The sequence below is a fragment of the Clostridioides sp. ZZV14-6153 genome, assembly GCF_020657855.1.
Lineage (GTDB): Bacteria > Bacillota > Clostridia > Peptostreptococcales > Peptostreptococcaceae > Clostridioides.
This window is the reverse complement of the sequence record NZ_JAGWCZ010000010.1, coordinates 1-57,671: the sequence shown is the minus strand read 5'-3', so window position 1 is coordinate 57,671 and position 57,671 is coordinate 1. Positions and strand designations below refer to the sequence as shown.

Annotated in this window: 60 protein-coding genes and 1 other annotated feature (1 of these 61 running past the window's edge); of the genes, 47 read left to right on the top strand and 13 right to left on the bottom strand. The window is 29.0% G+C overall.

Annotated elements, in window-relative coordinates; genetic code table 11:
- Positions 1–24, top strand: partial view of a hypothetical protein gene (locus KGF46_RS12885; protein ID WP_227862020.1) — the 3' end only. The gene continues 678 nt to the left of window position 1, outside the view; the window shows 24 of its 702 coding nt (coding positions 679–702); its start codon lies beyond the left edge, outside the window; the stop codon is at positions 22–24.
- A 525-nt stretch (positions 25–549) separates the two neighbouring features.
- On the opposite strand, the gene KGF46_RS12880 is transcribed toward KGF46_RS12885, so the two are convergent.
- Positions 550–1,920, bottom strand: coding sequence for an MATE family efflux transporter (locus KGF46_RS12880; protein ID WP_227862019.1), 1,371 nt, complete (start codon positions 1,918–1,920; stop codon positions 550–552).
- A gap of 124 nt (positions 1,921–2,044) precedes the next feature.
- On the opposite strand from KGF46_RS12880, the gene KGF46_RS12875 reads away from it, so the two are divergent.
- From KGF46_RS12875 to KGF46_RS12840, 8 genes are all read left to right on the top strand, one after another.
- Positions 2,045–2,581 carry a PadR family transcriptional regulator gene (locus KGF46_RS12875; RefSeq protein WP_227828744.1) on the top strand — a complete coding sequence of 179 codons (537 nt, stop codon included), beginning with the start codon at positions 2,045–2,047 and terminating at the stop codon, positions 2,579–2,581.
- Between the two features lie 2 nt (positions 2,582–2,583).
- Positions 2,584–3,474, top strand: a complete 891-nt coding sequence (locus tag KGF46_RS12870; protein ID WP_227828743.1) for an SPL family radical SAM protein — start codon at positions 2,584–2,586, stop codon at positions 3,472–3,474.
- 202 nt (positions 3,475–3,676) lie between these two features.
- On the top strand, positions 3,677–4,132 hold the full coding sequence (locus tag KGF46_RS12865; RefSeq protein ID WP_227839190.1) for a GNAT family N-acetyltransferase: 456 nt from the start codon (positions 3,677–3,679) through the stop codon (positions 4,130–4,132).
- A gap of 247 nt (positions 4,133–4,379) precedes the next feature.
- Complete coding sequence (locus KGF46_RS12860) at positions 4,380–5,162, top strand: helix-turn-helix domain-containing protein (protein WP_227862018.1); 783 nt, start codon at positions 4,380–4,382, stop codon at positions 5,160–5,162.
- A gap of 449 nt (positions 5,163–5,611) precedes the next feature.
- Positions 5,612–6,220: a class I SAM-dependent methyltransferase gene (locus KGF46_RS12855; protein ID WP_227862017.1), complete on the top strand. Its 609-nt coding sequence runs from the start codon at positions 5,612–5,614 to the stop codon at positions 6,218–6,220.
- A 488-nt stretch (positions 6,221–6,708) separates the two neighbouring features.
- On the top strand, positions 6,709–7,314 hold the full coding sequence (locus KGF46_RS12850; protein WP_227828739.1) for a hypothetical protein: 606 nt from the start codon (positions 6,709–6,711) through the stop codon (positions 7,312–7,314).
- 352 nt (positions 7,315–7,666) lie between these two features.
- Positions 7,667–8,749, top strand: coding sequence for an Rpn family recombination-promoting nuclease/putative transposase (locus KGF46_RS12845; RefSeq protein WP_227862016.1), 1,083 nt, complete (start codon positions 7,667–7,669; stop codon positions 8,747–8,749).
- Positions 8,750–9,059: 310 nt separating this feature from the next.
- Positions 9,060–9,365 (top strand): hypothetical protein, encoded by a 306-nt coding sequence (locus KGF46_RS12840; RefSeq protein ID WP_227828737.1) that lies wholly within the window; start codon positions 9,060–9,062, stop codon positions 9,363–9,365.
- 109 nt (positions 9,366–9,474) lie between these two features.
- On the opposite strand, the gene KGF46_RS12835 is transcribed toward KGF46_RS12840, so the two are convergent.
- Entirely contained in the window at positions 9,475–9,798 is a 324-nt protein-coding gene (locus KGF46_RS12835; RefSeq protein ID WP_227828736.1) for a hypothetical protein, read from the bottom strand.
- Positions 9,799–10,230: 432 nt separating this feature from the next.
- Here KGF46_RS12835 and KGF46_RS12830 point away from each other — a divergent pair, with 432 nt between their 5' ends.
- The 18 genes from KGF46_RS12830 to KGF46_RS12745 all read left to right on the top strand — a co-directional run bounded on the left by KGF46_RS12830 (position 10,231) and on the right by KGF46_RS12745 (position 25,694).
- Complete coding sequence (locus tag KGF46_RS12830) at positions 10,231–11,241, top strand: choline/ethanolamine kinase family protein (RefSeq protein ID WP_227828735.1); 1,011 nt, start codon at positions 10,231–10,233, stop codon at positions 11,239–11,241.
- Between the two features lie 85 nt (positions 11,242–11,326).
- Positions 11,327–12,535, top strand: coding sequence for an ethanolamine utilization protein EutH (locus KGF46_RS12825; protein ID WP_227839197.1), 1,209 nt, complete (start codon positions 11,327–11,329; stop codon positions 12,533–12,535).
- 52 nt (positions 12,536–12,587) lie between these two features.
- Positions 12,588–13,547 carry an agmatinase gene (gene speB, locus KGF46_RS12820; RefSeq protein WP_227828733.1) on the top strand — a complete coding sequence of 320 codons (960 nt, stop codon included), beginning with the start codon at positions 12,588–12,590 and terminating at the stop codon, positions 13,545–13,547.
- Positions 13,548–13,705: 158 nt separating this feature from the next.
- Positions 13,706–14,836, top strand: coding sequence for a 1-propanol dehydrogenase PduQ (locus KGF46_RS12815; protein WP_227828732.1), 1,131 nt, complete (start codon positions 13,706–13,708; stop codon positions 14,834–14,836).
- A 27-nt stretch (positions 14,837–14,863) separates the two neighbouring features.
- Positions 14,864–15,214 carry an ethanolamine utilization microcompartment protein EutS gene (eutS, locus tag KGF46_RS12810; protein WP_227828731.1) on the top strand — a complete coding sequence of 117 codons (351 nt, stop codon included), beginning with the start codon at positions 14,864–14,866 and terminating at the stop codon, positions 15,212–15,214.
- 1 nt (position 15,215) lies between these two features.
- The gene (locus tag KGF46_RS12805) at positions 15,216–15,668 is read left to right on the top strand and encodes a EutP/PduV family microcompartment system protein (RefSeq protein WP_227828730.1); all 453 of its coding nucleotides are present in this window, start codon (positions 15,216–15,218) and stop codon (positions 15,666–15,668) included.
- Between the two features lie 62 nt (positions 15,669–15,730).
- Positions 15,731–17,164 (top strand): ethanolamine ammonia-lyase reactivating factor EutA, encoded by a 1,434-nt coding sequence (gene eutA / locus KGF46_RS12800; protein ID WP_227839199.1) that lies wholly within the window; start codon positions 15,731–15,733, stop codon positions 17,162–17,164.
- 16 nt (positions 17,165–17,180) lie between these two features.
- Positions 17,181–18,545: an ethanolamine ammonia-lyase subunit EutB gene (locus KGF46_RS12795; RefSeq protein WP_227828728.1), complete on the top strand. Its 1,365-nt coding sequence runs from the start codon at positions 17,181–17,183 to the stop codon at positions 18,543–18,545.
- A gap of 12 nt (positions 18,546–18,557) precedes the next feature.
- Positions 18,558–19,451, top strand: a complete 894-nt coding sequence (eutC, locus tag KGF46_RS12790; RefSeq protein ID WP_227828727.1) for an ethanolamine ammonia-lyase subunit EutC — start codon at positions 18,558–18,560, stop codon at positions 19,449–19,451.
- Between the two features lie 21 nt (positions 19,452–19,472).
- Positions 19,473–20,126: an ethanolamine utilization microcompartment protein EutL gene (gene eutL, locus KGF46_RS12785; protein WP_227828726.1), complete on the top strand. Its 654-nt coding sequence runs from the start codon at positions 19,473–19,475 to the stop codon at positions 20,124–20,126.
- 6 nt (positions 20,127–20,132) lie between these two features.
- Entirely contained in the window at positions 20,133–20,828 is a 696-nt protein-coding gene (locus tag KGF46_RS20230; RefSeq protein ID WP_285892266.1) for a BMC domain-containing protein, read from the top strand.
- Positions 20,829–20,830: 2 nt separating this feature from the next.
- A complete protein-coding gene (locus KGF46_RS12775) occupies positions 20,831–22,300 on the top strand; it encodes an acetaldehyde dehydrogenase (acetylating) (RefSeq protein WP_227828725.1) in 1,470 nt (489 codons plus the stop codon).
- Positions 22,301–22,360: 60 nt separating this feature from the next.
- On the top strand, positions 22,361–22,648 hold the full coding sequence (locus KGF46_RS12770) for a BMC domain-containing protein (RefSeq protein ID WP_227828724.1): 288 nt from the start codon (positions 22,361–22,363) through the stop codon (positions 22,646–22,648).
- A 98-nt stretch (positions 22,649–22,746) separates the two neighbouring features.
- Positions 22,747–23,508, top strand: coding sequence for a cobalamin adenosyltransferase (locus tag KGF46_RS12765; protein WP_227862015.1), 762 nt, complete (start codon positions 22,747–22,749; stop codon positions 23,506–23,508).
- 13 nt (positions 23,509–23,521) lie between these two features.
- Positions 23,522–24,148 carry an ethanolamine utilization phosphate acetyltransferase EutD gene (gene eutD, locus KGF46_RS12760; protein ID WP_227828722.1) on the top strand — a complete coding sequence of 209 codons (627 nt, stop codon included), beginning with the start codon at positions 23,522–23,524 and terminating at the stop codon, positions 24,146–24,148.
- A 24-nt stretch (positions 24,149–24,172) separates the two neighbouring features.
- Positions 24,173–24,874 carry a TIGR02536 family ethanolamine utilization protein gene (locus KGF46_RS12755; RefSeq protein ID WP_227828721.1) on the top strand — a complete coding sequence of 234 codons (702 nt, stop codon included), beginning with the start codon at positions 24,173–24,175 and terminating at the stop codon, positions 24,872–24,874.
- Between the two features lie 12 nt (positions 24,875–24,886).
- Positions 24,887–25,159 (top strand): EutN/CcmL family microcompartment protein, encoded by a 273-nt coding sequence (locus KGF46_RS12750; protein WP_227824686.1) that lies wholly within the window; start codon positions 24,887–24,889, stop codon positions 25,157–25,159.
- 61 nt (positions 25,160–25,220) lie between these two features.
- Complete coding sequence (locus KGF46_RS12745) at positions 25,221–25,694, top strand: cupin domain-containing protein (RefSeq protein WP_227828720.1); 474 nt, start codon at positions 25,221–25,223, stop codon at positions 25,692–25,694.
- A 72-nt stretch (positions 25,695–25,766) separates the two neighbouring features.
- On the opposite strand, the gene KGF46_RS12740 is transcribed toward KGF46_RS12745, so the two are convergent.
- Complete coding sequence (locus tag KGF46_RS12740; protein ID WP_227828719.1) at positions 25,767–26,597, bottom strand: MerR family transcriptional regulator; 831 nt, start codon at positions 26,595–26,597, stop codon at positions 25,767–25,769.
- A gap of 303 nt (positions 26,598–26,900) precedes the next feature.
- Here KGF46_RS12740 and KGF46_RS20090 point away from each other — a divergent pair, with 303 nt between their 5' ends.
- The gene (locus KGF46_RS20090) at positions 26,901–27,032 is read left to right on the top strand and encodes a hypothetical protein (RefSeq protein WP_255287817.1); all 132 of its coding nucleotides are present in this window, start codon (positions 26,901–26,903) and stop codon (positions 27,030–27,032) included.
- A gap of 114 nt (positions 27,033–27,146) precedes the next feature.
- Here the strand turns inward: KGF46_RS20090 and KGF46_RS12735 are convergent, their stop codons facing one another.
- From KGF46_RS12735 to KGF46_RS12710, 6 genes are all read right to left on the bottom strand, one after another.
- Complete coding sequence (locus KGF46_RS12735) at positions 27,147–27,431, bottom strand: DUF3795 domain-containing protein (protein ID WP_227828718.1); 285 nt, start codon at positions 27,429–27,431, stop codon at positions 27,147–27,149.
- Between the two features lie 15 nt (positions 27,432–27,446).
- Complete coding sequence (locus KGF46_RS12730; RefSeq protein WP_227862014.1) at positions 27,447–27,704, bottom strand: TfoX/Sxy family protein; 258 nt, start codon at positions 27,702–27,704, stop codon at positions 27,447–27,449.
- A 55-nt stretch (positions 27,705–27,759) separates the two neighbouring features.
- Complete coding sequence (locus KGF46_RS12725) at positions 27,760–28,275, bottom strand: GNAT family N-acetyltransferase (RefSeq protein ID WP_255640457.1); 516 nt, start codon at positions 28,273–28,275, stop codon at positions 27,760–27,762.
- A gap of 432 nt (positions 28,276–28,707) precedes the next feature.
- Positions 28,708–29,445 (bottom strand): ABC transporter permease, encoded by a 738-nt coding sequence (locus KGF46_RS12720; RefSeq protein ID WP_227828716.1) that lies wholly within the window; start codon positions 29,443–29,445, stop codon positions 28,708–28,710.
- Positions 29,446–29,456: 11 nt separating this feature from the next.
- Positions 29,457–30,218, bottom strand: coding sequence for an ABC transporter permease (locus KGF46_RS12715; protein ID WP_227828715.1), 762 nt, complete (start codon positions 30,216–30,218; stop codon positions 29,457–29,459).
- Positions 30,218–31,132 (bottom strand): ABC transporter ATP-binding protein, encoded by a 915-nt coding sequence (locus KGF46_RS12710; RefSeq protein WP_227828714.1) that lies wholly within the window; start codon positions 31,130–31,132, stop codon positions 30,218–30,220. The genes KGF46_RS12715 and KGF46_RS12710 overlap by 1 nt, the downstream gene beginning before the upstream one ends.
- A 193-nt stretch (positions 31,133–31,325) precedes the next feature.
- Here KGF46_RS12710 and KGF46_RS12705 point away from each other — a divergent pair, with 193 nt between their 5' ends.
- The 9 genes from KGF46_RS12705 to KGF46_RS20390 all read left to right on the top strand — a co-directional run bounded on the left by KGF46_RS12705 (position 31,326) and on the right by KGF46_RS20390 (position 39,620).
- A complete protein-coding gene (locus tag KGF46_RS12705; protein WP_227828713.1) occupies positions 31,326–32,033 on the top strand; it encodes a response regulator transcription factor in 708 nt (235 codons plus the stop codon).
- Positions 32,034–32,072: 39 nt separating this feature from the next.
- Positions 32,073–33,479 carry a sensor histidine kinase gene (locus KGF46_RS12700; protein WP_227842712.1) on the top strand — a complete coding sequence of 469 codons (1,407 nt, stop codon included), beginning with the start codon at positions 32,073–32,075 and terminating at the stop codon, positions 33,477–33,479.
- A gap of 1,073 nt (positions 33,480–34,552) precedes the next feature.
- Positions 34,553–34,930: a BlaI/MecI/CopY family transcriptional regulator gene (locus tag KGF46_RS12695; RefSeq protein WP_227842710.1), complete on the top strand. Its 378-nt coding sequence runs from the start codon at positions 34,553–34,555 to the stop codon at positions 34,928–34,930.
- A 416-nt stretch (positions 34,931–35,346) separates the two neighbouring features.
- Entirely contained in the window at positions 35,347–35,814 is a 468-nt protein-coding gene (locus KGF46_RS12690; protein WP_227828710.1) for a VOC family protein, read from the top strand.
- Positions 35,815–35,866: 52 nt separating this feature from the next.
- On the top strand, positions 35,867–36,301 hold the full coding sequence (locus KGF46_RS12685; RefSeq protein WP_227862013.1) for a DUF3788 family protein: 435 nt from the start codon (positions 35,867–35,869) through the stop codon (positions 36,299–36,301).
- Positions 36,302–36,658: 357 nt separating this feature from the next.
- Positions 36,659–36,805: a hypothetical protein gene (locus KGF46_RS12680; RefSeq protein WP_227854787.1), complete on the top strand. Its 147-nt coding sequence runs from the start codon at positions 36,659–36,661 to the stop codon at positions 36,803–36,805.
- A gap of 499 nt (positions 36,806–37,304) precedes the next feature.
- Complete coding sequence (locus KGF46_RS12675; protein WP_227828707.1) at positions 37,305–37,970, top strand: methyltransferase domain-containing protein; 666 nt, start codon at positions 37,305–37,307, stop codon at positions 37,968–37,970.
- Positions 37,971–38,358: 388 nt separating this feature from the next.
- Positions 38,359–39,156 carry a MarR family transcriptional regulator gene (locus KGF46_RS12670; protein ID WP_227842709.1) on the top strand — a complete coding sequence of 266 codons (798 nt, stop codon included), beginning with the start codon at positions 38,359–38,361 and terminating at the stop codon, positions 39,154–39,156.
- A gap of 269 nt (positions 39,157–39,425) precedes the next feature.
- Positions 39,426–39,620 (top strand): ATP-binding domain-containing protein, encoded by a 195-nt coding sequence (locus tag KGF46_RS20390; RefSeq protein WP_413840943.1) that lies wholly within the window; start codon positions 39,426–39,428, stop codon positions 39,618–39,620.
- A 380-nt stretch (positions 39,621–40,000) separates the two neighbouring features.
- Here KGF46_RS20390 and KGF46_RS12660 read toward each other — a convergent pair whose 3' ends face one another.
- Together KGF46_RS12660 and KGF46_RS12655 are read right to left on the bottom strand one after the other, a co-directional pair.
- A complete protein-coding gene (locus tag KGF46_RS12660; RefSeq protein ID WP_227828705.1) occupies positions 40,001–40,780 on the bottom strand; it encodes a hypothetical protein in 780 nt (259 codons plus the stop codon).
- Positions 40,758–41,255 (bottom strand): RNA polymerase sigma factor, encoded by a 498-nt coding sequence (locus KGF46_RS12655; protein WP_227828704.1) that lies wholly within the window; start codon positions 41,253–41,255, stop codon positions 40,758–40,760. The genes KGF46_RS12660 and KGF46_RS12655 overlap by 23 nt, the downstream gene beginning before the upstream one ends.
- Before the next feature lie 628 nt (positions 41,256–41,883).
- Between KGF46_RS12655 and KGF46_RS12650 the strand changes: the two genes are divergently transcribed.
- The 6 genes from KGF46_RS12650 (at position 41,884) to KGF46_RS12625 (ending at position 49,535) form a co-directional block, all read left to right on the top strand.
- Positions 41,884–42,591: a hypothetical protein gene (locus KGF46_RS12650; RefSeq protein ID WP_227862012.1), complete on the top strand. Its 708-nt coding sequence runs from the start codon at positions 41,884–41,886 to the stop codon at positions 42,589–42,591.
- 412 nt (positions 42,592–43,003) lie between these two features.
- A complete protein-coding gene (locus KGF46_RS12645; protein ID WP_227854790.1) occupies positions 43,004–44,011 on the top strand; it encodes a nuclear transport factor 2 family protein in 1,008 nt (335 codons plus the stop codon).
- A gap of 39 nt (positions 44,012–44,050) precedes the next feature.
- Positions 44,051–45,337: an ester cyclase gene (locus KGF46_RS12640; RefSeq protein ID WP_227862011.1), complete on the top strand. Its 1,287-nt coding sequence runs from the start codon at positions 44,051–44,053 to the stop codon at positions 45,335–45,337.
- 186 nt (positions 45,338–45,523) lie between these two features.
- The gene (locus KGF46_RS12635) at positions 45,524–46,798 is read left to right on the top strand and encodes an MFS transporter (RefSeq protein ID WP_227862010.1); all 1,275 of its coding nucleotides are present in this window, start codon (positions 45,524–45,526) and stop codon (positions 46,796–46,798) included.
- Positions 46,799–46,838: 40 nt separating this feature from the next.
- Positions 46,839–48,437: a sodium:solute symporter gene (locus tag KGF46_RS12630; protein ID WP_227862009.1), complete on the top strand. Its 1,599-nt coding sequence runs from the start codon at positions 46,839–46,841 to the stop codon at positions 48,435–48,437.
- A gap of 75 nt (positions 48,438–48,512) precedes the next feature.
- Complete coding sequence (locus KGF46_RS12625) at positions 48,513–49,535, top strand: LacI family DNA-binding transcriptional regulator (protein ID WP_227842704.1); 1,023 nt, start codon at positions 48,513–48,515, stop codon at positions 49,533–49,535.
- Between the two features lie 142 nt (positions 49,536–49,677).
- Here KGF46_RS12625 and KGF46_RS12620 read toward each other — a convergent pair whose 3' ends face one another.
- Both KGF46_RS12620 and KGF46_RS12615 read right to left on the bottom strand, forming a co-directional pair.
- Positions 49,678–53,004, bottom strand: coding sequence for a cell wall-binding repeat-containing protein (locus tag KGF46_RS12620; protein WP_227828697.1), 3,327 nt, complete (start codon positions 53,002–53,004; stop codon positions 49,678–49,680).
- Positions 53,005–53,462: 458 nt separating this feature from the next.
- Positions 53,463–54,866: an ATP-dependent metallopeptidase FtsH/Yme1/Tma family protein gene (locus tag KGF46_RS12615; protein WP_227842703.1), complete on the bottom strand. Its 1,404-nt coding sequence runs from the start codon at positions 54,864–54,866 to the stop codon at positions 53,463–53,465.
- Between the two features lie 558 nt (positions 54,867–55,424).
- Positions 55,425–55,567: a sequence feature (ribosomal protein L20 leader region), on the top strand.
- A gap of 25 nt (positions 55,568–55,592) precedes the next feature.
- Between KGF46_RS12615 and infC the strand changes: the two genes are divergently transcribed.
- The 4 genes from infC (at position 55,593) to KGF46_RS12595 (ending at position 57,447) form a co-directional block, all read left to right on the top strand.
- Positions 55,593–56,102 carry a translation initiation factor IF-3 gene (gene infC, locus KGF46_RS12610; protein ID WP_227828813.1) on the top strand — a complete coding sequence of 170 codons (510 nt, stop codon included), beginning with the start codon at positions 55,593–55,595 and terminating at the stop codon, positions 56,100–56,102.
- Positions 56,103–56,129: 27 nt separating this feature from the next.
- The gene (gene rpmI, locus KGF46_RS12605) at positions 56,130–56,324 is read left to right on the top strand and encodes a 50S ribosomal protein L35 (protein WP_003418222.1); all 195 of its coding nucleotides are present in this window, start codon (positions 56,130–56,132) and stop codon (positions 56,322–56,324) included.
- A 60-nt stretch (positions 56,325–56,384) separates the two neighbouring features.
- Positions 56,385–56,741 (top strand): 50S ribosomal protein L20, encoded by a 357-nt coding sequence (rplT, locus tag KGF46_RS12600; RefSeq protein WP_227828695.1) that lies wholly within the window; start codon positions 56,385–56,387, stop codon positions 56,739–56,741.
- A gap of 163 nt (positions 56,742–56,904) precedes the next feature.
- Positions 56,905–57,447, top strand: a complete 543-nt coding sequence (locus KGF46_RS12595; RefSeq protein WP_227828694.1) for a hypothetical protein — start codon at positions 56,905–56,907, stop codon at positions 57,445–57,447.
- The last annotated feature ends 224 nt before the right edge of the window (positions 57,448–57,671 follow it).

Genomic DNA, 57,671 nt, shown 5'->3' with positions numbered 1-57,671 from the left:
AAGACTTTACAACAAAGATTATGATTATACCCTTATAACGAACTTAAACAACACAACTGAGTAAATTCTGGATAGCTTATACAAGAGCACCTGTTGACTATAGTTGACTATAAAAGTTGATAGGTGCTCTACTGAGTGACAATCTACAATTAAATATGCCATTTATCATATAAAATCTGATGTTTTAGACTAAATCCTAAATAGCGGATTTTTTTGTTTCAACAAACAAAAACACCTCTCATGGATGTAAATGGAATATATCTTATGGTAGCAGGCTCATGTAACTCATGTATAATAATAGGTTTTTAACAAGAGCATATCTTTAATAATAATAGATTTGTGTAACTAGAACATATCTTTAATAATAATAGGTTTGTATAACTAGAACATATCTTTAATAATAATAGATTTATATAACAATAGCATATCTTTAATAATAATAATAGATTTGTGTAACTAGAACATATCTTTAATAATAATAGATTTGTGTAACTAGAACATATACTTAATAATAATAATTTGTATAACTAGATATATCTTAAATTATATTTATTTAGAAGAGATAGAGTTTATTTTTAAAATATGAAGCTCTTTATGTAGTTTTATCGCCATAAAACCTGCGATTATTGCAGCCATAAAATCAGCTATTGGTTGTGCATATAAAATACCATTTAATCCCCAAAATATAGGAATAATTAAAATTATAGGAATAAAACATATCCCCTGTCTACACATACCCAATAATCCACCTTCCTTTGCTTTTCCTAGTGCAAGGAATAATGTAGAATACACTGTATAAAAACCAAACAACATAAATGAAAATCCATTTGCCCTAAGAGCCTTACTACCATTTTCAATCAATAACGCATCACCACTTGTAAATTGTGAAATTATAGCTGTTGGAAAAAGCACCATTACAAGACCAAGCACTACACAAAATAGAGTGGTCCATTCTATAGATGTTTTTATTGCTTTATGTAATCTATCATAATTCTTTGAACCAAAATTATAACCAGCAATTGGTTGGAATCCTTTTATAAAACCAAATACGATAAGACTACCCAAAGACATTATTCGTGTTACTGCACCCATTCCAGCTATCACAGAATCACCATATTTTGTAGCTTCCATATTAGTTAATGTAATAGCGAGACTAGTCAATAACTGAAATATTAAAGTAGGAACACCAATCTTTAATATTTCTGACATGATTTCACTTGAAAAGCAACATTCTTTAATTCTAAAACTAAACATGCTTTTCTTACTAAAAATGTACCCTATATAGACAAGTGTTGAAATCATCTGAGAAAGAGCAGTTGCAAGAGCTGCACCCTTTACACCCATTCCCAAAGTATAAATGAATATCGGGTCTAAAACTATATTAAGTAATGCACCTAATAACATAGCGCACATAGTTGTTTTAGCTGCTCCTTCACTTGTGACAATATTAGTCATAATGACATTAAATACATTAAAAATAGATGACATGACATAGATACTAGCATAAGACATTGCATAAGGCATGATACTTTTTGTAGCTCCTAATAATTTTAAAACGGGGTTAAGAAGAATCATAATGACAATAATAAATAATATACCTACTATTATACTACTGTAAATGGCTGTACTAGCCACTTTACCTGCTTTTTCCTTATCTCCATGTCCTAAAAGTCTGGCAATATAGGAAGCGGCTCCATTTCCAAACAATAATCCTAATCCCACAATAATTTGACCTAGTGGAAATGCAACAGATATAGCACCCATTTGACTTGTTCCAAGACCACCCACAAAGTATGCATCTACTAAATTGTACAATGCAGTTATCATCATACCTATCATAGTAGGTAATCCCATAGATAACAATGCTTTCGGTATTGGGGCAGACCCTAATAATTCAATTTTTTTGTTGCTTTCTTTCATGCTAAACACTCCCTTTCTATTGACATTAGCTCTAAAATATAATACTATAATTTATAGTAATACAGAAAATGCTACTATAATTTATAGTATTTGTCAATAGAGAGAAAACGAGAGGAGAATTTTTATGGCAACAATAGATTTAATTGTACTTGGCATAGTAAAGCAACAGCCTCAGAGTGCTTATGATATACAGAAAGTGGTGGAATATAGAAATATATCACGTTGGGTTAAAATCAGTACACCATCAATTTATAAGAAGGTAATTCAGTTAGAAGAAAAAGGTTATATTCAAAGTACAGTTGTAAGAGAGGGGAGAATGCCAGAAAAGGCAATTTACTCTTTAACAGAATTAGGTGAAAAGCATTTTTTAGATTTAATGTTTGATACAGCTTCAAAGCCAGTAAATATTTTTCTGGATTTCAATGCTGTAATAGTAAATTTATACAGTCTTACACCAGAAAAGCAAAAACTGTGCTTGAGTAGTATTGAAGAAAACATACAAGTATTAAAGTCGTATATTGAGGAAAATATAAATACAAAATCGAATGTACCAGAAACAGGGAAGGCTATTCTAGACCAGCAATTGGTCTTAACTCAAACGTTAGAAACATGGGTGAATTCCTTAAAGAATATTATAGATGCTGATAGTAAAAGAGGTTAATAATGATTAAAAGTATACCAGCAAAACAAATTTTACAGAAAGTTAAATTTGACAACTCAAGATGGTTTGGGATTGATTATAATATGAATCTCTACCGTGGTTGTCCTCATGGTTGTATTTATTGTGACAGTCGTAGCACAGTATACAACATAGAAAATTTTGACCAAGTGAGATATAAGGAAAATGTGATAGAAACTCTAAAAAAGGAGTTACATTCAAAGCGAAAAAAAGGAGTTGTCGGTATTGGAGCCATGTCTGATACATACAATCCTTTTGAAAAAGACCTTTGCATTACTCAACAAGCATTGAATTTAATTTCAGAAAATCATTTTGGAGTATCTATTGATACAAAAAGTAGTTTGGTAGTTAGAGATATACTAATTTTGAAAGAAATAACAAGAAATAATTCTGCCATTGTCAAAGTGACTATAACCACTGCAAATGACGAATTAGCAAAGAAAATAGAACCTAATGTGAGTCTAAGTTCTGAACGATTTGAAGCAGTAAAACAGCTTAATGATGCTGGAATATTTTGTGGGATATTATTGACACCTTTGATACCATTTTTGACTGACAATGAGAATGAGATAAGAGCAATTGTTGAAAAAGCACATAAGGCTAATGCAAAGTTTATCTATTGTATGTATGGAATGACAATGCGTAATGGTCAAAGAGAGTTTTTTTATAAGCATTTAAAGAATATATCGCAAAAACTAGTATTTCAGTATCAAAAGACATATGGACTAAATTATGTATGTCCTAGCTTGAATGGAAAGAGATGTGAACAAGTACTAAAAAAAGAATGTGGTCGTTATGGTATTTTGACAGAGATGAAAGACATTATAGAAGCCTATAAGAAATCAGATACATATACACAATTAAAGTTTTTTTAACCTATAAGTTGTAATTACTCTTGATTCTTCTAAAAATGTATTCTATTATCAATTTAGTATTAAAAACTAAAAAGGATTAAATACAATAAAACCAGATAGTAAAACTAGATAGTAATAATCATTCAGTGTTCTAATTGTATTATCATTTAGTTATGTTTATCAAAAACATAAAAGAAATATATGCTGAAAAGAGGAGATATATATGATAGAAATAAAAACTATAGATAAAAATAAAAAAGGTCATATTGACCTTTTGTTGTTGGCTGACCCATATGAGGTAATGATTGATAAGTATCTTGATGAAGGCACTATGTATGCTTTGTATGATAATGATGAACTCACTTGTATAGCAGTTGTAAATGAAATTTCTAAAGAAACATGTGAATTAAAAAATATTGCTACATATGAACATTTTCAAAATAGGGGCTACGCATCAAAGGTGATAAATCATATTTTAGATGTTTATAGTGAAAAGTATCCATCAATGATTGTGGGTACAGCTGAAAGTGGAATCCCGTTTTATGAGAAATTTGGATTTGTTTATTCACATAAGGTTAAAAACTTTTTTATAGATAATTATCCAGAGCCAATTTTTGAAGGGGAATCTCAATGTGTGGATATGCTGTATTTAGAACATAAATCAAAAGCCTATTGTTAATCAAATGTTTGTACACTTAATAAAATCATATTTTGATAAATATTACTTCCAAAATAGAAAGGAAAGGATTTAGATTTCCATTGATGCTATAATACAAAAAGAGAAGCAAAAATTATTATAAAATCATGTTTTAGCAACAAATTACATGAGTGCAACTTGAAGTTGACAATGTGCATTTCTTAAAATATAGAATTTAACATAATAGTTTGATAATATTTGGATATCAAATCACAGGAGGTAATAATATATGAATTTTGGTGAAAAATTATTTAAGTTGAGAAAAGAAAAAGGGCTATCACAGGAAGCAATTGCAGAACAAATCGGAACAACAAGACAGGCGGTTAGTAAGTGGGAAAACAATCAAGGATTTCCTGAAACAGAAAAACTTTTACTACTATCTAATATCTTTGAAGTATCAATTGATTTTTTATTAAAAGATGAGAAATCAATAAAAGGAACAAATGAAAAGGGATATTATGTAAGCAAGGAAGTGGCAAGAGGTTATCTTATCAATGAGAAAAGAGAATGTAAATATTTGGGTTTATGTTTTTTGTTTTGGGCATTAGCAGGTATTCCTTATGTAATGCTTCCAACTCATACAAGTTGGCGTATTTTAGGAATAGCAGTGTGTGTTGTTTTAGGTATTGGTGTTGTTATACTTGGGATGTTTACAGAACAAGAAGATTATAAAATCTTGAGAAAAGAGCCATTGTTATTTGATTATGAGTTTTTGAAAGAATTATCAAAGGAATATATTTCAATCAAGAAAAAATACAAGTTAGTTGCTATTCCAAGTACATTTTTGTTTGTAGTTGGTATTCTTATTATTGCGGTAACAGCTAGAGGGTACATTGAATGGACAGAATATCATTCACTTGTATTTTTGGGATTGGCAGTTGGTATTTTTGGTTTCGTACAATCTATTGGGATTATGGATGCATATGAGCTGTTGGTAAAAAACGAACAGTACTGTGACCGATTTATCTTTAAAGTAAAGAGAAAATTAAAGAATAAAATTGATAGGTTCTAAAAATAAATTTTTAAAGGTAGGAACTAGTTAGGGCAAAATATTAATTGTGAAATTTACAGAGACAAGATAAAAGGTCACAGATAAAACAGAAAAATGCGTGATAAGTATGAGTAATTATTATGATACTTTATTTTATGATTGTTTTATAAAAGTTAGAAGAGAGAAAAAATATAAAAAGGTCAAATTGACTAAATAAATATAATATATATAGCATAACTTAAGAATAATATGAATAATGGAACTTAAACGTAATACGCATAATATAACTTAATCATAATACGCATAATATAACTTAATCATAATACACATAGTATAAATTGAATATTAATATAACTATAGAGAACTTAATATAGTTATATTAAATATTTAAAGTGAATGAATATCATTCATTGACATAAAGAACTACCTGTGATATACTGTGAACAATATAAGAAAGGAGGAGTTTAGATATGACAGATATAAAAGAAAAATCAAGAAAAACATTTAATAATCAAGCGGATATCTATGACCAAGACATAAAGGGGCAACATGCAAGAAAGCTTTATCCAGTCTTACTTAAAACACTTTCAGATATTTCATATGATACTATTTTAGATTTAGGGTGTGGAACAGGAGCAGTATTACAAGCTATTTTAAATGAAGATTGTAGGAAAAAGGCTTATGGAATTGATATTTCTGAGAATATGTTAGATATAGCAAAAAATAAATTAAAAGAGAATGCTACCTTAGTTTTAGGAGATTCAGAGTATTTGCCATTTGAAAATGAATTTTTTGATGTTGTATATTGTAATGATTCTTTTCATCATTATCCTAAACCCGATAAGGTATTGTCAGAGGTTTGTAGGGTATTAAAGTCAAAAGGAACCCTGATAATTTGTGACTGTTGGCAACCATTTTTATTTAGACATATAATGAATGTTTTCATAAAGTACAGCAAAGATGGAGATGTAAAAATGTACTCAGAAAAAGAAATATGTAAATTGTTATCTGTAGATTTTAGAAATATTACATGGAAGAAAGTGAATCATACTTCATATATTGTAACTGTTAAAAAATAGAAACTAATATAAAAAGACAAATAAAAATAAAGAAAAAGGCAGAAAAAGATAAAAATACAAAGCAAAAAAATAAAACTAAAAACATAAAGAGAAAGCGAAATATAAACATAAAAAATATTACATATAATACTCTATCCTGTTGTAAATTTTTAACTCAAAACTTCTTTAAATCTCAAGTATTTTTTTAAATTATCTATTGAATGAAATTCATTCACAAAGGGACGTATATAGATACAAAACTAGATTTTATTACAGGGAAAACTGTGAAGATAGTATTTTCTTGACTTTATTCAGATATTTAAAAATCTGCTTCAAAGAAATAACAAAGTTGTTTTGTCCAATTTGATTTGATACTATTAGCTTGCAAACCAATCAGATTTGATAGAAAATAAAATTATAATTACATTATGCACGATATTTTTTATTGGCTAAGTGATTGAAATAATAACTAAAAAGGTAATAGTAGCTTATCTAAGGAGGAAAATATTATGGTAGATTCTAACCAAATGACTTTTCAGGAAGTAGCTAATACTCTTAAAGAATTGGGTATTCATGGCATTACAGATGAAGCAATTAAACATCTTGAAGATACTTGGAACATCATGCCATCAGAGGTATTAGATTCAATGAATAAAACAGCCATGCTTTTAACCATTCTTGGCAGGGGTTCTTACGATTACAATACTGGGATATGGATACCTAAATCTTCTCAAGTATACAGTTTTGATGTAGAAGGACATGATATGTATACCATATTTTTGCAAGGAATTTTATCTATTAATAACAATGAATTTGAAATCACACAAATTGTAGAAGACACAAGCCAAGTAGATTTCAATCAAGGAACTGGCATGCAGACAATAAGTTTTTACTACAATAGTAATCCGTATATGTGTGAAGTAGAAGTTAATTATGACTGGTTTAATGAAAAAATGCTATATTTTATGAATGAAGTTTTTGAAAAAGAAAAAAATATCAAACAGTTATTTTTCATGGGAGATGGTTATCAGGAGTGTATTGTTTTTTACTGTACAGAAGAATGGGCTCAGCTTTTTAATAAGAAAACGGGTTGCACATTGTATAATAAAGAATAATATCAATCGTATTAGCTTTAAATATTTATATAATATATCTAATAATCAATCGTGAGTAATAAGATTTTTAGTAGGAATAATCTTATTGTAATATATTATAAATAAGCTCTAATATAAAATGTTACTGATAGAGTGTCTTATTTGTGATTCTTAAAAATCATGGATAACATGCTCTATTTTATTTTAAAAAATACAAGTTTGGACAATAATAAATATAAGAGAAAATAAAGCTAATTTTAACCAATAAAACCTTAAATTACATTTGTAAATAATACAAAAAATAGGAGGTAAGGATGTAAAAAGCAAGATTAATCAATAAATAATTGATATAATAAAAGAAAGTGGTGTTGGGATGAAATATGGCTTAGAAATTGGAAAAACTGCAAAAGAGTATAGAAGAACCATAGTTGAAGAAAAAGATAGAGAATGGACAAGTAAAATAAATGATATATTAAAAAAAGATATTTTTTCTAATGAGGAGCTAGACAAACTTAGAAATCTAATTCCAAAAGAAATATTAACAGATGAAAATATTGGTCAAGTTATAACAGAAGATGGTTATGCTAAACCTGAATATGATGAAGTATTTAAATCACTATTTACCTTACATAATGACTATGATTTACTATCAAATTTCATAAATGATATTATAAAATATGCTTCAAATGCCAATAAAAACATTAAGCCATTTACACAAATCAAGAAGATAATCAGAGTTGAAACTGACCCAACTATTAATTATATTGGCGAGAAAAGACCTAGATTAGACATTTTAGCCGAGGATGAAGAAAAGAATCATATAAATATTGAAATGCAAAGAGCCCTTGAAGATGACTATGGAGAAAGAGCTGAGTATTACTTAAATCTTGTACATGGAAAGAAATTAGAAGAAGGCAAGAAATATAAAGATATTGGAAAAACTATTGGAATACATATACTAAATCATGTAAAATATAGGCAAATAGATGATTATGTAAATTGTATGAGATTAACTATGGATGGTCATCCAGAGATTTATTCAAAGAAAACAGTGCTGTATTTTGTAGAGCTTCCTAAGATTAATAGACATGATAACATAGTAGATAGAATTATATTATGGGGAAAACTTATCAATAATCCTTCTAACTTGGATGTCAGGGTTATAGCTAAGAATGATACTATTGTTAAAAAGGCATTAGATAGGTTAAAGGAATTAGGTAGTAATGAAGAATATTTATTAAATCTGAAAAGAGGTGCTTACATTATGGATAGAAGTAGAAGTTTTAGAGAAGAAGTTTTAAGAGAGGGAATAGAAATAGGAAAAAATGAAACAACTTTACAAATAAATCGTAAATTTATCATAAGGTTGAAAGACAAGGGACATAGTCTAAAGGAAATTTATGAACTAGTTGATTTGAGTAAGAATGAGATTGAAGAAATTTATAATCAAAATTAATAATTAAAAAAATATTGGTTATTTAGCTGTTATTTTCTTTATATATAATATATAAATGTATATAAAAGGTTGTGAATAGATTTTTATAAAATAAATTTATTTACAAGCCTTCTAATATATAAAACTATAAAGGTTAGATTAATATTTATATAAAAATTGGGATGATTTTAATATGAAAAATAAATTTAAATAGAATGAAAAATTATTTTTGAATAATGCTTCCAAAAATGTTCAATTGAATATATAATGTAATTATAAAAGCAAGATATTTTTATAGTAGTGGTTAATTCTCTAATGAGGAGGGTGTAAAATGGCTAGTATGATTATGGAAGTTGTAGGAGCATTATTTATAGTAATTGGATTGATTTTGACAGTTGTTGAGATAAAAGGAAATTTCCCTTCTTTTTATGGTTTTGGTCAGAATGCTATAGGTAAAAATGCTATAGGAATTATAGTAGCAGGAGTAGCATTAATTTTCTTTAGAAATGGTATAGACAGTATAGATTCTATAGCTACTTATGGTATATTTTTAGCGATAGAACTTGTTGTAATCTCTGCATATTTCTTAATAAGAAAAAAGTTTTGTAGAGAAGATAAAAATTTAAGAGTTAATTAATAAAGTTGTCTACTATAAAATTAGAAAATTCAAAAAATAAAAGATTGCTTTTAATTATTTAAAATTCAAGAAACTATATTCTATACAAAACAGAATGTGGTTTCTTTTTTTAGTCATGTGGCACTATTAAGCACTTTTCGATAGATTTCCAATAACTATCATAAAGGTTTTTTTGTGCAATTCCATAATTTTCTTTCGTGTCAAACTCCCAATAAAGCATATACTTAACGCTTTTTACAATGCGAGTAAGTTTGGGAGGAGGAAGCCCCTCTTTAATTTGTTCTAAGTCTATGTGATACTCTCTTTTGGTAAATCGAAGTAAAAGTAACCCCTCTTGCTTTTCTAAAAAACTCTTAACTTCAAGCATAAGCGTTTCAAACTCGTCCACCTTTTGTGGCTTGACTTGATAAACACATATTTCAGTAAATGGCATATTAAATTCCCCCTTAACATAGTTCAATTTTATCATAAGGAATATGACATAAATATATTACATTATTCTATATTCTATTTATTTATGTGAAAATTCGAAATTATATAATATATTTTACAATATCTTTTCTTATTTTAGATTTTGAATTTTCTTTTATTTATTTAGATGCTCATAGACCTTCTGCTATTCTAATTCCAAAATCATTATTTTTTACAAAACTTTCAAAATCCATTTTGAGATAACCCCTTTTTTATTTGCACAAATAGAGATAAAACCCAAAGAATATATAAAAAAATTCATTATAACAAAAAATTAAACAAAAATAGTGTTGACCTTTGTGTTGCACAAAGATATAGAATTCTAATCAAAGGGAAATGGTTTTTAATAGAAAAAGTTTTAATCAAAAACAAATCATACAAAGGAGAAATTATTATGAAAAATGAAAGTATAAGAGAAAATATGTCAGTATTTGGAGAGGTAATACAACCGTATGAAATTCAAGATTTCCTTAGGTTAATTAATTTAACAAAAACAGCATTTAGCCAAGAACTTAGCAAAATAGAAATAATGCCAGGCGGGCTTACAAATAAAAACTTTAAGCTTGAGATTGAAGATGGCACTCAAATAGCAATGCGTGTGGCAGGAGTAGGGACAGCAGGATATATAAATCGTCCAGCAGAAAAGCACAATGCTTCTTTAATGTCATGTCTTGGAATAGCTCCAGAAATATATTACTATGACCCAAAAACAGGTTCACAACTTTGTGAATTTATAAAATCAGATACAATGCATGCAGAGGATTTTATAAATAATTCAGATGTAGTTATGAAATCAGCAGAAATTATGAGAAAATACCACGATAGTGGAATGGAGTTTAAAAGTGTATTTAATCCAATAGCTAAGATGAAAGAGTACTTACAAATACTTAAAGAAAATGGATTTGATAAGAGATATGATGGATGGGATAGTATAACAGAAAAAGTAGATATAATAGAAATTGCTTATCAAAATAACCCACAAAAATTAGTTCCTTGTCACAATGATACACTAGCAGAAAACTTTATGTATGATGGAAAAGTTATGCGTGTAATAGACTGGGAATACGGTGGAACAAATGATAGATTTTACGATATGGCATGTGTGTGCGTAGAAAATCCTCTTCCAAAAGATAAAGAAGAGCTTTATGTAAGAACATACTTTGGTGGAGAACCAACAGAAGAACAAAGAGCAAGATTACTTACAAGTAAGTTTTTAGTTAATGCACATTGGTCTTTATGGTCATTAGTTCAAATAACATATGGTAAAGACCATGACTTCTATTGGGAATATGGAAGAACTCGTGCAGCTGATTGTATAGAATTTATGAAGGATGAAAACTTTGACCATTACTTAGATATAATAAATGACCCTAACTTTACAGAATCTGTAGAGACACTAGCATAAGAAGTATTTATTAGCATAAGAAATATAATAAAAATTAAGTAATAAAGAGCTGATTAATGTTTTTAGTACATAGGGGGTATACTGTATGGAATTATTAGGAGACTCAGTACTGTATATCATCATGGCTTGTTGTGTAGCTGGAGGATTAGCAAAGATTTTCAAAGAAGAATCAGAGCTAGCTAAATCTTTTGATGAAGGCTTACATACTATGGCAACGATGTTTATACCAATAGTAGGTCTTATGGTATCTGTTCCGTATCTAAAAGTCGGGGTAGAGAAAATATTTGGGAAGTTGTTTAGTATGTTTGGCGCAGACCCAGTGGTAGCAGCAGCTATGATTATGCCACCAGATTGCGGTTCATATGCTTTAGCTATAGAGATTGGGAAAACGAGTGAAATATTAGTGATAGTATTAGCAGTTGGATTTATGTGTGCATCTACAGTGGCATTTAATATTCCAATAGGACTTTCAATTTTAGATAAAAAAGATTACAAGTACTTAGCTTTAGGAGCTATGTCTGGATTTTTATCAGTACCTTTTGGAGTATTCACGTCATATATGGTTGCATTACTTACAAATCCTACGATACGTACGACACTTTCTACAGTAGGAAGTTCTAACTATACATTAAATTTAAGTATGCTAATGATTTTCCAAAATCTAATTCCTATTGTTGTGGTGTGTGTGTTGCTTGCATTAGGGTTAAAGTTGTTCCCTAATGGAATGATAAAAGGATTCATGTATTTTGGAAAAGGTCTTACAAGCATATTAATAATAGTCGTAGTATCATCTATTGTTGAACACTATACAGGTATTTTCACTAAAGTATTTGGGAGTTGGGGATTTGACCCAATGTTTGCAGATGAGAAAGAAATGTTTAGGTCTATTGAGCTTCTAGGGAGTATTGCAATGATGCTTTGTGGAGCATTTCCAATGGTTTACCTTATACGTAAGTATTTTAAAAAGCCACTGGAAAAACTTGGTTCAATAGCTGGACTAGATAGCGCAGGTAGTGCTGGATTAGTTGCATGTATGGCAAATGGTATCGCAATTTTTGGACTAGTTAAAGATATGAAACCGACAAGTAAAGTAATATCTATGTCATTTTTAGTTTGTGCAGGATATTCTTTAGGAGATTTTATAGCTTTCAATGTCAATTTTCAACCAAACTTGGTTATTGCAATACTTGTTGGTCAAATCGTAGGTGGAATAATAGGTATAATATTTGCAAAATTAATTGCAGTTCCATACGTTCTTAAGATGGAAAAAGAAGATGGTGTATCTGAAGCTTAAAATAAATTTGATAAAAAAATAACAAAAATAATAAAAATTGGGGAGAGTAGTTATGATTAAATATAAAACAATAAATTCTTTAAAATCACCTAGATTTGCAGGAATTAAAACATTCATGAGATTACAAAATGTAGTTACAACAGACGATGTAGATTTTGCTGTTCTTGGTATACCATTTGATTCATGTGCTACATTTAGAGTTGGTGCTAGATTTGGTCCATCATCAATAAGAGAAATGTCAGTTCTAGGTTGTAAACCATATAATCCAGTTCTTGATGTTGGTATATTTGACTATTGTTCTGGGGTAGACTATGGTGATTTAGGCTCTGTGCCAGGATATGTAGAAGATACATTTGATGTAATTACAGAGGGTATGTTACCTATCTTTGAAAATGGTGTAATTCCAATAGCTATGGGAGGAGACCATAGTGTAACATTACCAGAATTAAGAGCTTGTCATAAGGTTCATGGACCAGTTGCTTTAATACACTTTGACTCTCATTATGACACAATAGCAGAATATTTTGGAAAGCCTTATAGTCATGGAACACCTTTCTACCATGCTGCTAAAGAAAACCTTGTTGATACATCTAAATCAATTCAAGTTGGAATAAGAGAAGGTTATTATGGTGAAGAAGATAAGTACCATTCAACTGATTTAGGATATGAAGTTTTAAAAGCTGTTGAATGTCATAAGATGACTACAGAAGAAATAATAGAAAGAATTAAACAACGTGTTGGTGATTCAAAAGCATTCCTTACATTTGATATAGATTTTGTTGACCCAGCATATGCACCAGGGACAGGAACTCCTGTTATAGGTGGATTCTCATCTGCCCAAACATTAGAAATAATAAGAGGATTAAAGGATTTAAATATAGTAGGCTATGACCTTGTTGAAGTTGCGCCACAATATGATGCTGGAAATGTTACTTCACTTACAGCTGCGGGTATAATGTATGAATTTATATCTCATATAGCTTATAAGAAAAAGCATAACATAAAGTATTAATATACAAGATTCTTGACTTTACTAAAATCCAATATTTACTAAAATAATGTCATAACGAAATATTGAAAGCTTAATAAAAGCTCCATAGGTTGTTCTGTGGGGCTTTTGCTTAACAATTGTTTAATTTTAAATAAGTTTTTATAAAAGAGGAGATTAGATTGAATAATTTTGAAATAAAAACCAAAGTAAAATTTGGAGTAGGTTCTTTAGAATACTTACAAGAGATAAAAGGTAAAAAAGTATTGGTTATAACAGACCCTTTTATGGTTAAATCAAAAACTATAGATAAAATCTTGGTGAATTTAAAACACAGTACATATGAAGTATTTAGTGATATAGTACCAGACCCACCTATAGATACAGTAGTACAAGGCATCGAAGTATTAAAAAATATAAAGCCAGATACAGTAATAGCTTTAGGTGGAGGTTCTGCAATAGATGCAGCTAAAGCTATAAAGGACTTTTCAAAGCAAATTTTAAGAACTAATGAAATCGAATTTATTGCTATACCAACAACAAGTGGAACTGGCTCAGAAGTAACATCATTTTCTGTAATAACAGATAAGCAAAAAGGTGCAAAGTATCCTCTAGTGTCAGATGAATTAATTCCAGATATAGCGATACTAGACCCAGAGTTGGTTAAAACAGTACCAGATTTTATAACAGCAGATACTGGAATGGATGTTTTGACACATGCATTAGAAGCATATGTATCAGTAAATGCTAATGATTTTTCTGATGCACTTGCTGAAAAGGCAATAAAACTAGTATTTGAATATTTATTGAAAGCATATAAGGATGGAAATGATTTAGAGGCTAGAGAAAAAATGCATAATGCATCTTGTCTAGCAGGAATGGCATTTAATCAAGCATCATTAGGAATAAATCACTCCATAGCGCATGTTCTAGGTGGAAAATTTCATATACCACATGGAAGAGCAAATGCAATATTATTGCCACATGTAATAGAATACAATGCTAATATCACAGGATATTCGAATACAGACTACTCATTATCAGCAAAAAAATATGCACAAATATCAAAGTTAATAGGTCTTAGTACTTCAAATACAAGAAGTGGTGTGAAGAGTTTAGTTAATGAAATAAAAAAGCTACAAAAAGAATTAAACATGCCAATTAAATTGAGAGAATGCAATGTAAGTTTGGAAGAATTAAGTAATTTACAGAGTGAAATAGCAGTTTTGGCTATTCAAGATGGATGCACTAATGCAAATCCTAAAGTTCCCATAGAAGAAGACATAATAGAAATACTAAATAAAATCAAGTAAAAATGTAATAAAAATTAGGGGGCAAAATTGAGCGAAGAAACTAAACAAAGAATTATACAAGAATATGTTCCAGGAAAGCAAGTAACACTTGCTCATATAATAGCTAATCCAAATGAGGATATATACAAAAAGTTAGGATTAATACTAGATAGAAAAGATGCAATCGGTATTCTTACAATAACGCCGAGTGAAGCTTCAATAATAGCAGCAGATGTGGCAACAAAATCATCAGATATATCGCTTGGATTTATAGATAGATTTAGTGGGTCTTTAGTAATATCTGGAGATGTAAGTTCTGTAGAATCTGCATTAAATGAAGTATTAGAAGTGTTAGGTGAGATGTTGAATTTTTCATCAACTAAGATAACGAGGACATAAAATGAAAAATATAATTTTTATGGGAAAAACAAGTAGTGGAAAGACTACTCTTTGCCAAAAACTAGATGAACTAGAGATTCGATATAAGAAAACACAGTCAATAGAAATTTATAAAAATGCAATAGATACCCCAGGTGAATATATGGAAAATAGAGCATTGTATAACGCTTTAATAACTACAGCTGTAGATGCTAAAGTAGTGGCTATAGTTTATGATGCAACTCAAGAAGAAAATTATATGGCACCAGGCTTTGCAAGTATATTTTGTAAAGAAACTATAGGCATTATGACTAAGATAAATAAATTAGATAAAAATCAAATAGATTTAGGAATAGAAAGATTAACTTTAGCAGGAGTCAATAAAATATTTAAAGTAGACACAATAGATGATGTAGGTATAGATGAGTTATTTGAATATTTAAATGAGATAAGGTCATTGGAAGAAAAATATTGATAGTCTATAGAACAATCTAACTTCTTTGTTTAAGAAATGCTTTTAAATTATGAGGTGAGAAAATGAGAGAAGAGTTATTAAGTGTTGGGATAGATATTGGGACAAGTACTACTCAACTAATATTTTCTAAATTGATAGTTGAAAACACTGCATCTAGTTTTTCAGTACCTAGGATAAGTATAATAGACAAAGAAATTGTATATAAAAGTGAAATATACTTTACACCTCTTATCTCCAACAATGAGATAAATGGAAATGAAATAAAAAACATAGTTGATAGTGAATATAAAAAAGCAAATATATCTAAAGAAGACATACATACAGGTGCAGTTATTATAACTGGTGAAACAGCTAGAAAAGAAAATGCAAATTATGTACTTCATAATTTAAGTGGATTTGCAGGAGACTTTGTGGTGGCAACAGCAGGACCAGATTTAGAAAGTATCATATCTGGTAAAGGAGCAGGGGCTCATATTTATTCTAAAAATCATTCAACTAGTGTTGTAAATCTAGATATAGGTGGCGGAACTAGTAATTTAGCTTTATTTAAAAGAGGTGAAGTCTTAGATACTGGTTGTCTAGATATAGGTGGGAGACTTATAAAAATAGACAAGCATAGCAAAAAAATAACTTATATATCACCTAAGATAGAAAAAATCATAAAAGATTATAATTTAGGTCTTCAAATAGGAACTATAGCAACTATAGAAAACACAAAGCCAATAATAGATATAATGGTTGATTTAATACTACAAAGTATAGGAATAAAAAAGAAAACAAGTCTATTTGAGTTTATAGTAACCAATAAATCTATAAATTTAAGTGAAAAGATAGAGAACATATCTTTTTCTGGTGGGGTCGCTGATTACATCTACTATGATAAAAACATAGATGAATATTTTAAATATGGAGACTTAGGTATTTTATTAGGGCAAGCAATAAAAAATTGTGAGGAACTAAAAAAAATAAATGTAATAACTCCATTAGAGACTATTAGAGCTACAGTAGTAGGTGCTGGTTCTCATACGACTGAAGTAAGTGGAAGTACTATAACTTATACAAGTGAGGATTTTCCACTTAAAAATCTACCTGTTTTAAAACTATCAAGAGAAGAAGAAACTAGCGATGAAAAGGCATTAAGTGAAAGTATAAAAAATAAGTTAAATTGGTTTAAGTTAGAAAATGACTTACAAAAAATTGTTATAGCTATAGAAGGAAGCAAGAATCCAAGCTTTTTAGAAATACAAGAGTATGCACGTGGATTAGTAAGTGGTATGAAAGAAATTATAGAAAATGACTTGCCATTTGTAGTAATTATAGAAAATGACATGGCAAAAGTACTAGGACAATCTATTTGTGCAGTTTTAGATTACAAAAAAGATATTATTTGTATAGATAGTATTAAGGTTGAAAATGGAGACTACATAGATATTGGAAAGCCAATAGCTGAAGGTAAAGTGTTACCTGTAGTAATAAAGACATTAGTTTTTAATTAAAAAAGGGGGTAAGGAGATGATTTTAAAGACAAAATTATTTGGGCGCACTTATCAGTTCAAAGGACTATATGATGTAATGGCAAAAGCAAATGAAGAAAAGTCTGGAGATAAGCTAGCTGGTCTTGCAGCTCAAAGTGCCGAAGAGAGAGTTGCAGCGAAAGTAGTTTTATCTCATATAAAATTAGAGGATATAAGAAACAATCCCGCAGTTCCTTATGATGAAGATGAGGTCACAAGAATAATTCAAGATGGTGTAAATGAAAAAGTTTATAGTGAAATAAAGGACTGGACTGTTTCAGAACTTAGAGAGTGGCTATTAGATAGTGAAACAAGTAGTTTAGATATAAAAAGAATATCAAGAGGATTAACTTCAGAAATGACAGCAGCAGTTGCAAAGCTAATGTCAAATATGGACTTAGTTTATGCAGCCAAAAAAATTAAAGTTACAGCTCATTGTAATACAACAATAGGCGAAGAAGGTACTCTATCAGCTAGACTTCAACCAAACCATCCAACAGATGACCCAGATGGGATACTTGCATCACTTCTAGAAGGATTAACTTTTGGAATAGGTGATGCCGTACTTGGATTAAACCCAGTTGATGATTCAGTTGAAAGTGTAACTAAAGTACTAAAGAGATTTGAGGAAGTAAAACAAAAATATAAAATACCTACTCAAACTTGTGTGTTAGCTCATGTTACGACACAAATGGAAGCTATAAGAAATGGAGCTCCAACAGATTTAATATTCCAATCGATAGCTGGTTCTGAGAAAGGAAACGAAGCTTTTGGATTCAATTCAGCAACTATTGAAGAAGCAAGAAATTTAGCTTTAAAGCATGGGACAGCTACTGGTCCAAATGTAATGTATTTTGAAACAGGGCAAGGTTCAGAGCTTTCTTCAGAAGCACATCATGGAATAGACCAAGTTACTATGGAAGCTAGATGTTATGGATTTGCTAAAAAGTTTGAGCCATTTTTAGTAAACACAGTAGTTGGATTTATAGGACCAGAATATCTATATGATGCAAAGGAAGTAATGAGGGCAGGACTAGAAGACCACTTTATGGGTAAATTACATGGATTGCCAATGGGTGTTGATGTTTGCTATACAAACCATATGAAAGCAGACCAAAACGATATGGAAAATTTAGCCATATTATTAACTACAGCTGGATGTACATATTTTATGGGAATACCTCATGGAGATGATGTAATGCTTAACTACCAAACTACAGGATACCACGAGACAGCATCACTTAGAGAAATGTTTGGACTTACAGGAATAAAAGAGTTTGATGCTTGGATGGAACAAATGGGCTTCTCTAAAGATGGTAAATTAACAGAAAAAGCTGGAGATGCATCAATATTATTAGGGTAGGAGGTCTTAAGTATGAATGAAAAAGATTTAAAAGCATTAGTAGAGCAGTTAGTAAATCAAATGGCTGGTCAAATCGATTCTAGTGTTATAAATGAAGTTGTTGAAAATACAGTAGACAAAGTAAATAAAAGTACAGTAGATGATGATGCTTGCATAGAAGATATAACGGAAATAGATTTAAAAAAGCAATTATTAGTAAAAAATCCTAAGGATGCAGAAGCCTATTTAGATATGAAATCTAAAACTCCTGCAAGAATAGGCATAGGTAGATGTGGAGCTAGATATAAAACAGAAACAGTTTTAAGATTTAGAGCAGACCATGCTGCTGCACAAGATGCCGTTTTCTCTTACGTAGATGAAGATTTTGTGGAAAATAGCAACTTAATAAAAATAGAAACTTTATGTAAGGATAAAGATGAATTTTTAACTAGACCAGACCTTGGAAGAAAATTTTCAAGTGAAACTATAGATTTTATAAAAACGCAAATAGGTACAAATCAAAAGGTATTAATAATGGCAGGTGATGGACTAAGTTCAGCTGCTATAGAAGCCAACTCAAATGATTGTATTATGGCTATAAAGCAAGGTTTAAAGATGTATGGAATTGAAGTGGGAGATATTGTATTTGTTAAACATTGTAGAGTTGGGGCTATGGACCATTTAGGTGAAGAGTTAGGTTGTGAAGTGGTATGTGTGTTAATTGGAGAAAGACCAGGTCTTGTTACAGCAGAATCTATGTCAGCGTATCTTACATACAAGCCTAAAGTTGGTATAGCAGAAGCTAAGAGAACAGTGGTATCAAACATCCATAAAGGTGGAACTACTGCTGTTGAAGCAGGTGCACATATAGCTGAACTTATAAAAACAATTTTAGATAAGAAAGCTTCTGGAATTGATTTAAAATAATAACTTAAAGGAGTACAAGTTATGAAAAATGATATAATTCGTCCTAAAATATTGGGAATTAAAATGATTTCAAACGTAAGTCCAGAAATTGCACAAAAGCTAGAATTAAATTCAGACCATAAAAGTTTAGGGTTTATAACTGCTGATTGTGATGATGTGACATATACTGCCCTTGATGAAGCAACAAAAGCTTCAGAAGTTGATGTTGTATATGCAAAGTCAATGTATGCAGGAGCTACAAATGCTTCAACAAAACTTGCTGGGGAAGTATTAGGTATAATAGCAGGACCAAGCCCAGCTGAAGTAAGAAGTGGATTAAATGCAGTAGTTGATTTTCTAGAATATGGATCAACTTTTATAAGTGCAAATGATGATGATTCAATAGTATATTATGCTCACTGTGTATCTAGAACAGGAACATATCTTTCTAAAGTGGCAGGAATCAATGAAGGAGAAGCCATAGCTTATTTAGTAGCACCACCTTTAGAAGCTATGTATGCACTAGATGCAGCATTAAAAGCAGCAGATGTAAGTCTATGTGAATTATTTGCACCTCCAACTGAAACAAACTTTGGTGGAGCATTGCTTACAGGGTCTCAATCAGCTTGTAAAGCAGCTTGTGATGCTTTTGCTGAAGCTGTTAAATCTGTAGCTGATGACCCAACAAGGTTTTAAAGATAAATGAATGCTGTAGGTTTAATAGAAGTAATAGGATATGTTGCTGCAATAGAGGCATGTGATGCATGTGTAAAGTCTGCTAGTGTAAATATACTTAGCATTGACAAAGTAGGAGCGGGAATAGTTACATTAACAATAGTTGGAGATGTAGGAGCAGTTAAATCAGCTATAGAAGCTGGAGAAGTGGCCGCAAATAAAGTTGGAGTATTAAGAGCAACTCATGTAATACCAAGGATACATAAAGAAGTAGCTGATAATTTATTGAAAAAAGAAGAAAGAGCTACTCAAAAATATAATAAAGTTAGCGAAATACCAATCAAAGAAAATATGAAGATAGAAGAAAATAAAGATACAAATACAGAAACTTTAGAAAAAGATGTGAAAATTGAAGAAAATACAAATATAGAAACTTTAAGAGAAGATATAAAAGTTGAAGAAAATGCAAATACAAATATAGAAACATTAGAAGAAGATATAAAAGTTGAAGAAAACGAAAATGGAAATATAGAAACTTTAGAAGAAGTAAAACCAGTAAGAGATGGGGTTACTAATAATAGAAACTTACTAAACATGAATGTAAAAGAACTAAAAAATTTAGCTAGAGAATACAATTCTTCTTTGACTAATAAAGAATTAAACTCTTTGAAAAAAGAAGACCTAGTAGATTTAGTTGATAAATTGATTAGAGAGGATAAATAGATATGGAAATTTTAGATAAAGATTTATTATCTATACAAGAAGTTAGAAATCTTGTAAAAAAGGCTAAAGAAGCTCAAGTTAAACTTTCTAGAATGAGCCAAGAACAAATAGATAAAATAGTTAAGTCAATAGCAGATGCAGCATATGAAAATGCCGCTAAATTAGCTAAAATGGCCAACGAAGAAACTGGATTTGGAAAATATGAAGATAAAATAGTTAAAAATACATTTGCATCTAAAATGTTATATGAAGCCATAAAAGATATGAAGACTATTGGGATAATAGGTGAAAATAAAGAAGAAAAAACAGTTGATATAGCTACACCAGTAGGAGTAGTAGCAGGGCTTATACCATCAACAAATCCAACATCAACAGTAATCTACAAAGCTATGATTTCTATAAAATCAGGAAATTCAATAATTTTCTCACCACATCCAAATGCAAAAAAATGTATACTTGAGACTATAAAAATAATAAGTGAGGCAGCTATAAAAGCAGGGTGTCCAGAGGATATTATATTAGGTATAACTAATCCTAGCCTTAAAGGTACTAATGAATTAATGAAGCATAAAGATACTAAACTTATTTTAGCAACTGGTGGAGAAGCTATGGTTAGAGCTGCTTATTCATCAGGAACACCTGCCATAGGTGTAGGACCAGGAAATGGACCAGCATTTATAGATAAGAGTGCAGATATTAAGTTAGCAGTTAAAAGAATATTAGATTCTAAAACTTTTGATAACGGTGTAATATGTGCATCTGAACAATCTATAATAGTAGAAAAATCTATGGAAGAGATAGTTGTTAATGAACTGAAAAATCAAGGAGCTTATTTCTTAAATGAAGAGGAAAGTGAAAAGCTGTCTAAATTTATATTAAGAGCAAATGGAACAATGAATCCTCAAATAGTTGGAAAGAGTGTAGAAACACTTGCTAAATTAGCTAATTTAAGTAATGTGCCAAGTTATGCTAAAGTGCTTATAGCAAGAGAATCTAGAGTAGGAAATGATGTAGCTTACTCTAGAGAAAAACTGACTCCAATACTTGCATTTTATGTAGAGGAAAATATTGAATCTATTATGCAAAAATCTAGAGAGATACTTTTAAACGAAGGTGCTGGTCACACATTCTCAATGCATGCTAATGATGAGGAACTTGTAAAGAAATTTGCACTTAATATGCCAGTATCAAGAATAATAGTAAATGCACCATCTGCACTTGGAGGAATAGGAGGAGCAACAAACTTATCACCTGCCTTAACACTAGGGTGTGGAGCTATAGGTGGAAGTTCAACTTCAAATAATGTAGGACCATTAGATTTATTAAATATAAAGAAAATAGCTTATGGAGTTAAAGAAATAGAAGAACTTAGAGGCACAAATTCTAAAGTAGAAAAATCAATATTTGACTCTATGGATAGAGAAGAGCTAATAAATGTATTAGTAAAAAAGATAGCTTTAGAGCTATGTTAGATTTTAAAAAACTAAAATAATTTTAAAAAATATTAATATAAAATTTTGGAGGTAAGAATTATGGCAAACGCAAACGCATTAGGGATGATAGAAACTAAAGGATTAGTAGGAGCAATAGAAGCAGCAGACGCAATGGTTAAGGCTGCCAATGTTCAATTAGTTGGAAAAGAGCAAGTAGGTGGAGGTTTAGTTACAGTAATGGTGAGAGGTGATGTTGGAGCTGTTAAAGCTGCTACAGATGCAGGTGCTTCTGCTGCTGAGAGAGTTGGAGATTTAATATCTGTTCATGTTATACCAAGACCACACTTTGAAGTAGATGCTATATTACCAAAAGTAAATGTTGACTAATAGGTTATATAGTAAATAAAATTTAAATTTGATAAAAAGGGGATGTCAATATATTTTGAGGAGTCCCCTTTTATACATCTAATAGGAGATGTGATAAAATGAGTGTTTTAACAGAAAATCAAATAAGAAAAGAAATGCGCGAAAACAAAGGGAATATAACTGAATATTACATTGAAAAAGGTCAGATTATAACTCCTTTAGCAAAGTCTTATTTAGCTGAAAAAAAAATTGAAATAAAATATATTGATAATATTTCAAATACAAACAATGAAAATAAGGAAGTCATAAAAGAAACTGTAAAAGAAGAATCTTATAAATACAAAACTGTATTTGGAGCTAAGTTAAATGAAAAGCCAGAACATATGACTCATTTAAATGGAAATATATTAGTATTTAAAGACCATAAGAGGATAATTTTAAGAGGCAAAATAGACTCATTAGAATCAAAAATACTAGAGGTTCAAGTTTTATGTAACAAAAAAGGTCTGGGAAAATTAGTAAATGAGTTACAAGAAATATTAGAGTTTGTAAGGAAGATAATGAGATGTGAAGTGTTAGAAGAAAAATTAGATAGCTTTAAGCTTTTAGGTCTATCTGAAAAAGAGTTGAGAGAACAATCTCATAATCCTAAAAAATATTTTGGTATAGGTCATGAATTTCCAACTTATAAAATGGGTGAAGAAGTAGTACTTATAAATAGTATAAGAACTAGTACTAGGGAAGCTGAACTCTGTGCATATGAAGCGTTTAAAGGTGAATATGGAGAAGTTGAGAGAGAAGATTTAATAAAAGCTCTTAATAGATTGTCATCAGTGTTCTGGATTATAATTTATAAAATAAGAACTGGACAATACCAGTAGTTGGGGGATATTTATGGAAAACCTATTAAATGAAATAGTACAAGAAGTAGTAAGTAGAGTTAAAAAAGAAGTATTTATAGAAGTTGAAGCATCAGGAAGACATGTACATTTAAGTGAAGAAGATGTAGAAAAACTATTTGGCAAAGGATATACATTAACAAAATTAAAAGATTTATCTCAACCAGGTCAATATGCTTGTAAAGAAAGAGTTACAATAATTGGACCAAAAAGTACATTAAAAAATGTTGTAGTTCTTGGACCTTGTAGAAAGGAAACACAAGTAGAAATATCTTTAACAGATGGTTCTATATTAGGATTGAAGCCACCAATAAAGCAAAGTGGAGATTTAGAAAATACCTTAGGTATTAAAATAGCTACAGAAAAAAGGGAAATTGAACTTCAAAAAGGTCTTATGGTAGCAAAAAGACATATACATATGTCGATAGAAGATGCCAAAAAATTTAATGTGGTAGACAATGAGATAGTTGAAGTTAAAGTATTTGGAAAAAGACCTTTAATATTTGATGATGTAGTTGTTAGAGTTAGTGATAAGTTTAAAACTTATATGCACATAGATTACGATGAGGCAAATGCATGCGCATTTTCAAAAGGAAGTATTGCAAAGATAATAAAGAGATAGCTATACACCTAGAAAGGAAAGCTTATGGATTATAACAATCTTATAGAGATTATAGTAGAAGAACTTTACAAAAAAATAAATATTACGAATATTGGTTGTATAGAAAATGAAAATAGAAAAAAATTAGTTATATTATATGAAAATGATAAAAGTAAATTTGATTTATTAAGTGATAAGTTTAATATAGAAATATTTGATAATGATACAAAAGATTGTGATGTAGTAATAGTATCAAAACTTTGTATGAGAGGTATTTGCAATTTAGCATTAGGAAATAGTTTTTCAAATGAAGAAAGATTTCTATTAAAAATGCTTATGAAAGGTAAGAAAGTATATGTGTTAGATGGAGGAATAGAATACAAACTCTATAAAGACACTGCACCTAAAACACTATACAATAAATACAGAGCGTATGAAGATGGTATTTGTAAATATGGAGTAAAGATTATAAAGGATTTAAATGAGATAACATTAAGTGAAGTAGCGTTTAATGAAATAGCATTTAGTGAGGAAAAGTTTAAAAAAGAAATATTGAATGAAGAAAAAGTAAAAATAGATGATAAGTTTAGCATAGACTTGACGCATAAAAGGCTTATATCGGAGTCTGATTTGAGAAAGCCTATGATAAATGGAACTAAGGATATTATCGTAAGTCAAAATAGTATAATAACTCCATTAGCTATGGATTTTATAAGAATACATAATATAACAGTAAAAAGAATATAGTGGAGGAGACTTATGGAGATAGGAAAAATAGTTGGTAATGTATGGGCAACAAGAAAAGATGAAAAGTTAAATGGACAAAAATTCTTAGTTGTGAAACTATTAAATGCTAAAGATACATATAAAGAAGGCTTTTTAGTAGCTGCAGATAATGCAGGGGCAGGGAATGGAGATTTAGTCCTTATAACGAGAGGCTCTGCTGCCAGAACTTCAATAGAAAGACAGAGTGTTCCAATAGATGCAACTATAGTTGGAATAGTCGATTCTCTTGAATTTGCGGATGAGTAACAGATGAGTAAAAGTATTGATGCTATAGAGTTTAATATAAGAGTTAAGGAGGTAATAAGAGATGGATATAAGTACGTTAGATAAAGATATATTGGAAGTATTAGTTAGACAAATAATAGAAGAAAATTTAAATGGTTCTAAAAATAATGTGGATTTTGATAGACACAAAGATATAAGTGGAATAACTTCTATAAGATTACCAAGAGTAAAGGTAGATGAAAGTAATAGATTAGATACTGGCAATCCAAATGATATAGTTTATACAAAAGATTTATTTACCTTAGAAGAAAGTCCAAGATTAGGTTGTGGAATTATGGAAATGAAAGAAACAACTTTCGATTGGACATTAAATTATGATGAAGTAGACTATATAATAGAAGGAACTTTAGACATATTAATAGATGGCAGAAAGATAACAGCATCTGAAGGGGAGCTAATACTTATACCAAAAGGAAGTAGTATAAAGTTTTCAGTACCTAATTATGCTAGGTTTATATATGTAACATACCCAGCAGATTGGGAATCACAAAAGTAAGTAAAAAGACTATGGAGAAAAGTAAGTAAAAAGGCTATGGTAAGCTAACAATCATAGCCTTTATGTAATAGACTATATTTTTTTTACTGGAACTTGAATTTCCATAAGCGTTTCATTTAAGTAACTAGTAAGAGTCACATCTATTTTAAATATCTGATAAATATCACCATTAAGGCATAGGTTGTGTTCACTCATATACTCTTTTATAAAATCAAAAGACGGATGGTATCTTTCAAGTTCATCACCATCATAATACATAGAAAGATATAATCCACCTGGAACAAGCTTTTTTAAAGAGGACTGTACATCGTTGTCTTCTACGAATATAAATGGAGATAGAGGAATATAATCTTGCGATTCGTCTAAAATCGAATCATTACCATAAGCACCCACTCTATCGCTTGCAACAATTGGAGCAATCTCATTTAAATGAGATTCTAATTCAGTTACAGCAAGAGCTAATTCATGAGGTCCACCAGTTGGTTCATCAAAGGTAATCATATATCTATCTGGAAGTGTAAGCTCTGTAATTGTATTTACTGGAGATAGAGAATTTAGTTGTTTTAAAAATTCAACTTTTTTATTTAATACCTTTTCAAGTTCTATTTTTTCTCTGATTTCTGAGTGAAGTGTTTCTTGGTATTTTTCAAAAATTTCAATAGATTTTTGGAAATTTCTGTCATTAAAATAACTTGTAATATCATTGATACACATTCCTAATTGTCTTAATTCTTTTACAGTTCCTAACTCTTCGTATTGAAGGATAGAGTAATATCTATATTTAGTATTAGGGTCTACATAGTTAGGTTTTATAAGATTTATTCTGTCGTAATATCTTAGTGTTTCACTTGTAAGATTTCTAAGTTTTGCTAATTGGGTAATTGACAAAAGTTTATTATGCACAATATTTACCTCCTATTTTAAGCTAAAAATTTTAAAAGGAAAGATAGGTTTTTAATAGACGTCATATAAGGTGTTTAAATAAACTTTTTAGGAAAATGTAAACTAATTTAATTTGATAATACTAAATTATATTAATTTTCTTAACATAATAATCATACCAAAAAACAGGCAAAAAGTGAAGTATAAAGAATTGATTTTCTATGACCATTTTTATGGGAAAGTAAATATTGATTAAATGATAAAGTGTCTGGTATTACTTAGATTAAAAGCAATTAATTTATTTTATTAAAAGGCATACAATTATTGGAAAGACTAAAAGATAATTATGAAAGAGCTAGAAATAACTATGAAAGACTAAAAGATAACTATAGAGAATTAAAGAATAATTATAAAAGGCTAAAGAGTGATTATGAAAGAGTTAAATATAAGATATAAAGGAGCTAAATATCAGTTTTGAGTAATAATTAAAACTATTTACTTAGCTCTTTTATAATACATCACTCATCATATGTATCTTAAAATAATATGTATTTCAATCCATGAATTAGATTAATTAAGAGAATCATTTAAAGCTTTTTCTTCATTTAGCCACTTTCTGCATTGTTCAATCTTTATTGTAGGGTCAAAACCTTGGTCTTTTCCCATATTTGAAAGCATATCACAAGGGAAAGTATCACATTCTCCACAATGGTTAAGTTCTTTGCTTTCACAGCAAGTCTTAACCTTACATTCACCACCCCAAAATGGGCCTTTCATTTGAGTACATCCTTTACAATTTACTTTCTCTTTTCTTGTACAACTATTACAGAGTACACCACATCTTGATTCAAACATATAAACACTCCTTTTCTAACACTTAAATATATTATAAAATTCTTTTAATTCTTCCTTTTCATCTGAAGATAATTGACTTTTTCTGATGCTTTGAATTGCAGCTTCTAATGAATATAGACGGTTAATACATGCAGAAGCATCAATAGATTTTATTTTTAACCATGCCTGTTTGCTACCTATTTCCTTTAACTGTTCATAGTTTGTGATTCCAACTTGGTTTAATTGACCCTCAACTACAGGACCTATATTTGGCAATTTAGAAAGTTCACCCATCATATCACTCCTTATCTCTTGAATATTCAACAAAATTACTAATCATAATTTATAACTACTGTTCAAAAAACTCCTTTGCATATTCTACAACACCAGATACTTCTTTCAACCCATTGTCTAGTAGTTCTATAGCCATAAAATTTTCATCTGGTACTTCAAATGGAGCTTTTATATTAAACTTACTTGCCACTTGATAGCCAAACTTAGGATAATATTTGTCATGACCTAAAACTACACAACCTTTATATCCTTTTGACTTTGCAATTTTATGTCCTTCTTCAATTAACTTTGAACCTATTTTTTTACCTTGAACATTAGGAGAAACTGCTATTGGTGCTAGTGCAAGTAGTACATCATTTTTAACCTTTATTTCTGTAAATAGAATATGGCCAACTATATTTCCATCGTCTTCAGCTACAAGTGAAAGTTCTGGAACAAAGCTAGTACTATTTCTTAATCGATTAACAAGGTTTTGTTCATCATGGTCAGAAGATTCTTCATTTGCAAATGCAGACTTAACAACTTCATATACTTTATTTTTGTCACTGGCTTTTTCTTGTCTAATTATCATTTTAATTTATCCTCCTGTGGATTAAGGCTAATTCTAGAAAATAAAATAGCAATGTACTATAGTCTTATCACTAGTTTTATCATCTTTTATTATAACTTTGCTCTTTTACAATTCGTATAAAATATAAATAATCTTTTCTTCTTCTCCTTCTTTTTATTTACAATTATTTACCAATTTAGTAATTTGTTTTCAGTCATATTATTAGATTGAATTTCATTTATACATATTATATTTTATATTAATAAACAAGGGAAGAGTAGATACTAAAAATAGGTGAATTTTTAGAAGTAAGTATCGATTTCCCATGTTTGTTCCATAATTTCTTTTTTTAAAGATTATAAATAATATATTTGAATTACTTATCATATATACTTTATTTATTATAATACAAAAGGGTGACGCCATCTTGTCATATATACTTTTATTATAATATTAAGATATAACATCATTTTTTCTAAAGTTTCTCTTAGCGATTTCAGAAAATATTATAGTAGTAGCAAATGCAACACATATTGTAACTATAGTATCGTTAACATTTAAAGCAGATTGCTTTATAATACCCATAGCACTTCCTAACATAGAGTATGGGAAAAATATTCCAATAGAAGGTTGTGCTACTAGTAAGCCCATTCCAAATAGAGAAAGGCAAAGACTGATACCAATAGGAGTAGCAAAACTTCTAATCTTTATAGATAGGTATAGTTGTATAGAAGCTATTGAAATGGAAATAATCCAACCCTTAACAATCCAGCCAGCAAGTTCATTAGGTACACTTTGGGAAAATCCAATCATATTTCCAGCAACTATGTAAAAAATAACAAAAACAATTTGAGTAATAGCTGTAAGTATTGAAATAACTATAAGCTTAGATAAAAAAATATTTTTTAAATTGATTGGAAGTGTCATTACATTATTCCAATTATGATTCATATGTTCAAGTCTACAAACATAGGCACAAAAGATTGCTATTAATATAGGAAAGAAAAACTCACCATAAAATAGACTAACTTGAGTCCACAAGCTATACCATTCTTTCTTAAGGACACCTTGATTTAGATAAAAGTTTCCAGAACCAATTAGCACACTTATAAGTGGCAAAGACAATAATATATACCATATAAAAGAATTTTTTAACTTTAGGATTTCTCCCAGAACTGATTTTCTTAACATTTAAATCCCTCCTATATTTCCTTATTTAATAAATGATTTTTTCCAATATAATAAATTAACATTCCAACAAAGAAGATTAAAACAGTCATTGAAAAATTCATATTTACTTTGTAAACTGATGAACCAAGGGCAGTGTCATAGGCATAATTTAGAGGCGTTAATTCTATGTAATAAGACCATATAAATAATCTACGAATACCTTGAAAAAATAATCCTGATGTTAAACCTATAAAGCTACCTAACATACCAAGCGTAACAGCAAGCATTTGATTTTGGAATACAGTTGCAACCCATTGGTGCAGTGCTATTATAGCTATACTAACAAGTATTGTGCCTAAGGTATATTTGATAATTAAGGACATGGAAAATGGTTCGATAAAGTCCTTAAAAGATGCAAAACCTAAAATAGCTAATATTTGTAAGAGTATAGATACTGATATTAAAATAGTTGAGCATAAAAATTTAGAAAAATAAATACTATTTAAGGGTGTAGCAGAAGCTTTTAAAAGTTTCCATGTATCTCCTTTATGCTCTATATCGCTTATTCGTGAAGTAATTATTGATATTAAAATAGGAAAAAATAATCCGTTTAAACTTGTAAAACTCATAATCATGTATGAATATTCAAATCCACTTAGCATGTCTGGATTTTTTGTAAGAGCTCTGTTTGAATTCATGATACACCACATTATCTCAACAGCTACAAATAAAAATGTCATCAAAATAATTTTCTTTCTTTTAATCTTATAGAATTCTAAACTAAGATATTTCATTATAAAGTCACCGCCTTGCCAGTAAGTTCAAGGAATATATCCTCTAAGCTCTTTTTATGTTCTTCTATTCTAAACACATCCATATTTGAATGTACAAGTATGTTATTTACTTTAGCTACATCCGTATCTTTTAAATTCTCAATAGTTAAATATCCATCTTGTATAAGTGACATATATCCCTGTGTATTTAAAAGTTTTTGAGCAGATATTGGATTTTGTGTTTTAATAGCAATATGACTTTGACCTTTATCATGAAGTTCTTTTATACTATCTTGAAAAACAAGTTCGCCATGATTTATTATTCCTATTGATGTGGCGATTTGGTCAATTTCACCTAGAAGATGACTGGAAATAAGAACTGTCATACCGTATTTTTCTGGAAGAGATTTTATTAGTTCTCTAATCTCTTCAATTCCAGCTGGGTCAAGTCCATTTGTAGGCTCATCAAGTATCAATAATTTAGGAAACTTCATTATTGCCATGGCAATACCAAGACGTTGTTTCATACCTAGTGAATATTGACTGACCTTCTTATTCTTTTGATTTTCTAGTCTTACTATTTTTAAGGCTTCATGTATATTTTTTTTAGGTAAATCTAAAAGTCTTTGCATAATAGTCATATTTTCAAGTCCTGTCAAATGTCCATAGTATGATGGAGATTCTATCAATGAGCCAATGTCATTTAAGATTGATATCCTGTTTTTATCGTTTAATTCTTTGCCTAAAATACTAATATTTCCTTGTGTAGGCTTTGCAAGTCCAAGTAGCATTTTAAGAGTAGTGGATTTACCAGCACCATTAGGACCTAAAAAGCCATATACAGCTCCTTTTGGGACTCTAAGGTCTAAGTCTTTTACTCTAAATATTTTATTGTATTCTTTTGAAAGTCTGTTTGTCTTAATTATCATTTCCATATGTTTTATCCTCTTTTCTATAATTTAGTATGAATTTTTATGACTTACATATAGCATTGTTTGTAGCTTATATTAATACAATAAAGCACTTACATTTCAGCTAGCTGAAGTTTACCTTACAATAACCTTAAATAGTCTATTGAGGTAAAGTTATAAAAATGGGTATATGATATACTTAGGAAGGGTGATGATTATGGAAACAATAAAGGATAAAAAAATACTTGTGGTTGATGACCATAAAGAATTATTAAAAATGATAGATGAAATCTTAAGAAAAGAGGGATTTAATAGAATTTTTCTAGCATCTAGTTATGAAGAAGCTGTGAGAGTATTTAAAAATATAAAACCAGACTGTGCAATTTTAGATGTAGTGTTGCCAGATGGAGATGGCTTTTCTATTATGAGAAAAATTAGAGAAACGTCTAAGATACCAGTTATTTTTCTTTCTGCAAGAGGAGAGGATGAAGATAGATTGATTGGTCTAGGTTTAGGGGCTGATGATTATATAGTAAAGCCATTTTTACCTAAAGAACTTACTTTAAGGTTAGTAGGTATATTAAATCGTGTATATATTCCTATGAAGGAAGATGAGTTGCCAGTATTTAAACTAGGAGATTATGTTGTTGTAAATTTAAATACTGCATGTGTGAAAAAAGATGGACAAGAAATATCTTTAACTGCTAAAGAACATTCCCTGCTTTTAAAGCTTTATGAAAATAAAGGGCGAATTGTTACTAGTGATGCACTATGTCAAGCTATATGGGGGGATGACATGTATGGGTATGAAAATACTCTTATGGTACATGTTAGGAGAGTTAGAGAAAAGATAGAAGAAGCTCCATCTTCTCCTAAGCATCTTCTTACAGTAAGAGGGCTTGGATATAAGTTAATTATTAATTGATTTATGCCATATGAAGATTTCAAGAGGAGGGATTTAATTTTGGATAGTGTAAAGTATATATTAAGACGATTTATAGGTTCAAGTATCTTGATTTCATTATTTCTAATTATCTTAAACATAGCAGGATTTTTGATATTTTCATATGTAACTTTTGTATACCCATACTCTGGCGAATCAGATACAAGCAATAGTGGAGAAACTAAAGCAAATTTAATGATGCTTGAAGAAAAGTTAACTTTAAAGGATGGTAAGTTTGTCTTGGATGAATCTAGTAAAGAGGTGTTACACAAAAATCAAGCTTGGGCAATGCTAATTGATGATAATGGGGACAGAATATGGGAGTATGATTTACCAAACGAAATACCAAAGCATTATACTTTAACGGATGTAGCTAAGTTTTCAAAATTTTTTTTAAAAGACTATCCTGTGTATGTATGGGAGCATCCTGATGGGCTTCTAGTTACAGGATATCCCAAAGACAAGTACACAAGGTTTAACCTTACTTATACTATTAATGAAATAGACCAATTTCCAAGGTTAATATTAATTATGCTTTTGCTTAATGCAATGATTACTTTTTTAATAGCTTTATTTATAGGATTAAAAATGATAAAATCTATAAAGCCAATTATTACAGGGATGAAGCTTATTTCAAAGGGCGAGCCAGTACTTCTTCAAGAAAAGGGGATACTTAGTGATATTTCAAAATCTATTAACTCTGTATCTAGAGAATTACAGGAAAAAAATGCAAAGCTTAGAAAAAGAGAAGAAGCTAGGTCTAATTGGATTGCAGGAATATCTCATGATATAAGAACACCACTTTCAATGATAATAGGATATGCTGGAGAGCTTGAGGAAAGTAAAAATCTTTCTCAAAGAGAACATGAGCAAGTATATATTATATGTAATCAAGGTATTAAGATTAGGGAATTAGTAAGCGACCTTAACTTAGTCTCTAAATTAGAATACAATATGCAAGCATTAGATTGCGGTAAAATTAGAGTTTCTGCTTTCTTAAGAGAGGTTGTTTCTGATTTTATAAATAATAATTTGGATAATAACTTTTATATTGAGCTTAATATATTGGATGAAGATATTATTATAGATGCAGATAAAAAGTTATTAAAAAGAGCAATTAGCAATTTGATACAAAATAGCATAACTCACAATCAACATGGGTGTAATATAAATGTAGTTTCAAGGTCTGATTTAGATTTTTGCTATATAACTATTGAAGATGATGGAAAAGGTATAAGTAAAGATAAAATTAGTTATTTATTGAAGCATCAATATAATTTGAGTGATGCATATGCTAAAGGTCAGAATCATGGTCTAGGGCTTTTAATAGTAGCAGGTATTATAAATGCACACAAAGGTAAATTAGATATCATAAGTGATAATTGTCAAGGTCTAAAAATAACTTTAAAATTACCACTATTAAAGTAATATTTTATAATGAAATAATGAATAAGCGTGAACAATGAAAATATTTTGAAAATAATTTTATTATTTATTGACAAAAATACTCTATCATAGTAGAATAAATATAAATTCTTTTCTTGTCAAGTTTTATTAAATAAAATAGTAACTTTTGCTTTATGCGCTTAGAGCTAAGTTACTCATGGTATCAAAATTTTCATAGGAATAATATATTTTGGAATTATTGTAAGATTGTTAAACTCTTTAAATAGTTCCCTTTTTTTAAATATTTTTCAATAATACTTAAAATGTTATTGACAAAAATATTCTACTAAAATAGAATTATAATATAGTAGTTTTTAATTTTGAGAAGACGATAATCAGATTTTAAGAGCAGATTTAATTAGAAAAACTTTTATGTAATTATTAGAAAAATATTTTATTATAACTTTGTATTTAGAGCGAAAAAGTATTTTAAATAGACATTTTTTGACCATATAAACTCTACTAAAGTAGAGTTTTGGTGTCTGATTTTTAGTTATATCAAGTGTAGATGTCTAGATATGTTGAATTAAATTAGAGCTATAAAGAACTGTTGAGGAAAAGGTTTGGATTATAAAAGATACAAACGAATATTCAATAAACTAGCAAAATTTAATTGTATAAAGTGTAATTATTAAGACTGAGATTACAATATTTAAAATCGTAAATTAAGATTGAGATTACAGTATTTAAAATCGCAAATGATAGATTATTTTTTTAAAAGTTAGAGAAGCAATAAGTCAAAATTAAAAGAAGTAAGATTACTAAAATATAAATGCTTAAAATTAGAAAGAAAAACTTAAGAGAAGGGAGAGCTACTGAGACAAGTATCCAGAAGTATATAGCTGAGTACAAGATATTTCATAAAACTAAGCAATATAAAGTAATTTTGACACTATTTACATATGTTTATTATGTACAAATAGCTAACTTTAGAATTTAAGATTGAGAAAATCTTATAAAATCACAGTAATTTAAATGAATATAATATCAATTAAATTGATGAAAATTTTACTGTGGATATTGCTTGTCTATATTCTGAGTAGCAAAGGTTTATTATGCCGATAAAAAAGCTGCCACAATCAGAATTGAAGATAATGAAGTTTATATGGAAAGTAGATTCCAAAATAACATCAAAAGATATTATTTTAGCTATGGAGCAAAAATATCAATGGAAGCAAACGACAACTTTAACTATTTTATCTAGATTAGTAGTTAAAGGATTTTTAAATTCTAAAAAGGTAAATAAATATACACAATATGAGATTTTAATTGATGAAAAATATTACTTGAATGTTGAAACAAGAGAATTTTTTAGGAATATTCACGATTCCTCTATAAAAAGTTTATTATTATCACTGCATGCAGATGATAATATAAGTGAAGAGGATATACTTTTTATTGAAGCGTGGTTAAGAAGTATTAAAGAAAAATAAGAAAAGAAGATTAAAGAAAAATAGTAGCTATTTGTAAAATAAAACATGATACCTAAAAATATGAAAACTTATTTTTAGAAATTTTGAGAGCTTGTATAATATAAACCTAAATCATATACAGTATATTTATGATGTATAGTATATTTGTCTTTGGAAAATTATAAATTATAAGTGGATTGTAATATGAACCAAAATAAAATTAAACATGAGTGTAAATTAATGATGGACAATTCTATTAATTCAATATAAAAAGCTACCTTTAGTTATCAATTAAATAACTATATTTAGGGTAGCTTTTTGTATGGAGATTGTAGTTGTGTAAAATACATAATCAAATAATTTTTGTAAATATGACATATAGCTTTCAAGTTTAAATTGATATAATAAAATAATAATAGAAATTAGGGGGTACATTTATGAAATATCAATGTTCATTATTGGCAGTAAATAATGTAGAAGTGTCAAAAAAGTTTTATGGAGAATTGTTTGACCAAAAAGTTGTGTTAGATTTAGGTAGAAATGTAACTTTTAGTGGGGGATTTGCAATACAAGAGGATTTTGCATGGTTAACAGGGCTAAATCCAGATACAGTTGTGCAAAAATCACACAATATGGAACTTTATTTTGAAGCTGATGATTTTGATAAATTTATTGAAAAACTTAAATCATATAAAGATGTAGAGTATGTTCATCAACCACTAAAATATGAATGGCAACAGAGGGTAGTGCGTATTTATGACCCTGATAAACATATTATCGAGGTAGGAGAATCTATGGAAGTTATAGCTAGAAGATATTTAGATGAAGGGTATTCTGTAGAAGAAGTTTCTAAGATTATTCAACATCCAATTGAATTTGTGGAGGAATGTAAAAAAAGTGAATAATTTTGATACTAGTATTTTCAGATTAAAAATAAATCAAAAGTGGTGATTAAAATTGTATGAAAGAATGTTGAATAAAAGTGTCATGCCATCAGAAAAAGAGATTTCTGAGTATGTGGGCAAAAATCATTTTAACCTTATTTTGTATCTTGAGAATTTATTAGATAAAAAATATGATTTACGTAAAGAATTAAGATTTCCTTTTGGAAATAATTATGGCTGGGGATATAAGTATTCACATAAAACAATGCATCTATTTTATGTGTTTTTTGAGAAAGATTGCTTTACAGTAACTATTCAAATTGGAAGTAATGATGTAGATAAGCTATTAGATATACTGGATAACTTATTGCCAAAGACAAATGAATTTTGGGATAAGCGATACCCTTGTGGAAGTGGAGGATGGATAAATTATAGAGTGGAGAATGAGAAAGAGCTTGATGATATTTTAAAGATTATTGAAGTTAAAAAAAGCCTCCTAAAAATTTAAAAAAAGTTTAGGTAGTTAGGAGCTTAATGATTAACAGGATTAGGATAATAAATGAGAGTAACTATAAGATAGTAAGTCAATAAGAATTAAGATAATAAGTAAATATAATTAGAATAATAAATAAATTGAGAATAGCTCATATAAAATAATAGTATTTGACAGGGTTAATAAAGTATATTAAAATAAACGGATATTTATAGGCAAGAGTATTGAGATAAAACGTATACTAGAAAAATAAACTATACTTTAAAATGAGTTAATACTCACAGTATTTTGAGATATAGTTGACTTTTAAAGTATAAGCATATTATAGAACTCTTGTATAAATATGTATCAGTTAAATATTATTATAAAGGAGTGATTAGTATTAAAGCAAAAGAACTTTATAAAAAGCTAGACATAGAATTTGATATTAAAAATATTGATGATGATTGGAGTTTTATGAATTTTGAAAATGATTTTATTACTCCAGAATTTAAGAAAACAAAAATAAGCAGTCAGTAAAAATTTGTGTTTACTGACTGCTTATTTTATTGTTTTTAGAATAGTATCTTAATTAGCTTTATAATGTAGTGTCGTAATGCTCTCTGGAGAGTTTAAAAAATTGTCGCAGAGTTAGATTCTTTTAGTTATTCCAAAGTTCATGTCTATTTGCTTCTTTATTTGTTCATATTTTATAACTAACATATATCAAAGCTATTTTTACTACTCCTCTCTAGAATACTTATTTTTCGATGTTTTTTTATAGTATTATTATGATAAACTATATTTTATAAGTATTTATTTTAAATTATTATAAATATTAATTTTAAAATAATAGAATTATTATATTTATGAGAATAAATGGTATAATAAAAGGTAAAGTGTCAAATATCCGCTAAATTAAATAGATTAATTAGTATATACATTAAAATAGGAACAATTTAAATAAATAATAATTTATAAGGAAAGGAAAGATAGAATGATATTTACGAAAAGTAATAAATATGACAAAGAGTTCCTCATGAAAAACATGATGGGGCCTAATTGTATAAAAATACTAGAGGAAATGACAAATAAGATAAAATTAGAAAAGGGAATGCGTATTTTAGATTTGGGATGTGGAAGAGGTATATCTTCTATATTTTTAGCAAATGAATTTGATGCAACTGTATTTGCAACAGATTTGTGGATAGAACCAACTGAGAATTATGAAAGATTTAAGGACTTTAACTTAGATAATAAAATATTTCCAATACAAGCAGAGGCACATGAATTACCTTACGCAGAAGGTTTCTTTGATGCAGTAATAAGTGTTCACTCTTATCACTACTTTGGAAACAAAGAAGGTTTTTTAGAAAATCACATATCGCCTCTTGTAAAAGAGGGTGGAATAATTGCAATGGCAATGCCAGGATTAAAACAAGATTTTGTAGATTGTATACCTGATGAACTTATTCCATTTTGGCAAGATAATATGAATTTTCATTCTATCAAATGGTGGAATGAACTTTGGTCAGAATCGGAGTCTGTGATTTTAGAGAAATGTGAAGCTTTAAATTGTCATGAAGAAGCATGGCAAGATTGGTTAAACTGCGATAATTCTTATGCAAAAAATGATAAAAAAATGATGGAAGTAGAAGATGGTAAGTACTTTAATACAATTTCTCTAATAGCTAGAGTTAAATAAAAGTTGGAGTTAGATAAAGATTAGAGTTAGATAAAAATTCAAATACAAAGATAATTATTTAAATACAAAATGATTTTTTAAAGAATTTATACCCAATTGGACTATTTAGGTTGATTGGGTATTTTTATTTTGTAATAATATATTGTAGTTTTTAATTTGAAAAATCAAACTTGATTATTTATTTAAAAGAGACAATACAAGTATTTTATTATGGTGCTGAAAAAGCATAAAAAGTGTAGTAAAGTATTAAAGTATTTGACAAATCCAAGGCTTGCTCTTATACTCAATACAAGTAAGGTACCTTTTTAAAGGACCTATTTGAAAAAAATTATATAATTAGTAAAGTGCATGATTACAAAATTAATAATTAATTTAGGAGGTAAAAATCATGAATGAAACTCAAGATGAAAATTTATTAGAGCAATTTTTTAAAGTACAATCATTACTACATAAATTTCACCTTCAAAATCATAAATCACATGGTTTTTTTAGAGGAACGCATAGAGGTCAAGGAAGAGTATTATCTATGCTAAAAATAAAGCCAGAAATTACTCAAAAAGAACTATCATATTTGCTTGATATGAGACCTCAATCTTTAGGTGAATTGCTTTCAAAACTAGAAAATCAAGGATTTATTACTCGTACCCCTTCAGAAAAAGACCGTAGAGTAATGGTAGTAAGACTAACATCAAAAGGTATGGATGAAATTAATAAAATTGAGCAGGAAGAAGACCCAACTAATAAAATATTCGATATTTTAGAAAAAGAAGAAAAAAGCATTCTAAGTGATATTCTTATTAAGATTACTAATGAGTTGGAGAGAACTATAAAAAATGATGATAATATTAATTTTGATGGGTCGCATATGGGACCACACTCAAGACCATATCCTGGTCAACGCTTAGGTTTTAATGGAAGAGAAGGCTTTGGAATGGGACATATGGATTCACGTCCAAATCCACATGAGAGTTCTCAAGAAGGAAAAGAGTTTTATAGTTCACGTATGGAAGCATTTCAAGATTTTTTTAATAGAGAAGAATTTTTTGAACAAATGATGAAACAGCATCCGGGATTTTTTGAACAGATAGTAAAACAACATCCAGAGTTTTTTAAGAATAAGAGATTTGATGAACAGAATGTATCTAAGGATGAAAAGCATAGCGAAAAGGATATTAATGAAGATTAGAAACTATTTATCTTTCTACTATAAAAATATGTAATCATAGATGAAGCATAGGATTACACTCCATTACAATATGAAATATTTTATAAACTCTTTAATTCTGCAAATATGATGATATAAAAGATTATAAACAGAAAAATTATAAATCTATTGGTATCATAACAAAGACAGTTCGTGAAACTAGAGAAGTATACGAGTTTGTAAAAGAGAATGATGTTGATGTACAATGTATAACAAAAGATGATGACGAGTATATAAACGGTGTGTTAATAATGCCTTCATATCTATCTAAAGGGCTTGAATTTGATGTGGTTATTATATATAATGCAAGCAATAAAAATTATAATAATGAAGATGAAAGGTTGCTCCTTTATACTTGTTGTACAAGAGTTCTTCATGTGCTAAACATATATTATTTAGACGAGATAAGTTCTTTATTAAAACATATTAAAGTAAGATTAAAGTAATACTAAAACGATATTAAAACAACATTAAAACAATATTAAAATAATGTTGAAGTAATATTAAAACAATGAAATTTTAATTCTTATATAATTTTTTTAGGCTTATTATATATTTATTATGTATTTGTAATGAATATTTAGATGAGTATTTTATCATAAAGTTAAAGCCCTTAAAATCCAAAATAGATGTTTTTTAAGGGCTTTTTAGTATATTATTTAACTAGAATTTGTATAGCAGTTAAATAGCTAGAATCTGATATATAAATTCTAAAAAAAATATTAATATAAAAGAGATGGTTATGTTTACTAATAAATAAATTAAAGTCACAAATAATAGACTCATAAATAATTCAATCGTTGGCTATGTTTTATATTACTTATCTTTATTTTGTATCTATTACTTCATGAGCCATCTCTACTAAATCATTCATAGATAAACCTGAGTCTTCAACTATAAATGAGTAATAAACTCCATTTTGTTTCCAACTTAAATACTTATATTCATTAACTTCCACCTCACCTGACCACTCACTAAATGTATATTTACCTGATTTTTCATCAAGTTTATCCTGTTCTGTCATTTTATAACCTTCTGGTACATACTTTTGCTTGAATTCATCATAAGAAATATTTACATCTTTGTACGTATCTACAACTTTTATATTCTCAGAATCTTTTCCAAGTATATTATTTGATGTTTTAAGAGATATTTCATCATTACCATTTTCATACTTGATATTAAGTGATTTTAATTCTCCTAAAATATTACCTTGTTTATCAAGTCCTTTTTCCTTTTCAATATATCCTCCTTTAAATTTATATCCATTACTAAATTCAGAAACTATATTAGGCGCAAATTTAAAGTCTTTTTTTACTTGTTCTGTAGTTGGGACAGATGTATAGGTAGCCTTATTACTTGTACTTGAAAATAGACTAGATATTTCTCCTACTGCAAGAGCTGTTGTACTTAACAGTAGAGTAACAGCCAAAGTTGCAATTAAGCTCTTTTTGAATGATAATTTAAATGGTGATTTATGTGTTTTATTATTAATCATGTTATAATTTTCCTCTCTTTCTGGTAGACTATTTAATGTTTTATTTAATCTATTATGAAAGCTTTCTGGAGCTTTCGGGAATGAATTATTTAACTTGTCTTTGTTCATACTTTACCTCCATATCTTCTAATTTAGTTTTTAATAATTTTCTACCTCTTGATAATCTGCTTTTTACAGTTCCTTGAGGTATATCTAATATTTTTTTAATCTCATCTATTGAATATCCCTCGATATAATAAAGAACTATTGGAATCTTAATTTTTTTAGATAAACCTTGAATAGCAATATATAAATCACTGTAATCATCTTTTTCTTCTACTTTTTTGTTATTGAGAATTTCTTCAAATGGTAGAATATTAAACTGTTTACGCCTTAATGAATTACATTCATTTATGACTATTCTAATCAACCAAGTCTTAAAATATTGTTGTTCTTTCAGTGAGTCTAATTTTTCATATGCTTTTAAAATAGCATTGTTAACAGCATCCTCACAATCTTGGTCGTTTCCTAAAATAGACTTAGATACACGATACAAAGTCTGTTCTGACTCAAGAATATTATTAATAAATGTAGTTTTATCCAATTGTATTCCTACCTTTCCATGCAAATCGTAGCGCTACTTTTTTGCTTTACACTTATTAGATAAAATTTTACTATAAATGGTTCACTTTTTTTAAAATAATTATTTTTAATTGAAGTTTAGGAAATAATTAGATAAATCTACATTTCTATGAAGTAGCACTACTTTTTTGCCTTACACTCATTAGATAAAATTTTACTATAAATGGTTCACTTTTTTTAAAAGTAATTATTTGATAAATTGAAGTCTAGGAAACAGTTTGATAAATTTAAGCAATTTAATAAAAAATTATACATGATAATAAATATGTGCTTTTCTATACAACTTTTTCATGCCATAATTTTCAGGTTTAAAAGTAAGTCAAAACAAATTAAGCTAAGACTAAAATAAATTAAAAATCCTAAGGTTTTGTTATGCATACTATAAGAATCATTTTATTAGTAGAAGCATCTTTAATTTTTTTCATTTTAAAAAAAGAAAATAAAAGAAATTAAAAAAATGCAAAGGTACCTTAAAAATAGTATTGACAAAATTATAAGGTACCTTTATAATTAAAAATAAATAAGGTACCTTAATAAAAACTAAGAAAATAAATTAATAGAAAAAATCGGGTTAATTAGGAGGAGTTAATATGAATTATTACAAAGATAAAAGAGAAGGATTTACAGGATTTGAAGATTTTGAAATGAGAGGACATCATAAACACCAAGAACACTATGGAGAACATAATAAATATTCGCAACATCATGGTCAAATGGGATATGGGGGTTCTCATAGACATCCATGGAATCATATATGTGAAGGGTGTAAAAGATTTGAAATGATGCGTCATGAAAACTTTGGGCCAAGAGGATACGAAGGAAATCATGAACATGCAAGATGCAGAGGTCATGAAGGATTTGGGTCAAGAGGATATGAAGGAAATCATGGCAATAGAGAGTATAGAGGTCATGAGGGATTTGCCCCAAGAGGGTACGAAAGAGGAGAATATAGAGGTCATGAAGGAAGTCATGAGCATAGAGAGTGTAGAAGTCATGAAGGATTTGCCCCAAGTGGTCATGAAAGAAGTTACAGAGAATCTAAAGACAATGAAGAATTTGATGCTAAAAATTATCAAGAAAACAATGAATATCAGAAATACGGAAGATTTGAAAATCAAAATGTAGATGAAAAAATAATGTCTGAAAATAAAGAAGATGCTGAGAAAAATAATATAAAAGAATATGAAAAAATTGATGAATCTAAAACAGCAACTGATGAACAAATAGAATCTGTTCAAAAAAATAATACTAAAGAAGAAATGAAATGTGAAGAAAAAAAATGCGTTGATAAAAAGTAGAATTAGAAATTCAATAAATCAACAAATAAATATTAAAAAATAAACACCAGAATACAAATAAAAACATATTAGATTGACTAAATCAAAAAGGTGACAGCTTTAAAAAGACTGTCACCTTTAATTTTTTATAGCCATTTATTGGTGCAAGTATTTCAATAAATATGGGAGGTAAAGATTATTTTTATTAGCAAGGATAAAAATCCTATAAATTTGAGTAGACATAAATTACAATTTACATTTTTATGATAACATTTTCTTTACAATTTTTTAGATATATGTTAATATTTAGAAAAATGCATATGTATTCATAAAATAGCCTAAAAACAAATAAAAAAGCTACAAAAGAGAAAACGTATGCAATGAAGAGTCAATAAAGTTAGATTATACTTTATAAATTTGGGAGGATATAATCATGGGAAAATATCAAGAATCAAAAAGAGTTGTAAGAAATTACTTTGAAGCATTAGAAAACGCCAATGGAGATGAAATTAAAAAAATTTTAAAACAGTACATGAGGTCAGAATATGACTGGAGAGGCGTATATCCATTTCGTGAACAAAGAGGAGTTGAAAATGTAGCAGATACATTTTGGAAGCCTTTAAAAAATTCATTGAGTAATATGCAAAGACGACAAGATATCTTTATTGCAGGTACTAATGAAATTGATAACAGTGAGTGGGTAATGAGTATGGGTCATTTTATGGGGCTTTTTGATAATGACTGGCTTGGTATTAAGCATACTCGCAAGATGATTAGCTTAAGATACGCAGAATTTAACTGTGTGCAAGATGGTAAAATTTCCAAGACTGGATTATTTGTAGATATAATTGGATTTATGATTCAGGCAGGTGTCAATCCATTGCCACCACAAACAGGTTCATATTTTGTATATCCAGGACCAATTGACCACAATGGACTACTTTTTGAAGATGCAGACGAAGTAGATGGGGTTAAGACTTTAGCATTAGTCAATAAAATGGTAGATGATTTATCTGAATTAAATGACAGTGGTTCTATGGGATGTCCACCAGAGATACTTGAAAAATCATGGGCTAAAGATATGATTTGGTATGGACCAGGGGGGATTGGAGCTTCTTATACTATACCTAGATATCAAGAACAGCATCAATTGCCATTTAGAAATAATTTAAAAGGAAAGACTTTTAATGGACATGTATGTAGATTTGCAGAAGGAAATTTTGCTTGTTTCTTTGGATGGCCTAACTTAAGCAATATCCCATGTGGAGGATTTTTAGGATTGCCAGGTGGAGAGGTTAAGGCAGATATGCAAGTTGTTGACGTTTACTATCGCAAGGGAGATAAACTTAAAGAAAATTGGGTGTTAATTGATATTCCTTACTGGCTAAAACAACAAGGTCTTGATATTCTTGAAAGAACTAAAAGTATTTTTAATGCTTAATTTTTAATAATTAATTGTGAATACGTATTCAAGGAAGGAATGAGATGCAAATTGAAATATATTGATAAAAATGATGTAAGAGAAAAAGATAAAGAGAAAGTAAAAGCAAAAGAAGTTGATATAAGTGAGCTTAAATTAAGTAATGTTGAAGTAAATAAAGCTAATACAGGTAAAATCAATGAGAATAATACTATTGAAAAAGCTGAAGAAATTACATTGAAGGGAGAAGCAAATATGGAGTCTACAAAAATTTACTATGGAGATTCGCTAGAAGTAACACCTGTTGGAGTAATGGATTATAATGATTTTTCAAATCAAACAAAAAGGGAGCAGAAATTACCTGGATTTGATTCCAAGTATAGAGACTTTATAGACTATATTATGAAAATTACACATAATATTTGGGAAGAAAAAGGTATTGGAGTTATTTATGATACATATCACAATAATGTGACAATGCACTGTGGTTCTTCTAATTTAGTTGGTATAAAAGATGTTATCTCGAATACTCTTCAAACTCTACATGCATTTCCAGATAGAAGGCTGATTGGTCAAAATGTAATATGGTCTAATTTTGGTGCTGATGGTTTTTTGTCTTCTCACCGTGTTTTGTCTACAGCAACTAATTTAGGTGATAGTAATTTTGCTCCAGCAACTGGAAAAAAGATAAATTTTAGAACTGTAATTGATTGTGCTACAACGAATAATAGAATACATGAAGAATGGCTAGTTAGAGATAATCTATGGATTGTTACTCAGTTAGGGTTAAATCCTCAAGAAGTGGCAAAAAGTATGGCAAAGGCAAGTGCATCTAAAGTATTGAGCTTACAATCAACTTATGGTATTTGTGAGTCTATGGATGGCCAATTTATGCCAGCAAAGTATCAAGCTAAAGATGATTCTGTTGGTGAAATGATGCTTGAGATGACAAGTCGTATTTACAATTATAAATATATAAATGAAGTTAAAAAATATTATCACGATAATGCAGTAGTACATTTCATATGTGATAAAGATTTAAATGGTTATGATGAGATTCAAGGAATGATTGTAAGTTTACTTGCTTCAATTCCAAATGGCAGTTATGAAGTAGAAAGAGTAACTTGTAATCAAAAGGAGAAAAATGAAGGATATGATGTATCTGTGAGATGGAGATTACGTGGAATAAATGAAGGTATTGGATTTTTTGGACAACCTTCTGGAAAGCATGTAGAGGTAATGGGAATTAATCATTATCATGTACTACAAGGTAAGGTAAAGGAAGAATGGATGACTTTTGATGGTATGGATGTTTTGAAGCAGATGTATATGGGTGTAGAAGAGTAAATGGGTTTATAGTATAAACATCTTTAGAAATTATATAAGTAAATATTCTTGTTATAAAGATTGAACAAGAAATATGTATAGAATTTAAACAAGAAATGTATATAAAACTTAAATAAGAATTATGTATGAAAAGTAAAAATTGAAAGTTTTAGGGATAGTATGCTTAACAGTAAGGGAGGGGTAATTATGAACAATATGAAAACAACAGATATGATAGAAAATGATATTATACTAGGAAAAGATTATTCGAATCTAAAAAGGGGAATTGCATTTTTTTCCATTGCATTAATATACTTTTTTTATTGCTATAATTTTATGGTAGGTACTTTTATTAAACCAACAATGATTTATACTTTGGCAGAAGGCGGGTTTGGTTTTTCATTAAAACAGACAGAAGAAATATTTGCTGTCATGTCCTTTGGTACAATTCCAGGTACATTCATTTTTGGAGTGATTTCTACAAAGCTTGGTAAAAAGAAAACTTTAATTAGTGTAGCTTTATTAATTGGGTTGACAACTTTTATTCCAATGTTATCTCCTACAAATATTATATTGTGGAAAATTGCACGTTTATGTACAGGGGTAGTATTGGGTGGTGTATTTGGAACAGCGATGCCTCTAGTTGCGGATATGTTTCCAAGTAAATATCGTGGTAAGTTAGCTGCTGTATTAACTGCTTTATTTTCGCTAGCCATGATTTTTGGCGGGAAAGTGTATGGATTTTTAGGTGATGCAAATTGGCAAATATTAATGTATACTGCGATTATACCACCTATAATTGGAGCTATTTTAGCATTTTTCTTTGTACCAGATGATTCAGAGTATACAAAAGAATTGGTTAAAAAAGGAAAAGAAACAGGTGAAAAAATTAGCTATGTAAGTATGTATAAGGGGAAATATTTGTGGATTGGATTAGGAACAATTATTTTATCAGGTGCTAATTTTACAGCATACTCAGCATTTTCAAACAATGCAACTACATATTTGGTAACAGGAATGGGAATGACAGCAGCAGTAGCAGGTTCTATATATAGTTTACAAGGAATTGGGCAGTTAGTAGGATATTTATTCTGGGGTTCAATAGCAGATAAATTTGGAAGAAAATTACCTTTTATAGGTATGGCATTAGCGGCAGTATTTGTCTTTATATATACAAAACTAGGAGGAAATAATACAACAGCATTTTATATGATATCAGTATTATTAGGTATTGCTGTTGGATATTCTGGAGCATGGGGAGCATACTATACAGAATTATTCCCAAGTAAATATCGTTCATTGTCCTCGGGAATGTCATTCAATGGAGGAAGAATTATATCTACATTTGCAATCCCTGCAATAGCTGGTACAGCTTCAGGGGCTTTAGGTATGACAACTATTTTTTATATATCAACAGCAGTATTTGTAGCAGGTGCTATTGTATGGCTGTTCTTACCAGAAACATTAAACAAGAAAGAATAGAATTCTAAGAACTATTTTGTTAGTTAGAAAGGGGTGGCTTATGATTTCAGTAATCGATGTGTGTATTATAGTAGGATATTTGCTATTAATGTTGGTTATTGGTTATTATTCAGGAAAAGATAATAAAAATCAAGAAGATTATTTCTTAGCAGGTAGGTCAATGCCATGGATTCCAATTGCTTTGTCAGTTGCTGCTACTATGATTAGTGCTAATGGATTTATAGGGGGTCCTGGATGGGCATATATGGATGGAATGTATCCAGTGATGGTTAACATTACAGTCCCTTTAGCAATATTTTTTGCACTGAGCATTACCACCCCAGTTATTTATAGATTAAAAATAACATCTGTATATGAATATATGGGACTTCGTTTAGGCAATTATTCAAGAGGATTAACTATTATTCAATTTTTTATCAATTCATTGATTCAAGCAAGTTCTATGGTGTATATACCAGTACTTATTATTCAGATAATCACTGGTTGGTCACTTTATATTTTGGTTCCAATAGTTGTATGTGTAGCAATTATATATACACTACTAGGGGGAATTAAAGCAGTTATATGGACTGATAGTATTCAAATGGTAGTAGTAATAAGTGCTGTATTTATAGTAATTATGACAGCACTAAAAGGAATGAATCTCGGTTTTTTTGATACATTGCAAATTGCACAACAGAGCGGTAAATTAAATACATTTGATTTTAGTATGGATATTTCAATTACAAATACTTTTTGGGCTACTCTGATTGGTGGAACTGTAATGTGGATAAGATATTTCTGCTTTGACCAATCTCAAGTTCAAAGAGTTTTGACATCTAAATCTTTAAAAGATGCCAAAAATTCTTTTGTAGTTAGTGCATTTGTTATGAATTTAGCTTACTATTTTATGTTATTAGTAGGAGTGATTTTATTTGTTTATTATAAGGGAAGAGCATTTGAAACTACAAATGAAATAATGATTACTTTTATTTTGAATGAACTTCCAGTAGGGGCAATTGGAATTATTATTGCTGGTGTATTTGCAGCAGCGATGTCTAGTATTGACTCTATATTAAACAGTATGACAACTGTTTTTACAAAGGATATTTATGAGTTTTATTTTAAAAAAGATAATGAGGAATGGTCATTAAAAGTCACGATGATTATAACAATGATTATAGGTATTGTTATGACAGGTTTTATTATTATGGGATTTGGAGGAAGCATCAAATCAATTATTGACCTTGTTGGTAACTATATTTCATATTTTGCTGGTCCAGCTACAGGTGCATTTATATTGGCTATGTTTACGTACAAAGCTCATGATAAAGGGGTCTCTATTGGTTTCATCATAGGATTAGTTTTAGGCTTTTTTATTTCTAATAAATATAATGTGAGTTGGTTGTGGAATCCAGCAATAGGTGCTACAATAACATTAATATTTGGATATATTTTTAGTATCATTTTAAAGAATAATCATAATATAGAAGATATTAAAAAATATACTGTATTTGGTATGAGAAAAGAACTTATTTCGCAAGGAATAGATAAAGTAGATGGAGTATCTGTATTGCCATTTTCTTTAGGGAAACAAGAGTTAATTGTGTTAGTTTTTTTCGTTGTCCAATATATAATCTTATTTTTAATACAATTTTAATAAGAAATGTAAGATGTTTAAGAAGAAGTAAAAGATGCTAAAAAGAAATACAAGATATTTAAGGAGAAATACTAAATGAATCAAAAGAAAGTTCATTATAATAAATCGGCTACTTCAAAAGATGTTGCAAAACTAGCAGGAGTATCGCAGTCATCAGTTTCAAGAGCATTTGGTAGTGCAAATGGAAAAGGTGTAAAACCTGAAGTAAGAGAAAAAATTTTCCGTGTAGCAGATGAAATTGGTTATGTTCCCAATTTAGTTGCAAGAGGAATGATTAGTGGCAAAACAAATGTTATAGGATTGATAGTTGGTGATAATCTAGGTCCATTTTACAACAGAATTATTAACTTATTTGTGGAAAAGATTCAAGAAATAGGTAAACAGTGTCTTGTTTTTAAGGTTCCTAGACAAGAAAGAATAGATAATATAATTTCAAGAGTAATTCAGTTTCAAGTGGAAGCTGTGATTATTACAGCTTCAGCTATGAATAAGGTAATGGCTGAGACATGTGAAGAAAATAATATTCCTGTGATTCTTTTTAATCGTTTTATACCAGGTATAAAAATAAGTACAGTCTATGTGGACCCAATTGAAGGTGGAGGAATGGCTGCTGAATACCTAATTGATAGGGGACATAAAAATATAGGATACATTCAATTTACAAGAGAGACAAGTGAGGAAATGGAAAAGAAAATTGGATTTTATTCTAAATTAAGACAAAACGGAATTCACAACCTTAAAGAAGAGTCTGCAAATTATGATTATGATTCTGGATATGAAGCTGGAAAGAGAATGCTAGCATTATCAAGTCCTCCAACAGCAATTTTTTGCACAAGTGATTTGATAGCTATGGGTGTAATGGATGCTGCAAGATTTGAGTATAAATTGAAGATACCAGAGGATTTATCAGTAATGGGATATGATGATATTCAGATGGCTTCATGGAAAAGTTATAGTTTAACAACGATTAGACAACCATTAGACTTATTAATTGGAAAAACGATTAATATACTTAAAATTTTATTAGAGGAAGATGATTGTGAGCCAGTAGTTGAAATGCTTAAGCCTGAATTGATTGAAAGAGATTCTACAGTTTAGTATAAAATTATATTAAAGATATGCTAATAATGTATAAACAAGAAAAGTATTCTTCAAATTCAAAATGGAGAATACTTTCTTGAATACTTGTAATTAATTCAGTAAATATATATTTATAGGATATTTTTTTATTTATATTATATTATTTGTTTAATAAGAGTCTTAATTTATTAAGTACAGATAATTTTATACCACCACCTACTTGATATACCTTTTCTGAGTTCTTTTTATCTAATATATTTTCTTGTTCTTTATTTAAACTATTTGTGGCTATTACAACTGGCATATTTTCCTTTGATGCAAATGGGCCTACTGATAAAGCATCAATCAGATTATTTTCCTTAGCTAATATCACACCATTTATGCTATTATCTTTATAGAAACGTTCAATAACACGAGCATTAGTTTCTTGTCTGTCATTTCCAGCAATTCTGTTTTTTGAGACATCATTTGAAGTTATATTATTAATTTGCTCTATAGCTTTCTGAGAGATTTTAGTTTCCCCACCTATAAAGTAAGAAGTTTTTACTTTTTTAGATTTAATATAATCATATGCGTCTTTATCTAATCCATCTTTTTGTGTAAGTATTATAGGAGAGTTATTTTTTCCTGCTACTGATGAAATAGATAGTGCATCAGCTTCTCCATCTCCAGCACTTACATATATTGTATCAATATTGTTATTACCAGACATTTCTTTAGCTATATTTAAAGACGTTTCATATCTTGATTTTCCACCTATTCTTTTTACATTCATAGATTTATTAACACCTTTTAGTTGGTTAACGACTGAATTAGAGATTGAAGCCTCTCCACCTACAACTATTATATTAGATGCTTTTAATCTTTTAATTTCATCCATTGTTGATTTATCTACATTACTTCCATTAGAAAGTAGCATTGGTGCATTTTTTGTATTTGCAAGTGGTGTAGCTGATAATCCGTCTACTAAGTGCTTATCAGTACCATTTACAAGTATTACAGTATTTGAAGTTTTCCAGCCTTCTTTAGATACTTTTACTGCTGTTTCAAATCTGTCATCTCCAGTCATTTTTTTAGATTTTACATTAGTATCTAGATTATCCCATAAATTTACTCTATCTTCAGGAGCTACATACATACCATCATTCTTTGTTATATTATACGTTTTATAGAATTCTTCGAAATTTGATAAGACACGATTTACTCTTAAAGTATTTGGACTATGCTCATCTCCTGTAGAATTCTTTGCATATTCTCTTGTGTATAATCTAATATATGACTCTGCATAACTCTTGAAGAACTTATCATAATTTGGATTTTCCATTTTTGATAAAATTCCCAAGGCAGCTCCTACACCACCTATATCTGCAATATTTTCACCTAAACTTATTTTACCATTTGCTTTTACACCTGGAGCTATTTCCCATCCATCATAGAAATTAACTACATCATTACAACGTTCCTGAAATTCTCTGTAATCATCCTTAGTCCACCAATCATGTTCTTTCCCACTTGAATCATATTTGGCTCCATTGTTGTCAAATGCATGAGAAATTTCATGTCCTATTACTGCACCTATTGCACCTAGATTTTCCTCTCTTGATGCATTTGGGTCATATAAAGGTGCTTGTAAAATACCTGCAGGGAAAGTCATTGCATTATCATACATTCCATACACTGCATTTACAGTAAATGTTGCTAGTCCAAATCTATCTTTTGGTATTACTTTACCTGTATTTTCAGCATCTTTTTTTAGACGTGCAAGTTTAAAAGCAGTTATATTATCAAAATGATTTCCACCATCTTCTTTACTTTTAATGTCTACATTTTCTGCATCAGATTCCCATTTATCAGGATATCCAACGACAAATGTCATTTTATCAAGTTTTTTTATAGCTTCTTTTTTGGTAGTTTCACTCATCCAGTCAAGTTTTTTAATTCTTTCTTTATATAATTCTACAAAAGATTTAACCATATCTTCAACGTCTTTTTTTGATTTTTCAGGAAAATATTTCTCTACAAATAATTTTCCAATATATGAACTGAACTTTTCAGATGTTAATGCTGCTGCATCTTTTTCAGTTATTTTACTTTGCGAAGCATCTGCACCAGGATTAGCATTGTCAGTCCAAACATTTAGATATTTTTGGTCTAAAAATTGTGCATTTTCTTCAGACAGTTTTATTTTAAAAAGAGTTTTTAAAGCTTCTAAATTATTATTAGTGTATGCCTTATTAAATAGTTCTAAATCTTTTGGATTCATTACCTTGATTTCTTTAGGAAGATTAGTATAGCCAGCAGCAGTAAGTGTTTTAGACAATTCTAAATTTGGCATTTTTTCTTCTATCTCTTTTAAAGTCATCCTCTTGTCAACACCTTCTTCACCTCCAGATACTTTTTTTACAAAATTTATATACTCATCAACATGCTTACTAGCTTGTGCCTCACTTTCTCCACTTAAAATTAACAGCTTTTTAAAAAATGTTTTGCTATTTTCTATTGTCTCATCATTTGAATATGAACTAAATAAATGTGTATCAGCCATTGTTCCTATATATAAAGCATACTTTGCTTCATCTACATTATCTTTCATTAAAAAAAGACCAACCGAACCACCAGTTCCTATTTCTTCAAGTGATTTTTTTTGAATATCACTAAGTTCTTTTACATTCTTTGCTTTATCTATAGCATCAAGATATTTTTTTATTGGTTTATTTCCAAGTTCATTTCTGCTTTTCATGTCTAGTATATTAAGGTAGAAATCTTTAATCTTTTGTTCTTCACTACCTTTTTTATGATTTCCTTCTACTATCTTTTTAATAATGTCATTAATTTTTTTTGTATTCTCATTTTCAATATCAACATAACCACCAGATACTGTTTCGTCACTTGGAAGTTTTGATTCCTCTAAAGCCTTTTTATTTACAAAATTATAAAAATCATCTTTTGGATTACTACCTTTAAATGCCCAGATACGTCTAACCATAGTGTCAACTTCTCCTACAGTCATAACATCACTACCATGAAGTTTTTTGTCTTTAGTGTTAACCATAACTCCACCATTTATTAAGTTGTCTATATCAGACTTAGCAGAAGCAGGTATATCTGTAAAACTTACATTTTTCTCTGCCACTCTTTCATTTTGACCTTTTGGAGCGGATAAAGTTCCAAAAGCTCTACTTATCATGATAAGACCATCTAGTCTATTAACTTTTTGATTTTCTTTATTTTCGTATCCAGACATGATTTTCTTTTTATCTATATTAGAATTATATGATTTAGCTGATTGTAAAAGAAAATCAGCTAGTTGACTATATGTAGTACTACTAGTTTTAATTTCTTTTCTACTTTTAGGTTGTGCTGTTTTTTCAGATTTTTCTATATTGGTATTACCTTGAGCAGTTTCTTGTGCCTGAGCAACTCCTGTAACAAGTGTAGTCATAACCATTCCTGTAGATATAATTTTTGCATTTAATTTTTTATTCATGATATGTTCCCCTTCTCATATGTATTATTTATGTGTTTAACATTTAAAATTTACTTTTCATTAGTGTCTTATATATTAGTCTATTGGTATTTATATACAAAACAATATCATAGTAATGTTAACCGTATGTTTACAGGAAGATAATTACAGTAAGGTAAAATTTTTGTGACGAATACTCAAAAAAATTTGCTAGCTTTTATGAGAAAAATGTATTGTTTATTTAAAAAGATATCAAAAACAAAAAAATAGAAAGTAAATTTAAATCAATAAGGTTAGTAGAGTCAATATTTAATAACAGAATGAAAGATAATAAACAAAAAAATAATAAAGAGGTTGTAAGTAAATTTGTTTCTACACAAATCTACCTACAGCCTCAATACCTATCATCTCAAAATATTTAAATTCTTTTTAAAATAATTATTAATTTTGATGTAGAAATTATTTAAAATATTATCAAACTAATTTACAGCTTCTTTTCCTATCAAATCTTTTAATTCTTCATGAGTCATAGTTTCTTTTTCAAATAGGAATTTAGAAACAGAATGTAAATCTTCAAGGTTATCCTTTAACATCTCTAAAGTTTCTTTATAACAACTTTCAACTATACGATTAGCTTCCTTTTGAACTTTATCACATAAGAAAGTCTTATCATTTCCATCAATAGTCATAAATCCTAAGTTACTCATACCATACTCACAAACCATTTGGTTAGCTATCTCAGTGACTTTCTTTAAGTCATCCTTTGCTCCTGTAGATTTATGATTAAATATTAGTTCTTCTGATGCTTTCCCAGCAAGTAATATTTTTATTTTTCCAACCAATTCATCTCTAGTATAAATATATCTATCTTCATCAGGTAATTGAAGAACATAACCTAATGCTTGTCCTCTAGGTATTATAGATATTTTTTGTATAGGACAAATTCCAACTATATCACTTACAAGAGCATGTCCAGCTTCATGATAAGCTACTATCTTTTTCTCTTTTTCAACTAATGAAGAGTTTTTGGATTCTAATCCTGCAATAACTCTTTCAAGTGCTTTGTCGAAGTGTTCTGCTGTAATATATTCACTGTCATCTCTAACTGCAAATATAGCTGCTTCATTTGCTATATTTGAAAGATGGGCTCCGTTGAAACCGTGAGTTTTTTTAGCTAAAAGTTCTAGATTTACAGATTTGTCTATAGGCTTGTCATCTGTATGTACCTTTAGAATTTCAAATCTAGTGTGATAATTTGGTGCACCTATATGAATGTGTCTGTCAAATCTTCCTGGTCTAAGTAAAGCTTCATCTAATAAGTCAAGTCTATTGGTAGCACCTATTATTAATACATTGGAGTCTTTATTAAATCCATCCATTTCAACTAAAAGTTGGTTTAACGTTTGGTCTTTTTCATTGTTGCTTTCAAGATGTCTTTTTGCTCCTACAGCATCTATTTCATCTATAAATATTATACTTGGAGCTTCTTTTCTAGCTTTTTCAAATAGAGTTCTTACTCTTTTTGCTCCTACACCTACATATTTTTCAACGAACTCAGAACCTGTAACATTGAAAAATGATGAGTTTGTTTCACCAGCTACAGCAGATGCAAGTAATGTTTTTCCTGTCCCTGGAGGACCATAAAATAATACGCCTTTAGGTATTTTTGCACCCATTTTTTGATATTTTTGTGGAGACTTCATAAAATCAACTATTTCAAATAGTTCTTCTTTTACTTCGTCTAATCCAGCTACATCTCTAAATGTAGTTTTTGGTTTTGTAGAAAGCGAATCATCTGTTTGATTTTCTCTTTCCATTTTTGTCTGTGCAAAGACAGGAACTGGATTGTTAATTTTTTTAAAAAAGTTGTTTAGCATTTTCATATTCACACCTCAGGTAATTAATTATTGTTAATCAATTTTATATTTTCCATATTTACTATATTTTATTATTTATTTTTTATGGAAAAAATATACATGTAATCTAAATAAAAATAAATTCATAAATTTAACTGGAAAAAGTCATTTATGAATATGTGCAAATTACCTTTATATACTAAAAAAATATGACAAATCAAGATAAAATTGAAATGATGAAAAATCTATAATATGGATATTAAAGGATGTAAAGTAAAGTATTCAGTATAAAATTGGCTAAAGAAGTGTTTTTAAGTATTTATTATATAGAGTGATAGGGTAATAAAAGATTTTAAAGTTGAAGTTTGAATTTTTTAAATTAAATTTTGGAAAATGAGGGCAAAATAAATGGTACGAGCATATAATAAGTATTAGGAAGAAGAAATTAAATACAAATAATATGTAGTTTATAACAAATATGTGCAATTTTAAATAAAAAGGCAGTTAAGTTAGTAAAAATTTATTAAACTTAAAAAAATAGTTGCAAAAAATTTGATAAAATGATATAGTAGATAGGGTAAGAATAAAACAAAGAAGAAGTCCGCTTCTCACCTTACGCCGAGGGTTAGTAAGGTAAATATAAGTTAAAGCTTAGTAGTAATTTAAGCTTGTTTAAATTTGGTAACTTATATTGCGGATGATTATGTCATCCGCTTTTTATTTTATTTATAAAAAATTTGGAGGTGTCCTACAATTAGCAAAGAATTAGCAATCAATGAACAAATAAAAGACAAGGAAATAAGAGTCCTTTCACCTACAGGTGAACAACTTGGAGTAATGCCTACTAAAGAAGCTCAAGCAATGGCTACTAGTAAAAACTTAGATTTAGTTCAAATCTCGCCAAATGCAAATCCACCAGTGTGTAAGATAATGGATTATGGAAAGTTTAGATATGAGCAAGCGAGAAAAGACAAAGAAGCTAAGAAAAAACAAAAGACTATAGTTGTAAAAGAAGTAAGACTTAGACCAGGTATTGAACAAAATGATTTAAATACGAAAGCTAATAATGCTATAAAATTCCTTAAAAAAGGGGATAAAGTCAAAGTCGAACTTAGATTTAGAGGTAGAGAACTAGGACATAAGGATATAGGAAGAGAAGTTATGTTAAAGTTTTTAGATATAATAAAAGAGTTTGGAGAACCAACAAAAGCCCCTGCATTTGAGGGTAATAATATGGTTGTAATTATAGATCCAAAAAAATAGATGATTAACTGAGAGGAGGAATTTGTCATGCCTAAAATGAAAACTCATAGAGGTGCAGCAAAGAGATTAAAGAAAACAGGAACAGGAAAGTTAAAGAGAGCTAAAGCTTATAAAAAACATATATTAACTAAAAAATCTGCAAAAACTAAGATGAACTTAAGAAAATCAACTCTAGTAAGTGATGGAGATGCTAAGAGAATAGCACAATTATTACCATACTAGGATAGGATACGGATTATAAATAATAACTATAGAAGAGGGATATAAAAGGAGGTCATAACGATGGCAAGAGTTAAAAAAGCTATGAACGCTCGTAAGAAGCATAAAAAAATATTAAAACTTGCAAAAGGATTCAGAGGAGCTAGAAGCAAATTATATAGACCAGCAAATACATTCGTAATGAAGGCATTAAAAAATGCTTATATAGGAAGAAAGTTAAAGAAAAGAGACTTCAGAAAACTTTGGATACAAAGAATAAATGCAGCAGCTAGAATGAATGGAATATCTTATTCAAGATTAATGAATGGATTAAAATTATCTGGTGTTGAAGTTAACAGAAAAATGTTATCTGAAATGGCTATACAAGATCCAGATGGATTTGCTAAATTAGCAGAAGTTGCTAAAGCAAAATTAGCTTAGTATTAAATCATGAGATATAAAGTCTTTGAATTATGTAAATAATTCAAGGGCTTTTTTTATTTTTTGAGTATTATTTGTTTGTATAAAATTTCTAATAGACTTGATTAAACATTATCAACATGATAATATTATCTTAATGATAATAATGGGGAGGTAGTATAATATGAATGAAAAACTTATGGATTGCTTTATAAATCCAGTTAAGTGCAGGTTGTTACTTGAGATTTATTCAAATAAGCAAACTACAGCAAAGCAATTAGGAGAGAAGTTTAAGGATATATCACAAGCCACACTTTATCGTTATCTTGATAAAATGTTAAAGGATAATATTATAAAGGTAATTGAAGAAAATAAAATAAGAGGAACTGTTGAAAAAGTATATGCTGTTAAGTCAGATATTGATGATGATGCAAAAAAAATGATAAATGAAAACTCAGCAGAAGCATATGTACAGCTGTTTACTCAATATATGATGGTATTTATGAAGGAGTTTTATGATTACGCTAAAAGAGAAGAAAAAGATATTTTAAAAGATGGTTCTGGTTTTTCTGTCTTTCCAGTATATGCTAATCTAGAAGAAATAACTGAAGTAACTAGAAAGATTGCTGATATACTAGAACCTTTAAAAAATAACCCATCAAGAGAAGGGCGTAAAATACATTCTATAGGATTGATAATTGCACCTCCTAAAGAAGAGGAAAAATAAGATAAAATTATTGAAGTGCAGTGTAAACAATATACAAACTAGTATCATTAAATAAAATATTGAAGATAGTGCTAAAATAAAGATAGCAATTTGATTTCTATATCAAACTGCTATCTTTATTTTAGCATGTTAAACTTTACATAAGTGATAAGTGATAAGTGATAAGTGATAAGTGATAAGTGATAAGTGATAAGTGATAAGTGATAAGTGATAAGTGATAAGTG

Coding starts and splice junctions, on each gene's coding strand:
- KGF46_RS12880 (WP_227862019.1), bottom strand. CDS start 1,920: ATGAAAGAAAGCAACAAAAAAATTGAATTATTAGGGTCTGCCCCAATA.
- KGF46_RS12875 (WP_227828744.1), top strand. CDS start 2,045: ATGGCAACAATAGATTTAATTGTACTTGGCATAGTAAAGCAACAGCCT.
- KGF46_RS12870 (WP_227828743.1), top strand. CDS start 2,584: ATGATTAAAAGTATACCAGCAAAACAAATTTTACAGAAAGTTAAATTT.
- KGF46_RS12865 (WP_227839190.1), top strand. CDS start 3,677: ATGATAGAAATAAAAACTATAGATAAAAATAAAAAAGGTCATATTGAC.
- KGF46_RS12860 (WP_227862018.1), top strand. CDS start 4,380: ATGAATTTTGGTGAAAAATTATTTAAGTTGAGAAAAGAAAAAGGGCTA.
- KGF46_RS12855 (WP_227862017.1), top strand. CDS start 5,612: ATGACAGATATAAAAGAAAAATCAAGAAAAACATTTAATAATCAAGCG.
- KGF46_RS12850 (WP_227828739.1), top strand. CDS start 6,709: ATGGTAGATTCTAACCAAATGACTTTTCAGGAAGTAGCTAATACTCTT.
- KGF46_RS12845 (WP_227862016.1), top strand. CDS start 7,667: ATGAAATATGGCTTAGAAATTGGAAAAACTGCAAAAGAGTATAGAAGA.
- KGF46_RS12840 (WP_227828737.1), top strand. CDS start 9,060: ATGGCTAGTATGATTATGGAAGTTGTAGGAGCATTATTTATAGTAATT.
- KGF46_RS12835 (WP_227828736.1), bottom strand. CDS start 9,798: ATGCCATTTACTGAAATATGTGTTTATCAAGTCAAGCCACAAAAGGTG.
- KGF46_RS12830 (WP_227828735.1), top strand. CDS start 10,231: ATGAAAAATGAAAGTATAAGAGAAAATATGTCAGTATTTGGAGAGGTA.
- KGF46_RS12825 (WP_227839197.1), top strand. CDS start 11,327: ATGGAATTATTAGGAGACTCAGTACTGTATATCATCATGGCTTGTTGT.
- speB (WP_227828733.1), top strand. CDS start 12,588: ATGATTAAATATAAAACAATAAATTCTTTAAAATCACCTAGATTTGCA.
- KGF46_RS12805 (WP_227828730.1), top strand. CDS start 15,216: ATGAAAAATATAATTTTTATGGGAAAAACAAGTAGTGGAAAGACTACT.
- eutA (WP_227839199.1), top strand. CDS start 15,731: ATGAGAGAAGAGTTATTAAGTGTTGGGATAGATATTGGGACAAGTACT.
- KGF46_RS12795 (WP_227828728.1), top strand. CDS start 17,181: ATGATTTTAAAGACAAAATTATTTGGGCGCACTTATCAGTTCAAAGGA.
- eutC (WP_227828727.1), top strand. CDS start 18,558: ATGAATGAAAAAGATTTAAAAGCATTAGTAGAGCAGTTAGTAAATCAA.
- eutL (WP_227828726.1), top strand. CDS start 19,473: ATGAAAAATGATATAATTCGTCCTAAAATATTGGGAATTAAAATGATT.
- KGF46_RS20230 (WP_285892266.1), top strand. CDS start 20,133: ATGAATGCTGTAGGTTTAATAGAAGTAATAGGATATGTTGCTGCAATA.
- KGF46_RS12775 (WP_227828725.1), top strand. CDS start 20,831: ATGGAAATTTTAGATAAAGATTTATTATCTATACAAGAAGTTAGAAAT.
- KGF46_RS12770 (WP_227828724.1), top strand. CDS start 22,361: ATGGCAAACGCAAACGCATTAGGGATGATAGAAACTAAAGGATTAGTA.
- KGF46_RS12765 (WP_227862015.1), top strand. CDS start 22,747: ATGAGTGTTTTAACAGAAAATCAAATAAGAAAAGAAATGCGCGAAAAC.
- eutD (WP_227828722.1), top strand. CDS start 23,522: ATGGAAAACCTATTAAATGAAATAGTACAAGAAGTAGTAAGTAGAGTT.
- KGF46_RS12755 (WP_227828721.1), top strand. CDS start 24,173: ATGGATTATAACAATCTTATAGAGATTATAGTAGAAGAACTTTACAAA.
- KGF46_RS12750 (WP_227824686.1), top strand. CDS start 24,887: ATGGAGATAGGAAAAATAGTTGGTAATGTATGGGCAACAAGAAAAGAT.
- KGF46_RS12745 (WP_227828720.1), top strand. CDS start 25,221: ATGGATATAAGTACGTTAGATAAAGATATATTGGAAGTATTAGTTAGA.
- KGF46_RS12735 (WP_227828718.1), bottom strand. CDS start 27,431: ATGTTTGAATCAAGATGTGGTGTACTCTGTAATAGTTGTACAAGAAAA.
- KGF46_RS12730 (WP_227862014.1), bottom strand. CDS start 27,704: ATGGGTGAACTTTCTAAATTGCCAAATATAGGTCCTGTAGTTGAGGGT.
- KGF46_RS12725 (WP_255640457.1), bottom strand. CDS start 28,275: ATGATAATTAGACAAGAAAAAGCCAGTGACAAAAATAAAGTATATGAA.
- KGF46_RS12720 (WP_227828716.1), bottom strand. CDS start 29,445: ATGTTAAGAAAATCAGTTCTGGGAGAAATCCTAAAGTTAAAAAATTCT.
- KGF46_RS12715 (WP_227828715.1), bottom strand. CDS start 30,218: ATGAAATATCTTAGTTTAGAATTCTATAAGATTAAAAGAAAGAAAATT.
- KGF46_RS12710 (WP_227828714.1), bottom strand. CDS start 31,132: ATGGAAATGATAATTAAGACAAACAGACTTTCAAAAGAATACAATAAA.
- KGF46_RS12705 (WP_227828713.1), top strand. CDS start 31,326: ATGGAAACAATAAAGGATAAAAAAATACTTGTGGTTGATGACCATAAA.
- KGF46_RS12695 (WP_227842710.1), top strand. CDS start 34,553: ATGCCGATAAAAAAGCTGCCACAATCAGAATTGAAGATAATGAAGTTT.
- KGF46_RS12690 (WP_227828710.1), top strand. CDS start 35,347: ATGAAATATCAATGTTCATTATTGGCAGTAAATAATGTAGAAGTGTCA.
- KGF46_RS12675 (WP_227828707.1), top strand. CDS start 37,305: ATGAAAAACATGATGGGGCCTAATTGTATAAAAATACTAGAGGAAATG.
- KGF46_RS12670 (WP_227842709.1), top strand. CDS start 38,359: ATGAATGAAACTCAAGATGAAAATTTATTAGAGCAATTTTTTAAAGTA.
- KGF46_RS20390 (WP_413840943.1), top strand. CDS start 39,426: ATGCCTTCATATCTATCTAAAGGGCTTGAATTTGATGTGGTTATTATA.
- KGF46_RS12660 (WP_227828705.1), bottom strand. CDS start 40,780: ATGAACAAAGACAAGTTAAATAATTCATTCCCGAAAGCTCCAGAAAGC.
- KGF46_RS12650 (WP_227862012.1), top strand. CDS start 41,884: ATGAATTATTACAAAGATAAAAGAGAAGGATTTACAGGATTTGAAGAT.
- KGF46_RS12645 (WP_227854790.1), top strand. CDS start 43,004: ATGGGAAAATATCAAGAATCAAAAAGAGTTGTAAGAAATTACTTTGAA.
- KGF46_RS12640 (WP_227862011.1), top strand. CDS start 44,051: ATGAGATGCAAATTGAAATATATTGATAAAAATGATGTAAGAGAAAAA.
- KGF46_RS12635 (WP_227862010.1), top strand. CDS start 45,524: ATGAACAATATGAAAACAACAGATATGATAGAAAATGATATTATACTA.
- KGF46_RS12630 (WP_227862009.1), top strand. CDS start 46,839: ATGATTTCAGTAATCGATGTGTGTATTATAGTAGGATATTTGCTATTA.
- KGF46_RS12625 (WP_227842704.1), top strand. CDS start 48,513: ATGAATCAAAAGAAAGTTCATTATAATAAATCGGCTACTTCAAAAGAT.
- KGF46_RS12620 (WP_227828697.1), bottom strand. CDS start 53,004: ATGAATAAAAAATTAAATGCAAAAATTATATCTACAGGAATGGTTATG.
- KGF46_RS12615 (WP_227842703.1), bottom strand. CDS start 54,866: ATGAAAATGCTAAACAACTTTTTTAAAAAAATTAACAATCCAGTTCCT.
- rpmI (WP_003418222.1), top strand. CDS start 56,130: ATGCCTAAAATGAAAACTCATAGAGGTGCAGCAAAGAGATTAAAGAAA.
- rplT (WP_227828695.1), top strand. CDS start 56,385: ATGGCAAGAGTTAAAAAAGCTATGAACGCTCGTAAGAAGCATAAAAAA.
- KGF46_RS12595 (WP_227828694.1), top strand. CDS start 56,905: ATGAATGAAAAACTTATGGATTGCTTTATAAATCCAGTTAAGTGCAGG.